The sequence below is a fragment of the Marinobacter sp. G11 genome, from assembly GCF_021282325.1.
In the GTDB taxonomy this organism is placed as follows: domain Bacteria; phylum Pseudomonadota; class Gammaproteobacteria; order Pseudomonadales; family Oleiphilaceae; genus Marinobacter; species Marinobacter vinifirmus.
The window spans coordinates 1-57,671 of sequence record NZ_JAJSPB010000014.1 but is presented as its reverse complement, the minus strand read 5'-3'; the positions used below and the strand labels follow the sequence as shown (position 1 = coordinate 57,671).

Annotated in this window: 46 protein-coding genes and 2 tRNA genes (1 of these 48 running past the window's edge); 35 read left to right on the top strand and 13 right to left on the bottom strand. The window is 58.6% G+C overall.

Annotated features, from left to right (window positions below; genetic code table 11):
- The 3 genes in view from LWH94_RS10700 to LWH94_RS10690 are tightly spaced (at most 51 nt apart) and all read left to right on the top strand, a layout consistent with a single transcriptional unit that may run on beyond the window.
- Window positions 1–1,982 carry the 3' portion of a Lon protease family protein gene (locus LWH94_RS10700; RefSeq protein ID WP_232902204.1) on the top strand. 427 nt of this gene lie to the left of the window's left edge, so the window shows 1,982 of its 2,409 coding nt (coding positions 428–2,409); the start codon falls outside the window, past its left edge; its stop codon occupies window positions 1,980–1,982.
- A 38-nt stretch (window positions 1,983–2,020) separates the two neighbouring features.
- Window positions 2,021–2,641 carry a response regulator FixJ gene (gene fixJ, locus LWH94_RS10695; protein ID WP_058341163.1) on the top strand — a complete coding sequence of 207 codons (621 nt, stop codon included), beginning with the start codon at window positions 2,021–2,023 and terminating at the stop codon, window positions 2,639–2,641.
- 51 nt (window positions 2,642–2,692) lie between these two features.
- Window positions 2,693–4,267, top strand: a complete 1,575-nt coding sequence (locus LWH94_RS10690) for a response regulator (protein ID WP_232902203.1) — start codon at window positions 2,693–2,695, stop codon at window positions 4,265–4,267.
- 4 nt (window positions 4,268–4,271) lie between these two features.
- On the opposite strand, the gene LWH94_RS10685 is transcribed toward LWH94_RS10690, so the two are convergent.
- Window positions 4,272–5,144, bottom strand: a complete 873-nt coding sequence (locus tag LWH94_RS10685) for a MaoC family dehydratase (RefSeq protein WP_232902202.1) — start codon at window positions 5,142–5,144, stop codon at window positions 4,272–4,274.
- A 177-nt stretch (window positions 5,145–5,321) separates the two neighbouring features.
- On the opposite strand from LWH94_RS10685, the gene LWH94_RS10680 reads away from it, so the two are divergent.
- Together LWH94_RS10680 and LWH94_RS10675 are read left to right on the top strand one after the other, a co-directional pair.
- Window positions 5,322–6,353, top strand: a complete 1,032-nt coding sequence (locus LWH94_RS10680) for an AraC family transcriptional regulator (protein WP_232902201.1) — start codon at window positions 5,322–5,324, stop codon at window positions 6,351–6,353.
- A gap of 118 nt (window positions 6,354–6,471) precedes the next feature.
- Window positions 6,472–6,548, top strand: a tRNA-Asp gene (locus LWH94_RS10675).
- Between the two features lie 52 nt (window positions 6,549–6,600).
- On the opposite strand, the gene LWH94_RS10670 is transcribed toward LWH94_RS10675, so the two are convergent.
- Window positions 6,601–7,644, bottom strand: coding sequence for an AraC family transcriptional regulator (locus LWH94_RS10670; protein ID WP_232902200.1), 1,044 nt, complete (start codon window positions 7,642–7,644; stop codon window positions 6,601–6,603).
- Between the two features lie 138 nt (window positions 7,645–7,782).
- Here LWH94_RS10670 and LWH94_RS10665 point away from each other — a divergent pair, with 138 nt between their 5' ends.
- The 21 genes from LWH94_RS10665 (at window position 7,783) to LWH94_RS10565 (ending at window position 34,508) form a co-directional block, all read left to right on the top strand.
- Window positions 7,783–9,846, top strand: a complete 2,064-nt coding sequence (locus tag LWH94_RS10665) for an NADPH-dependent 2,4-dienoyl-CoA reductase (RefSeq protein ID WP_022989388.1) — start codon at window positions 7,783–7,785, stop codon at window positions 9,844–9,846.
- 133 nt (window positions 9,847–9,979) lie between these two features.
- On the top strand, window positions 9,980–11,230 hold the full coding sequence (locus tag LWH94_RS10660) for a hypothetical protein (RefSeq protein WP_058341168.1): 1,251 nt from the start codon (window positions 9,980–9,982) through the stop codon (window positions 11,228–11,230).
- Between the two features lie 83 nt (window positions 11,231–11,313).
- Window positions 11,314–12,198: an NAD(+) kinase gene (locus tag LWH94_RS10655; RefSeq protein WP_022989386.1), complete on the top strand. Its 885-nt coding sequence runs from the start codon at window positions 11,314–11,316 to the stop codon at window positions 12,196–12,198.
- Window positions 12,199–12,200: 2 nt separating this feature from the next.
- Window positions 12,201–13,190 carry a metallophosphoesterase gene (locus LWH94_RS10650; RefSeq protein WP_232902199.1) on the top strand — a complete coding sequence of 330 codons (990 nt, stop codon included), beginning with the start codon at window positions 12,201–12,203 and terminating at the stop codon, window positions 13,188–13,190.
- Complete coding sequence (locus LWH94_RS10645) at window positions 13,187–13,882, top strand: rhomboid family intramembrane serine protease (protein ID WP_232902225.1); 696 nt, start codon at window positions 13,187–13,189, stop codon at window positions 13,880–13,882. The genes LWH94_RS10650 and LWH94_RS10645 overlap by 4 nt, the downstream gene beginning before the upstream one ends.
- 176 nt (window positions 13,883–14,058) lie before the next feature.
- Window positions 14,059–14,358 (top strand): YeaC family protein, encoded by a 300-nt coding sequence (locus LWH94_RS10640; protein ID WP_022989383.1) that lies wholly within the window; start codon window positions 14,059–14,061, stop codon window positions 14,356–14,358.
- Window positions 14,355–15,191, top strand: coding sequence for a DUF2797 domain-containing protein (locus tag LWH94_RS10635; protein WP_232902198.1), 837 nt, complete (start codon window positions 14,355–14,357; stop codon window positions 15,189–15,191). Before LWH94_RS10640 ends, LWH94_RS10635 begins: the two co-directional genes overlap by 4 nt.
- A 31-nt stretch (window positions 15,192–15,222) precedes the next feature.
- Window positions 15,223–17,865, top strand: coding sequence for an aminopeptidase N (pepN, locus tag LWH94_RS10630; RefSeq protein WP_232902197.1), 2,643 nt, complete (start codon window positions 15,223–15,225; stop codon window positions 17,863–17,865).
- A gap of 210 nt (window positions 17,866–18,075) precedes the next feature.
- Window positions 18,076–19,464 (top strand): DUF1329 domain-containing protein, encoded by a 1,389-nt coding sequence (locus LWH94_RS10625; protein WP_058341172.1) that lies wholly within the window; start codon window positions 18,076–18,078, stop codon window positions 19,462–19,464.
- A 65-nt stretch (window positions 19,465–19,529) separates the two neighbouring features.
- Entirely contained in the window at window positions 19,530–20,675 is a 1,146-nt protein-coding gene (locus tag LWH94_RS10620) for a WD40/YVTN/BNR-like repeat-containing protein (RefSeq protein ID WP_232902196.1), read from the top strand.
- 50 nt (window positions 20,676–20,725) lie between these two features.
- Window positions 20,726–23,116 carry an efflux RND transporter permease subunit gene (locus tag LWH94_RS10615; protein WP_232902195.1) on the top strand — a complete coding sequence of 797 codons (2,391 nt, stop codon included), beginning with the start codon at window positions 20,726–20,728 and terminating at the stop codon, window positions 23,114–23,116.
- Between the two features lie 183 nt (window positions 23,117–23,299).
- Window positions 23,300–24,283 carry a TAXI family TRAP transporter solute-binding subunit gene (locus LWH94_RS10610; RefSeq protein WP_232902194.1) on the top strand — a complete coding sequence of 328 codons (984 nt, stop codon included), beginning with the start codon at window positions 23,300–23,302 and terminating at the stop codon, window positions 24,281–24,283.
- An 81-nt stretch (window positions 24,284–24,364) separates the two neighbouring features.
- Complete coding sequence (locus LWH94_RS10605; RefSeq protein ID WP_232902193.1) at window positions 24,365–26,965, top strand: TRAP transporter permease; 2,601 nt, start codon at window positions 24,365–24,367, stop codon at window positions 26,963–26,965.
- A gap of 150 nt (window positions 26,966–27,115) precedes the next feature.
- Window positions 27,116–29,041, top strand: coding sequence for a threonine--tRNA ligase (gene thrS / locus LWH94_RS10600; protein ID WP_058341177.1), 1,926 nt, complete (start codon window positions 27,116–27,118; stop codon window positions 29,039–29,041).
- On the top strand, window positions 29,038–29,583 hold the full coding sequence (infC, locus tag LWH94_RS10595) for a translation initiation factor IF-3 (protein ID WP_081697581.1): 546 nt from the start codon (window positions 29,038–29,040) through the stop codon (window positions 29,581–29,583). The genes thrS and infC overlap by 4 nt, the downstream gene beginning before the upstream one ends.
- Window positions 29,584–29,678: 95 nt before the next feature.
- The gene (gene rpmI, locus LWH94_RS10590; protein WP_007151842.1) at window positions 29,679–29,870 is read left to right on the top strand and encodes a 50S ribosomal protein L35; all 192 of its coding nucleotides are present in this window, start codon (window positions 29,679–29,681) and stop codon (window positions 29,868–29,870) included.
- Window positions 29,871–29,920: 50 nt separating this feature from the next.
- Window positions 29,921–30,274, top strand: a complete 354-nt coding sequence (rplT, locus tag LWH94_RS10585) for a 50S ribosomal protein L20 (protein ID WP_022989373.1) — start codon at window positions 29,921–29,923, stop codon at window positions 30,272–30,274.
- 138 nt (window positions 30,275–30,412) lie between these two features.
- A complete protein-coding gene (gene pheS / locus LWH94_RS10580) occupies window positions 30,413–31,411 on the top strand; it encodes a phenylalanine--tRNA ligase subunit alpha (RefSeq protein ID WP_022989372.1) in 999 nt (332 codons plus the stop codon).
- 72 nt (window positions 31,412–31,483) lie between these two features.
- Window positions 31,484–33,856 carry a phenylalanine--tRNA ligase subunit beta gene (gene pheT / locus LWH94_RS10575; RefSeq protein ID WP_232902192.1) on the top strand — a complete coding sequence of 791 codons (2,373 nt, stop codon included), beginning with the start codon at window positions 31,484–31,486 and terminating at the stop codon, window positions 33,854–33,856.
- Window positions 33,857–33,859: 3 nt separating this feature from the next.
- The gene (ihfA, locus tag LWH94_RS10570; RefSeq protein WP_022989370.1) at window positions 33,860–34,162 is read left to right on the top strand and encodes an integration host factor subunit alpha; all 303 of its coding nucleotides are present in this window, start codon (window positions 33,860–33,862) and stop codon (window positions 34,160–34,162) included.
- The gene (locus LWH94_RS10565; RefSeq protein ID WP_022989369.1) at window positions 34,143–34,508 is read left to right on the top strand and encodes a MerR family transcriptional regulator; all 366 of its coding nucleotides are present in this window, start codon (window positions 34,143–34,145) and stop codon (window positions 34,506–34,508) included. The genes ihfA and LWH94_RS10565 overlap by 20 nt, the downstream gene beginning before the upstream one ends.
- Before the next feature lie 84 nt (window positions 34,509–34,592).
- Here the strand turns inward: LWH94_RS10565 and LWH94_RS10560 are convergent, their stop codons facing one another.
- Window positions 34,593–34,781 carry a YgaP family membrane protein gene (locus LWH94_RS10560; protein WP_022989368.1) on the bottom strand — a complete coding sequence of 63 codons (189 nt, stop codon included), beginning with the start codon at window positions 34,779–34,781 and terminating at the stop codon, window positions 34,593–34,595.
- 114 nt (window positions 34,782–34,895) lie between these two features.
- Here LWH94_RS10560 and LWH94_RS10555 point away from each other — a divergent pair, with 114 nt between their 5' ends.
- Window positions 34,896–35,537: a Crp/Fnr family transcriptional regulator gene (locus LWH94_RS10555; protein WP_232902191.1), complete on the top strand. Its 642-nt coding sequence runs from the start codon at window positions 34,896–34,898 to the stop codon at window positions 35,535–35,537.
- Here LWH94_RS10555 and LWH94_RS10550 read toward each other — a convergent pair.
- The 3 genes from LWH94_RS10550 to LWH94_RS10540 all read right to left on the bottom strand — a co-directional run bounded on the left by LWH94_RS10550 (window position 35,523) and on the right by LWH94_RS10540 (window position 38,592).
- A complete protein-coding gene (locus tag LWH94_RS10550) occupies window positions 35,523–36,662 on the bottom strand; it encodes a glycerate kinase (protein WP_232902190.1) in 1,140 nt (379 codons plus the stop codon). The genes LWH94_RS10555 and LWH94_RS10550 overlap by 15 nt on opposite strands.
- A gap of 1 nt (window position 36,663) precedes the next feature.
- Complete coding sequence (locus LWH94_RS10545; protein WP_232902189.1) at window positions 36,664–38,007, bottom strand: GntP family permease; 1,344 nt, start codon at window positions 38,005–38,007, stop codon at window positions 36,664–36,666.
- A 132-nt stretch (window positions 38,008–38,139) separates the two neighbouring features.
- A complete protein-coding gene (locus LWH94_RS10540) occupies window positions 38,140–38,592 on the bottom strand; it encodes a winged helix-turn-helix transcriptional regulator (RefSeq protein ID WP_022989365.1) in 453 nt (150 codons plus the stop codon).
- A gap of 201 nt (window positions 38,593–38,793) precedes the next feature.
- Here LWH94_RS10540 and putA point away from each other — a divergent pair, with 201 nt between their 5' ends.
- The 4 genes from putA (at window position 38,794) to LWH94_RS10520 (ending at window position 45,289) form a co-directional block, all read left to right on the top strand.
- Window positions 38,794–42,423 carry a bifunctional proline dehydrogenase/L-glutamate gamma-semialdehyde dehydrogenase PutA gene (gene putA, locus LWH94_RS10535; RefSeq protein WP_232902188.1) on the top strand — a complete coding sequence of 1,210 codons (3,630 nt, stop codon included), beginning with the start codon at window positions 38,794–38,796 and terminating at the stop codon, window positions 42,421–42,423.
- A 191-nt stretch (window positions 42,424–42,614) separates the two neighbouring features.
- The gene (locus tag LWH94_RS10530) at window positions 42,615–43,811 is read left to right on the top strand and encodes an MFS transporter (RefSeq protein WP_232902187.1); all 1,197 of its coding nucleotides are present in this window, start codon (window positions 42,615–42,617) and stop codon (window positions 43,809–43,811) included.
- 114 nt (window positions 43,812–43,925) lie between these two features.
- Window positions 43,926–44,489: an NADPH-dependent FMN reductase gene (locus LWH94_RS10525; protein WP_232902186.1), complete on the top strand. Its 564-nt coding sequence runs from the start codon at window positions 43,926–43,928 to the stop codon at window positions 44,487–44,489.
- Window positions 44,459–45,289 (top strand): DODA-type extradiol aromatic ring-opening family dioxygenase, encoded by an 831-nt coding sequence (locus tag LWH94_RS10520; protein WP_232902185.1) that lies wholly within the window; start codon window positions 44,459–44,461, stop codon window positions 45,287–45,289. Before LWH94_RS10525 ends, LWH94_RS10520 begins: the two co-directional genes overlap by 31 nt.
- A gap of 76 nt (window positions 45,290–45,365) precedes the next feature.
- On the opposite strand, the gene LWH94_RS10515 is transcribed toward LWH94_RS10520, so the two are convergent.
- Window positions 45,366–45,442, bottom strand: a tRNA-Pro gene (locus tag LWH94_RS10515).
- A gap of 111 nt (window positions 45,443–45,553) precedes the next feature.
- Window positions 45,554–47,197: an FMN-binding glutamate synthase family protein gene (locus tag LWH94_RS10510; RefSeq protein WP_232902184.1), complete on the bottom strand. Its 1,644-nt coding sequence runs from the start codon at window positions 47,195–47,197 to the stop codon at window positions 45,554–45,556.
- 271 nt (window positions 47,198–47,468) lie between these two features.
- On the opposite strand from LWH94_RS10510, the gene LWH94_RS10505 reads away from it, so the two are divergent.
- Window positions 47,469–49,061 carry a BCCT family transporter gene (locus LWH94_RS10505; RefSeq protein ID WP_232902183.1) on the top strand — a complete coding sequence of 531 codons (1,593 nt, stop codon included), beginning with the start codon at window positions 47,469–47,471 and terminating at the stop codon, window positions 49,059–49,061.
- A gap of 73 nt (window positions 49,062–49,134) precedes the next feature.
- Here the strand turns inward: LWH94_RS10505 and LWH94_RS10500 are convergent, their stop codons facing one another.
- From LWH94_RS10500 to LWH94_RS10485, 4 genes are all read right to left on the bottom strand, one after another.
- Window positions 49,135–50,085, bottom strand: a complete 951-nt coding sequence (locus LWH94_RS10500) for an alpha-L-glutamate ligase-like protein (RefSeq protein WP_036219643.1) — start codon at window positions 50,083–50,085, stop codon at window positions 49,135–49,137.
- Between the two features lies 1 nt (window position 50,086).
- The gene (locus tag LWH94_RS10495) at window positions 50,087–51,604 is read right to left on the bottom strand and encodes an inactive transglutaminase family protein (RefSeq protein WP_094625348.1); all 1,518 of its coding nucleotides are present in this window, start codon (window positions 51,602–51,604) and stop codon (window positions 50,087–50,089) included.
- Window positions 51,601–52,404 (bottom strand): ATP-dependent zinc protease family protein, encoded by an 804-nt coding sequence (locus LWH94_RS10490; protein ID WP_232902182.1) that lies wholly within the window; start codon window positions 52,402–52,404, stop codon window positions 51,601–51,603. Before LWH94_RS10490 ends, LWH94_RS10495 begins: the two co-directional genes overlap by 4 nt.
- 124 nt (window positions 52,405–52,528) lie before the next feature.
- On the bottom strand, window positions 52,529–52,915 hold the full coding sequence (locus LWH94_RS10485; RefSeq protein WP_232902181.1) for a hypothetical protein: 387 nt from the start codon (window positions 52,913–52,915) through the stop codon (window positions 52,529–52,531).
- A gap of 248 nt (window positions 52,916–53,163) precedes the next feature.
- On the opposite strand from LWH94_RS10485, the gene LWH94_RS10480 reads away from it, so the two are divergent.
- Entirely contained in the window at window positions 53,164–54,561 is a 1,398-nt protein-coding gene (locus tag LWH94_RS10480; protein WP_232902224.1) for a DNA recombination protein RmuC, read from the top strand.
- A 4-nt stretch (window positions 54,562–54,565) separates the two neighbouring features.
- On the top strand, window positions 54,566–55,447 hold the full coding sequence (locus LWH94_RS10475) for a hypothetical protein (protein ID WP_232902180.1): 882 nt from the start codon (window positions 54,566–54,568) through the stop codon (window positions 55,445–55,447).
- Window positions 55,448–55,454: 7 nt separating this feature from the next.
- On the opposite strand, the gene LWH94_RS10470 is transcribed toward LWH94_RS10475, so the two are convergent.
- Entirely contained in the window at window positions 55,455–56,474 is a 1,020-nt protein-coding gene (locus LWH94_RS10470; protein WP_232902179.1) for an AraC family transcriptional regulator, read from the bottom strand.
- A 188-nt stretch (window positions 56,475–56,662) separates the two neighbouring features.
- Between LWH94_RS10470 and LWH94_RS10465 the strand changes: the two genes are divergently transcribed.
- A partial coding sequence (locus LWH94_RS10465; RefSeq protein ID WP_232902178.1) for a CaiB/BaiF CoA transferase family protein occupies window positions 56,663–57,671 on the top strand: 1,009 nt, incomplete at its 3' end.

Below are 57,671 nucleotides of genomic sequence, written 5' to 3'. Positions count from 1 at the left end.
AGAACGACTACGTCAAGCTGCAGGAAGACGAACTCGAAAAGGTGGCCAACCAGGCCAAGCGCAAGAAAGTGCGCCTGACCATCAGCACCCCCGGCGGATACCGGCTGGTGGCTATGAATGGCGAAGAGCCCCACACGGCGGAAAGCTTCCAGGCCCTGACCCAGGAGCAGCGGGACAAGTTCGAGGAAGTCATCAACAAGCTGGAGAAGAAACTCCGGCAGGTACTGCGCAAGCTGGCAGATTGGGAGCAGGAATACGCCGAGAAACAGCAGGCCCTGAACCAGGAAACCCTGGAAGGCATCTCCGGCCACCAGATTGACGAATTGAAAGACAAGTATAAAGAGCTGCCAGACGTAACGGCCTACCTGGAAGCGGTGCGCAAAGACCTGGCTGAAAACCTGGATATCTTCCTGGAAGACGACGAAGAACAGGCGGCCATTGCCTATGCGTCGCTGGACAAGAAAACACCCCGCCGCTACATCGTGAATGTGCTGGTACACCAGACCAGCAACGAAGTACCCGTGGTGGTGGAAGATAACCCCACCTACCACAATCTGTTCGGTTACGTGGAAAACGTCACCTACAAGGGCACGGTGTTTACTGACTTCTCGCTGATTCGCCCCGGCAGCCTGCACAAGGCCAACGGTGGTTACCTGCTGATGGATGCCATCAAGGTACTGGAGCAGCCCTTCGTGTGGGATGGCCTGAAGCGGGCGCTGCGCTCCCGTACCCTTCAGATCAACTCCCTGGAGCGGGAACTGACCCTCTCCGGGACGATTTCCATCGAGGCGGAATCGGTGCCGCTGGACGTGAAGATTGTGCTGTTCGGGGACCGCGAAACCTGGATGCTGCTGCAGGAATACGATTCCGAGTTTGCCGAGCTGTTCCGGGTAACAGCGGACTTCGAGAATGAAATGTACCGCACGGCGGAAAGCCAGCTGCAGTACGCCAAGTTTATTGCCAGCCTGGTGGTGGAAAAGAAACTGCTGCATTGCAACACCAGGGCGGTGGCCCGGGTAATCGAACACAGCGCCCGTATGGCCGACCACCAGGACCGGTTATCGCTGCATGCCGCGGATATTGCCAACCTGCTGCGGGAATCGGATTTCTGGGCCCGCCAGGCCGGCGCCCGGCTGATTACCGAGGTGCACGTGGAACGGGCGCTGGAAAGTGCCCGTTACCGCAGCAGTCGCATTCGTGACCAGTTCTACGATTCCATCCGCGACGGCACCACGCTGGTTACCACCTCCGGCACCTGTGTGGGGCAGGTGAATGCGTTGTCTGTGCTGTCTACCGGCGGTTTCGAGTTCGGCTTGTCTAACCGGGTAACGGCAACCTGCTACTATGGTGATGGTGCCGTGATGGATATCGAGCGGGACGTAAAGCTGGGTGGCAACATTCACTCCAAGGGCGTGATGATTCTCAGCTCCTGGCTGGCGTCTTACTTTGCGGTGAACGACCCCATGCACCTGTCTGCCAGCCTGACCATGGAGCAGAACTATGGTGAGGTAGACGGCGACAGCGCATCGCTGGCAGAGCTGGTGGCGCTGATCTCGTCGTTGTCCGGTGTGCCGGTGCGCCAGGACCTGGCCATTACCGGTTCAGTGAACCAGTTTGGCGAGGTGCAGCCCATCGGCGGTGTGAACGAGAAAATTGAAGGCTTCTTTGCCACCTGCGAGCTCAAGGGCGGTTTGACCGGCACCCAGGGTGTGATCATTCCGGAAACCAACGTGCAGAACCTGATGCTCGACAGTGAAGTGGTGCAGGCTGCGCGCAATGGCCAGTTTGCGGTTTACCCGGTAAGCCGGGTGGAAGAGGCCGTTACCTTGCTGCTGGACAAGCCCGCCGGCAAGGCGAATGACAAAGGCCGGTATCCCAGGCAGAGTGTTTTTGGCATTATTCAGCAGCGGCTTGAGAAAATGCGGGAACACGAGCGGCAGGAACACGCGCGGGACGAGCACAAAGACCCGTCCATCCACTGACCGGGACCATAATAAAACGGACAGGAGAATAGAGATCCATGACTGATATCCAGCAAACTGTGTACGTGGTAGAAGACGACGAAGCCGTCCGCGACTCCCTGGAGTTGTTGCTGAAATCCGATGGCAAGCCGGTGAAGACCTACGAAAGCGCCAACGCCTTTCTGAAGGACTACTCCGATAAAATGGCCGGCTGCATTGTGCTGGATATCCGTATGCCGGGTATGGACGGCATGGAGTTGCAGAAGAAGCTGAACGAAAAGCATTCGATTCTGCCCATCATCTTTGTGACCGGTCACGGCGACGTGCCGATGGCGGTAGACGCCATGAAAGAAGGCGCGGTGGACTTCATCCAGAAGCCGTACCGGGAAGAAGCCCTGCTGGAAAAGATCGAGGCGGCCCTGGAGCAGGACCTCGAGCAGCGCAAGACCCTGGACGAAAAACAGGAAATCATCCGCCGGGTGAAAAGCCTGACCCCGCGGGAAGCCGAAATCATGGACCGCATGATTGCCGGCCAGGCCAACAAGGTGATTGCCATCGAGCTGGAGATCAGCCAGCGCACCGTGGAAATCCACCGTTCCCGGGTTATGCACAAGATGGGTACACATTCCCTTGCACATCTGGTGCGTATGGTTCTGTCCGTAAAGGACCTTATCGACTAAGCCGGTTGCTGTGGTCATCATGCCAGAACGTTTATAACCGGCCACGCTTGTATGACTGAAGTTGTCAGTGAGAACTCAGAGGTGACGGTCCTGCTGGTTGATGACAACCCGCAGAACCTGAAAGTCCTCTACGAGACCCTGAAAGACAAAGGCTACCGCCTGCTGATTGCCAACGAAGGCGAGAAAGCACTGGACCTGGCCCACCGTCACCACCCGGAAGTGATCCTGCTGGATATCATGATGCCGGAGATGGATGGCTATGAGGTGTGCGAGCGCCTGAAGGCCGATCCGGAAACTGCCGACATCGCCGTGGTATTCCTGTCCGCCCTGGACGACCTGCAGGCCAAGGTGAAGGGTTTTTCCCTGGGTGGGGCCGATTACATCTCCAAGCCGTTCCAGTCTCTGGAAGTGATCGCCCGGGTGAAAACCCATGCCCGGGTTATCCGGCTCGAACGTGAGCTGCAGGCCCGTAACCGGGAACTGCAGGGCGACCAGACCCGCATTCTGGATTCCATCAGCGAAGGCATCTACGGGCTGGACGAAAACGGCCTGATCGAGTTTGCCAACCCGGCTGCCGCCGCGATTGCCGGCCGCCCGGTAGAAGACCTGATCGGCAAATGTTTCTTTGACCTGCACTTTGCCACAGCTGACGAATGCCGTGACAGCCTGCCGGTGATGGCGACCTGTAACAAAGGTGTGCCCGAACACCAGCGGGATATCCAGATGCTGCGAGTCGATGGCAGCAGCTTCCCTGCAGAATACCGGGCCACCCCGAAGCTTGATGGCGATGAGCTGCATGGCGCTGTGGTGGTGTTTCACGACATTACCGCCGAGCTTGAAAGCGAGAAAGCCCTGGAAGAAGCCCGGGAGCTGGTGCAGGAGCAGCGCGATCAGCTGGCCCACACCTCCCGCCTGACCACCATGGGCGAGATGGCCGCCGGTTTCGCCCACGAGGTAAACCAGCCGCTGACCGCGATTTCCAACTACGCCCGGGTTTCCAAGCGCATGATGGCCAAGGACGAGCCTGACCTTGAGCTGCTGGGTGAAACCCTGGATAAAATCGATGCCCAGTCCCACCGGGCCAGCGAGATTATCCGCCGCATCCGCCGCTTTATGAAAAAGCCTGCCACTGGCAAGGAAGAATTGTCGGTGCCCGAGCTGCTGGAGGACACCCGGCAGTTTGCCGAGGTGGACATGCGCAACAACGAAGGCGGCATTGAGGTGCGGGTAGACGACGATCTGCCGGGTATACTGGCAGACCCCATTCAGGTGCAGCAGGTGGCCCTGAATCTGATCCGAAACGCCCTGGAGGCAACCCGCAGTGCCGGATCGTCCCAGCCTGTGGAGGTTTCAGCACGGCGTTGTGGCGAGCAGTGTGTTCGGGTAGAAGTGCGTGACCACGGTGTCGGTGTGCCGGAAGAAGCCGAGGATAAGCTGTTCCACCCGTTCTACACCACCAAGGAAGATGGTATGGGCATTGGCCTTGCTACCTGTCGCTCGCTGATGCAGGCCCAGGGTGGCGATATCGGGTACCAGCGCCCGGAGGAAGGCGATGGTGCCTGTTTCTGGTTTGTGTTGCCCATTGCAGGCGCCGAGGGCGCACCCTGCACCCCCGACGAAGCCTGACCCCTTATAGCCAGTCTATGCGCCCGGTAAGGTGGGGCGCGTCTCCCTTGGCATTCAGAATCTGATAGTCCCAGCCGTCTGCCCCGGTGCGCCAGTTCAGCTGCGCGGTGCCGGGCAGGAACAGCGGCTTCTTGAACTGGCAGCTGACCTTCACGGGCCCTGACTGCCAGCCTTCCTGTTGTTCCAGCAGTGCCAGCGCGTGGGCCTTGCTCCACATGCCATGGGCAATCGCACGCGGAAAACCGAAAGCCCGGGCGCTCAGGGCGTGCATGTGAATAGGGTTACGGTCACCGGAAACCTTCGCATACTGCCGGCCGATGCTTTCCGGCGCCTTGATGGCTTCAGAGAACGGGTAATGGTCCAGTTGCGGCGGATTCTTGCTGCCTCCGGAAGCTCCCTGGCCGGCCATCCGGAACAGGTTGGTGCTGGTTTCTTCCCAGATCAGCTTGCCGGCGGCCCGGGCTTCGGTAATCAGGTCGAACTCCATGCCCCTGTCTGTGCGCCGCTGGTTGCCCAGCGTTACCCGGATATCCAGGTTTTCGCCGGCACTGACCGGGCGATGCTGGATGATGGTGTTGCGCAGGTGCACCAGCCCCAGCAAGGGCAGGGGGAAGGATTTTTCCGTCAGCAGCTTCAGGTGCAGGGGAAACGCCAGGATGTGAGGCCAGGTAATAGGGGCCCGGGAGCCAGGCTTGAACCCGCATATGCGCTGATAGGTTTTCAGGGCCGGAGTGTTGGTGGCAATCCCCAGCAGGTCTGCCTGCAGGTCCGGAATGCGGGTTTGCTCGCCCGGCTTGTGTTGTTTGGGCAGCAGGGCCTTGCCATACAGTGGCAGCAAGGCCGGCGGTGCGCTGTGGTAGACCAGTGAATCCGGCATTAAGGCTTTCTCCCGATTATTAATGGTTTCAGGTACAACTGTGCGTGCGTGGCCTGATATGCTCTAATGTACGACGAAAGTCTGGCAAACCCGGCCAGAGGTGGCATTGACCCGGCGTGCTCCGGACCCTGTCCGGTGGGTCAAAGTGGTAACTGATAAATAAAAAAGCGGGACTCTATGCAGGAACTACGTGATGCGGGCGTGATGCTGCGCCTGATTTATGAGGCGATGAAGAAAAAGGGCATTGATACCAATGCTATTTTCAGCCGTCTGGGTGTAGATGAGCAGTATGTTTATACCGATCAGCTCCGAACTCCCCACAATGCCCAGCTGTATTTCTGGCAGGCGGTTGAAGATGTATCCGGCGATGAAGATATTGGCCTGCACCTGGGGCCACTGTTGCCGGCCTACAAAGGGCAGGTGCTGGAATACCTGTTCCTGAGTAGCCCCACCTTTGGCGAAGGTCTTCGCCGGGCCCAGAACTATCAGCGCCTGCTGAGTGATGCGGCCAATACCGATTTCTTTGTGGAAGGCGACGAAGCCTGCATGGTGCTGGATGCAGCCTCGGAAGAAGTCAGCCGGCTGCGGCACTTCAACGAGTGTTTTGTGCAGGGCTTGATTACCTTCTTCAAATCCATCACCGATGGCCGTTTTTATCCCTCCCGCATCGAGTTCGAGCATGAGCGGGAAAAAGGTATCGACCACGCAAAGGAAGTGCTCGGTTGTGATGTGGTGTTCGGCGCCCGTGAAAACCGTCTGTACTTCCCGGTGGAAATTCTGTCCTATGCCTCGCCCCATGCCGAGCCGGAACTGCTGGCCCTGCACGAGCGTTTTGCCAGTGAGCAGGTAGCGAGGCTCGAGAAGAAAGACATCGTAGGGCAGGTGGAGCGGATTATTGCCGAGCTGCTGGACAGCGGTGAGGTGACACTGGATGCGGTGGCCGAAAGGCTGGGTATCAAGCCCAGAACCCTGCGCACCCGGCTGACCGAAGCTGAAACCAGTTTCAACCAGGTGCTGGCGGATTTCCGCTACCGGCTGGCCCGACAGCTGCTGGCAACGACCGACGAGTCCATCGACGAGATCGTGTATCTGACCGGTTTCTCCGAGCCCAGCACGTTTTACCGTGCGTTCAAGCGCTGGTCTGGCATGACGCCGATCGAGTACCGTAAAACCGCCCAGACCAAGGATGTGATGGTCGACGCCATGTAAGGCGGTTTTCTGAAAATCTGAAAAAAGTTCTTCAAAAGCGTTGACATAAACGGGGGCGTCTTTATAATGCGCCCTCGTTGTCACAGAGCAGTCGCAAGACAGCTCAGGCACGCCGCGCGGAGCGGTAGTTCAGTTGGTTAGAATACCGGCCTGTCACGCCGGGGGTCGCGGGTTCGAGTCCCGTCCGCTCCGCCATTTATCTCCTCCCCCTTGTTTTCGATATCCCCTTTTTATTTCCAGCTTTTTCTCAGCTATCTGACCTGATTTGTTTTCGCCGTTCGCCCGGGCTTGTTCCGTGCCAGCGCTGGTATGCCTTGTGAAAGGCCGGTGGGTTGGCAAAGCCCAGCAGCCAGGCAATTTCCGCCAGTGATGTATCGGTTTCCTTCAGGTAATCCTCTGCCAGTTGTTTGCGGGTGTCGTCCAGCAGTTGCCGGAACCCGGTACCCTCGGCGCTCAGTTGCCGTTGCAGGGTCCAGGCCGTGGTGCCCAGCCGGGCAGCGAGTGTTTCCAGCGTAGGCGTTTCACCCCGCAGCAAGGGGGTTAACAGGTGGCGCACCCGGTCGGCCACGCTCCAGCCTTTGCGGATTTGTCGCAGTTCCCGTTCACAGACTCCTGACAGCTTCTCGTACATGCCCTCATGGGCCTGGGTCGGGCTTTGTTGCCACACGCTTTCCTTGAAGCGGATGGCGTTCTCCCGGGCGCCGAACTCCACCGGGCAGCGAAACCAGCTTTCGAACACGTCGTCCAGGCTAATGGATGGATACTCTATCCATACCTTTTCCAGCACGTCGTAGCGGCCGGTGATATGCCGGGCCAGTTGGGTCCATGCGGCCAGTATGGAATCCACCACAAAGTAGTTGTACGGGTTGTAGGGCTGGATCGAGTAGAAGCGCACGGTACGCTGCAACTCATCGACCGAGGGTTCGCCCCGGGAGTTCTGGCTGGTGAGCAGGGAATAGCGAATCAGGCTACGGAAGGCCTGGCTGACTGAATTTGCACATTCAGCGGCCAGTCCGGCCATGCCGGCGTCCACCGGCCGAGTCAGGGCGCCCATGCGCAGGCCCAGGGCGGGGTTGCCGGTTGCGGTGATGGCAGCATGGCCAAGACGCATAAAACGGGGGATGCTGATGCGGGCATCAGCCGAGGCCAGTGCAGCATCATCTAGCCGGAACCTGGCTTTCAGTTTGTCGATATTGCCGCCTTCGGCCTCGGTTGCGCGCAGCAGTACTGCCGCATACAGCAGGCTGATATCGCCGAGGGCGTTATGTTTTGGGGTGTTAGCTTCAGGCATATCGGTATTATTGCTGTTATCCAGAGATAATAAAATGTTTGGTTTGGATATTGTTGGCGCCTTCGGTGCTGGGTAGTGTAGGCCCATAACAACGGGAGCCTCGACATCCCGCCTGATAATCCGATGAGGAGCACCGCAATGACCGCAACACCTGGCACCAGCAAGTACCCGCACCTGCTTGAGCCCCTGGACCTGGGCTTTACCAAACTTCGCAACCGTACGCTGATGGGCTCGATGCACACGGGCCTTGAGGAAGTGAAGGGTGGCTTCGACCGGCTGGCGGCATTCTATGCCGAGCGTGCCCGTGGCGGCGCCGGGTTGATTGTGACCGGCGGCATCGGCCCCAACAGCGAAGGCGCGGTGTTCCAGCACGCGGCCAAGATGAGCACCGAGGAAGAGTCTGACAAGCACAAGGTGATCACCCAGGCCGTGCACGAGGCCGATGGCAAGATCTGTATGCAGATCCTGCACGCTGGCCGTTATGCCTATTCTCCGGAGCTGGTAGCGCCCTCTGCCATCCAGGCACCCATCAACCCGTTCAAGCCCAAAGAACTTGATGAAGCGGGTATCCAGAAGCAGATTGACGACTACGTGAACTGTGCCGCCCTGGCCCAGCGCGCCGGCTACGACGGCGTCGAGATTATGGGCTCCGAGGGTTATTTTATTAACCAGTTCATCGTCAAACACACCAACCACCGTACCGACCAGTGGGGTGGCAGCTATGAAAACCGCATTCGCCTGCCGATTGAAATCGTGCGCCGTGTGCGTGAGCGGGTGGGCGAGAACTTCATCATTGTGTACCGCCTGTCCATGCTGGACCTGATCGAAGACGGCAGCACCTGGGAAGAAGTGGTGCAGCTGGCCAAGGAAATCGAAAAAGCCGGCGCCACGATTATCAATACCGGTATCGGCTGGCATGAAGCCCGTGTGCCTACCATTGCCACCTCGGTACCCCGCGGTGCCTTTACCAAGGTAACTGCCCACCTGAAAGGCGAGGTAAGCATTCCGCTGGTAACCACCAACCGGATCAACATGCCGGATGTGGCCGAGAAGATCCTGGCCGAAGGCGATGCCGACATGGTCTCCATGGCCCGGCCGTTCCTGGCGGATGCCGAGCTGGTACTGAAAGCAGCCGAAGACCGTGCCGAGGAAATCAACACCTGCATCGGCTGTAACCAGGCCTGCCTGGACCATACCTTCAGCGGCAAGCTCACCACCTGCCTGGTGAACCCGCGCGCCTGTAACGAAACCCTGCTGACCTATGTGAAAACGGCTCAGCCCAAATCCATCGCGGTGGTGGGTGCCGGCCCGGCAGGCCTCGCCTTTGCCAGCGTAGCCGCAGAGCGTGGCCACAAGGTGACGGTGTTTGATGACGGCAGCGAGATCGGCGGCCAGTTCAACGTGGCCAAGCGGATTCCGGGTAAGGAAGAGTTCTACGAAACCCTGCGTTATTTCCGTGTGATGCTCGACAAGCACGGCGTGGATGTCCGCCTGAACACCCGGGTCAGTGCAGACGACCTGAAAGCCGGTGGCTTCGATGAAGTGGTTATGGCCACCGGTGTCGAGCCCCGCACCCCGGATATCGAAGGTATCGACCATCCGAAGGTGATCGGCTACCTGGATGCCCTGATGGGTCGCAAGCCGGTGGGCCAGCGTGTCGCGGTAATCGGTGCTGGCGGTATCGGCTTTGATGTGTCCGAATTCATCGTGCATCAGGGTGAATCGCCGTCCCTGAACACCGAACACTTTATGAAAGAGTGGGGTGTCGACCTGACCGTGGCGCATCGTGGTGGTATTCAGGGCGTACAGCCGGAAGTACCGGCCCCGGCCCGTGAGGTGTTCCTGCTGCAGCGCAAGGCTTCCAAGGTCGGCAAGAACCTGGGCAAGACCACCGGCTGGATTCACCGTACATCTCTGAAGAACCGCAATGTGCAGATGGTTCCGGGTGTGTCTTACCGCAAGATTGACGACGAAGGCCTGCACATCACGGTTACGCCCAAGGGCGCGGAGCAGGGCGAAGACAAGCTGCTGCCGGTGGATACCATCATCGTGTGTGCCGGCCAGGAGCCGTTGCGCGAACTGCAGGCAGGCCTTGAAGCCGCAGGCCTGCCGGTGCACCTGATTGGTGGTGCCGATGTCGCCGCCGAGCTGGATGCCAAGCGGGCGATTGATCAGGGCAGCCGCCTGGCAGCGGAGATCTGATCACAAATCGTTGCAGTTTTTCTCTGTGTTTTGGGGCCGGTCTGGCTAGACTATGGAAATCCGGCAAGGGGGTACGGAACCCTCAGGCCGGCCCTGTCGTTCGAATAACAAGTTACAAGCATGGAGAAGGTTGATGGTCAGTGCCGCCCAGGCAGCCGAGGGTAACTCAGCTGTCTTCTTGATGGATGGTAGCCAGGTATCCCGGCAGATGCGTTGGTCGGAGTTTGGTGCCTTTCTGGATGGCTATGTTGGGCTTTCGGACCTTGCCGAAACCGATGTGCGCGCCGTGCTGGTCAATCTCAACCCTGACCTGACAGTGGCCTCCCTGGTGTTCTTCCGGATCTGGTTTGACGAAGAAGGCCGCGCAGACAGCAGTTGGAACGTGCCCATCGAAGCGCTGGCGGAAAAGGGTGCCAAGGGCCCCGACCTGGGCGGTGGCGCTATCCGCCTGGTGTGTCGCAGCCAGTGTCCGGACCCTGCTTTTGCCGAGGAACTCTGGGACCCGGATATGACCCCGGGCAGCAACCATTTCCACTCGATTCGCAAGGCTGTTGAAGCCAATACCCTGCATTTCCGCCAGGCCGAGCCGGCAGAAGAGAATATCCCTGTTCTGGTGAATTCGTCGTCTGCAGCCACCGACGAGCGTGTCGATATCGAACGTGCCCGCCTGGCCCAGGTGCTTCGGGAGCAACGGCTGCGCATCAAAACCCTGCAGAGCGTGCACCGGGATGCGGTGTCTGACCTGCAGCGTGACCATCGCCTGGAGATGCAGGCTTTGCGTTCAGAGATGACCGAGCTGGACCAGAAGTACGAACGGCTTCGGGTCAGTAAGGAGCAGCTCAAGAATCGCCTTCAGGAACGTAATGAGCAATACCTCGCGCTACAGGAGCAGCTGGGTAAAGAGGCCCCGGCCGATCCGGAAGCAGGGCCCGATGTTGAGGGCGGCAAATCGGATGCCGAAACGGTCCTGCTGAGGGAGCAGCTGGAGCGCAAGGAGCGGGAGCTGGAGCTGCGGGAGGAAAGGCTGGTTGCCCTCGAACAGGAAAACCAGGAACTCAGAAATCGCGAAGTTCCGGAAGATTCGCTGCTGGAACAGTTGCGAAACCAGGTGGTGTTCCTGGTGGCTTATCACCCGGGTGTCGGCCACATCACACTGCCGTATGATGATATCGAAACCTACTTTGCCAATCCCCAGGCCTACGCCGCTGACCAGTGCGGCATGAACGAGGCCGCCTACCGGGAGTGGCTGGCCCACTATGAAAACCCGGTGTGCAACCATGCCGATACCGACGGCAATGCGTGCGGTGAACCGATCATGAGAGTGTCCCAGCCGGCGGATTTCGAGGCCGGCAAAGACGACCGCTGCGAACAGCATAAAGCCTGATCCCGCGAAGTTTTTTCAGTATCCGCCCGAGTTTCGTTAAACTGTGGGTCTGTTCGTCTCATTCAGACACCACGGGATACTTCATGGACCAGTTCAGGAATATCGGGATTATCGGGCGCATGGGCAGCGTCAAGGTAGTTGAGTCGCTGCGCCAGCTGAAACAGTACCTGACCGCAAACAACTACCACGTCATTATCGAAGAAGACACCGCGACCATGATTCCGGGCCACGGCCTGCAGGTGGCCAGCAAGAAGCTCCTGGGTGAAATCTGCGACCTGGTAATCGTGGTCGGTGGTGACGGCAGTTTGCTGGGTGCCGCCCGGGAAATGGCCAAGGCCAAGATTCCGTTGCTGGGCGTTAACCGGGGTCGCCTCGGATTTCTGACCGATATCTCCCCCAACGACCTTGAAGAGCGGCTGGCCCAGGTGCTGGCTGGAGACTACATCGAAGAGTCCCGGTTTCTTCTGGACGGCCACGTAGAGCGCAACGGCCAGCCTCTTGGCTATGGCTCTGCCCTGAACGACGTGGTGCTGCACCCGGGCAAGTCTACCCGGATGATCGGCTTCGACCTGTTTATCGACGGCCACTTTGTTTACAGCCAGCGCTCTGACGGCCTGATTGTAGCCACGCCCACCGGTTCGACGGCTTATTCACTGTCTGCCGGCGGTCCGATTATGCATCCCAAGCTGGATGCCGTGGTGCTGGTGCCCATGTTCCCCCATACCCTCAGCAGTCGCCCGATCGTGGTGGATGGCAAGAGCGAGATCAAACTGGTGATCGGCGAGACCAACGAAACCTATCCGCAGATCAGTTTCGATGGCCAGATGAACATTTCCTGTGCGCCGGGTGACATCATTCGCATCACCAAGAAGCCCTTCAAGGTTCGGCTGATTCACCCCACCGACCACAACTTCTACGCCACCTGCCGTGACAAGCTGGGCTGGGCAAGCACGATTACAGCGAGTTGAGTATGGCGGGTTACGACATTATCGGCGACATCCACGGTTGCGCTAATACGCTGCAGCGGCTGCTGGATCAGATGGGCTACCGCAAGGTGAACGGGGTTTACCGGCACCCGAAGCGGCAGGCAATTTTTATTGGTGACATTATCGACCGCGGCCCGCGCATCCGCGAGGCCCTGCACCTGGTGCGGGATATGGTGGAGCATGGCGCTGCCCGTATTGTCATGGGCAACCATGAGTACAATGCGCTGGGTTACTGCACCCGGGCCCGCCCGGGCAGTGGCAAGCAGTTCCTTCGGGAGCACAACCCGCGGCACGACCGGCTGATCAAGGAAACCCTTGAGCAGTTTGATGCGTATCCTCATGAGTGGAATGAATTCCTGGAATGGTTCTATACCATTCCGCTGTTCATCGACGATGAGGATTTCCGGGTGGTGCATGCGTGCTGGGACCAGGACCTGATCGACAAGTTCAGGCAAAGCCAGGGCGGAGCCTGCATTGATGAAGACTTCCTGCATGCCTCTGCAGCCATCGAGTCCTTCGCCGGGCAGGTGATGGATACCTTGCTGCGGGGAACCGACCTGCGCTTGCCGGAAGGCATGTCGATTACCGGCAAGGACGGCTATGTGCGGGAATTCTTCCGCACCAAGTTCTGGGCCGATGATCCGAAAACCTACGCCGACGTGGTGTTCCAGCCAGACCCGCTGCCCCCGGAAGTGGCCCGTATGGAGCTGACGGATGCCGAGTACCGGCAGCTGATCACCTATCCGCTGGATGCGCCCCCGGTGTTTGTGGGCCATTACTGGATGGATGGCAAGCCGGCGCCGCTGAAGACCAATGTGGCCTGTATCGATTACAGTGCGGTGAAGTACGGCAAGCTGGTGGCGTACCGGATGGACGGCGAAGACGTGCTGTCGAAAGACAAGTTTGTCTGGGTGGATGTAGACCGGCCGGAACAGCCGGATTATCCCACCAGTGAAGACAGTGTGGCACGCTGAGACGGGGAGAGCAGGTGGATAACGAAAGGTCTTACCCGATTACCCCGGACGGCCGCTGGCAGCCCGCGCCCCGCCACGCCCCGTTTGTGATCGCAACCATAGTGATCGCGGTGGTGATGGTGTGGTTTACCGGCATGGGCCAGAACGCCCTGGCGGCAAACCTGATGTTTGTGGATCCCCGGCCATTCAGCTGGGAGGTGTTCAGCTCGCTGGCTGGCCGCCTGGAGGCGCTGTCTGCGTCCCTGGCCAGTGGCCAGTTGTGGCGGCTGATTACGCCGGATTTCCTGCATTTCAGCTGGACCCACATCATCTTCAACTCGGTGATGTTGTGGTTTCTGGGCAGCCAGATTGAGTGGATAGACGGCCGTGCCCGGCTGGCGGTGCTGTTTGTGGTGGCAAGCCTGCTGTCCAACGGCCTGCAGTACCTGGTGTCTGGCCCGCTGTTTGGCGGCTTGTCCGGTGTGGTGTACGGCATTCTGGGTTACTGCTGGATGAGCCAGCGCAGGCGCCCGCGTTTCCAGTTCCCGCCGGCACTGGTGACCTTTGCGCTGGTGTGGATGGTGATCGGCTTTACGCCGTTGCCGGAAATGCTTGGTCTTGGCCGCATGGCCAACGAAGCCCATCTGGGCGGTTTTGTGGCAGGGTTGCTGGTGGCCGCGTTGTCGCCCTTGCGGGGCAAGCGCTGGCGATAAACCAAAAAAAAGCCCCACCGGAAGGTGGGGCATAAAAAGAGCGTTTTAGCTCCTGATGAGAGAGACCAAATGATACGACCGTCTGTCATTTGGTGAATTAATGATAATTGTTATCATTTGCGTCTGTCAAACGGATTTGCCGATTTTTCAATGAACAAATTTTCAGGAGGTGGGCAATGACCTACGAAGAGTTGATCGAGCGGCTGGATCCGAACGTGTACCGCAATCTGAAACAGGCGATTGAGCTGGGCAAGTGGCCGGACGGCCGTGCCATGACCCGTGAGCAGCGGGAAATCAGCCTGGAAGCGGTGATCTATTACGAAGAAAAGCACAAGGTGCCGGAAGAACAGCGTGTCGGCTACCTCGACCGGGGTGAGAAGGCGGGTACCGCCTGTGACCCGTCTGTGCAGTTCCGCAAGGATCGCCAGGGCAACGATGATGTCGATCCGGATCAGTTTGTAGAGGTCAAGGTTTGAGCGACTCCATTGATGTAACCGGCCGTCTTCGCAAGATGCCGGCGGAAGCCGGCGACCCGGTAGCCTATGCCCTGGCGGTGGGTGATGCCCGCATTGCCCTGAACGACCTGATGGGGCGAAAGGTAAGGATCGATTTCGAGGGTGTGATTCGCTGCATCCATTGTGATCGCACCACCAAGAAGAGTTTCAACCAGGGCTTTTGTTACCCCTGCTTCCGCAAGCTGGCGGCTTGCGACAGCTGCATCATGAGCCCGGAAAAATGCCATTTTCACCTGGGCACCTGCCGGGAGCCGGAATGGGGCGAAGCCAATTGCATGGTGGAGCATGTGGTGTACCTGGCCAATTCCAGTGGCCTGAAAGTGGGTATTACCCGGGGCTCGCAAGTGCCTACGCGCTGGATTGACCAGGGCGCGGTGACGGCGATCCCCATGCTGCGGGTTTCCAGCCGGTACCTTTCCGGGCTGGTAGAAGTGGCGTGCAAGAGCCATGTGGCCGATCGCACCAACTGGCGGGCCATGCTCAAGGGCGATGTGCCGGAGCTGGACCTGGCTCAGGAGCGCCAGAGAATCCTGGAGCTGATCGAAGACGACCTGGCGCAATTGCGTGCAGAGCACGGCGAAGACAGCATCCGGATTGTGGACGAGGCCTCACTTGGGCTGGGTTATCCGGTTCAGGTATGGCCGGCGAAAGTGAAAACCCATAATCTGGATAAAACGCCGGAAGTGGAAGGGCTGCTTGAAGGTATCAAAGGGCAGTACCTGATGCTGGACACCGGGGTGATCAATATCCGCAAATTTACCGGCTATGAAGTCCGGTTCCGGGTTCTCGACTGAGCCCGCCATGTCTTTTGTCTGGAGAGTATGAATGCGAACCAACCAGCCACAAACCATTTACCTGAGTGAATACAAGGTTCCTGCGTATCTGGTTGACCACGTGGATCTGCGTTTCGAATTGTTTGAAGACGGCGCCCGGGTGCACAGTACCCTGTCTGTGCGCCGGAATCCTGAGTCGGCAGACTCCGGTGCCCCCCTGTTCCTGCACGGCGACAGCCTGAAGCTGGAGTCGGTGGCGCTGAATGGCTCAGCGCTGGCTGCCGGTGATTTCGAAGACCGTGGCGATGCGCTGATCGTGCCTTCGGTACCGGCGCAATTCGAATTGCAGGTGGTCACCTGGATCGAGCCGCAGAACAATACCCGGCTGGAAGGTTTGTACAAGTCCTCCGGAATGTTCTGTACCCAGTGCGAGGCCGAGGGCTTCCGGTGCATTACCTTCTACCCGGATCGCCCGGATGTGATGGCCCGGTTCCGCACCCGGATTGAAGCCGATAAAGGCGCCTACCCGGTACTGTTGTCTAACGGCAACCCGGTAGAGCAGGGCGAGCTCGAAAACGGCCGCCACTTTGTCACCTGGGAAGACCCGTTCCCCAAGCCGGCTTATCTGTTCGCGCTGGTCGCCGGAGACCTGGTAGAGAAAAAAGACACCTTCACCACTTGTTCCGGCCGTAACATTGACCTGCGCATGTACGTGGAGCCCCGCAACGCGCAGAAGTGCGATTTCGCCATGGACGCCCTCAAGCGCTCCATGCGCTGGGATGAAGACGTCTACGGCCGCGAATACGACCTGGATATCTTCATGATCGTGGCGGTGGATGACTTCAATATGGGGGCCATGGAAAACAAGGGGCTGAATATTTTCAATTCGTCCTGCGTGCTGGCCAGCCAGGACACGGCGACCGACGCCACCTTTCAGCGCATCGAAGCCATTGTCGCCCACGAGTATTTCCACAACTGGTCCGGCAACCGGGTTACCTGCAGGGACTGGTTCCAGCTGAGCCTGAAAGAGGGCTTTACGGTATTCCGGGATTCTCAGTTCTCGGCCGATATGGGTTCGCCCACGGTCAAGCGCATTGAAGACGTTACCCTGTTGCGCACCGCACAGTTCGCGGAAGATGCCGGCCCCATGGCCCATCCGGTGCGGCCCGCGTCTTACATGGAGATCTCCAACTTCTACACCCTGACCATCTACGAGAAAGGGGCGGAAGTGGTACGGATGATTCACAACCTGCTTGGCGACGAACTGTTCCGCAAGGGCAGTGATCTGTACTTCGAGCGCCACGATGGCCAGGCGGTGACCACGGATGATTTCGTCAAGGCCATGGAAGATGCCTCCGGCCGCGACCTGAGCCAGTTCCGGTTGTGGTACGAGCAGGCGGGCACGCCGGTGGTTAGCGTGGAAGACGACTACGATGCAGACAAGGGCGTGTATGGCCTGACCATCCGCCAGAACATTCCCGACACGCCGGGGCAGACCGGCAAGAAGCCTCAGCACATTCCGTTCGCCATGGGCCTGCTCGACAGCAAAGGCCAGCCGTTGCCGCTGAATATCAGCGCTGGCGAACAGGACGGCCCGCTGGAGCGGGTGCTGGAGCTGACTGAGGCCGAGCACCGTTTCGAATTCCATGGCCTGGCTGAACGGCCGGTGCCGTCCCTGCTGCGGGATTTCTCGGCGCCGGTGCGGGTGCAGTATCCGTGGAGCCGGGAACAGCTGTTGTTCCTGATGAGCCACGATCCGGACGGCTTCAATCGTTGGGATGCGGGCCAGCGCCTGGCCGTGGATGTTATCCAGTCTCTGGTGGGTACGCCGGAGCAGGCCGAGGTTGAGCCGCGGCTGGCGGATGCCTACCGTAAATTGCTGAACGATGCCTCTCTGGACCAGGCGCTGGTGGCCAAGATGCTGTTGCTGCCGTCGGAAGCCTACCTGGTAGAACTGGCGGAGCAGGCCGATGTGCCGGCTATCCACGCGGCCCGGGAGCGGGTGTTGAAGCACCTGGCACAAGAGCTGAAAGATGACCTGCTGGCCTGTTACCAGCGCAACCGGGACCAGGGCGATTACCAGCTGGGCCCGGATGCCATTGCCCGTCGCAGCCTGTGTAATACGGCACTGGGCTGGTTGATGAGTATTGACGATGAGCGGGCCCGGGAGCTGGCGTTAGAGCAGTCCCGCAGTGCAGACAACATGACGGATCGCCTGGGTGCCCTGCGGGCGCTGGTCAATTCCGGCTTTGCAGCAGATCGTGAGCAGGCCCTCGAGAGCTTCTACCAGCGCTTCAGCGATGATCCGCAGGTGGTGGAGCTCTGGTTCTCGGTACAGGCGTCCAGCGGCCAGGCCGGCCAGCTGCCACACATCCTGCAGCTGCTGGAGCATCCGGCCTTTGACTGGAAAAACCCGAACAAGGTGCGCTCCGTAGTGGGTGTATTTGCCGGCCAGAACCTGGCGGCGTTCCATAATCCTGATGGCAGTGGCTATCAATTCCTGGCCGGGCAGGTTTGCCGCCTGGATGACAGCAACCCGCAGATTGCCTCCCGCCTGGTAACGCCGTTAACGCGCTGGCGGAAGTTCGCACCTGCCTACTCCAGCCAGATGAAAGCGGCACTGGAAGGCATCCGGGACAAAGATAACCTGTCCCGTGACCTGTACGAAGTTGTGCATAAGAGCCTGGCAGGCTGACCTGCTGGCGGGGCCCGAGCCAGGCGCACGGGCCCGCGCTGGCTGTGTATCGTTTTGTGTTTTTTCAACCGTCGTCACAGCCTGATACAAAATCGCACTTTCGGTCGATAGACAATGTTGCTCAATCGGCTAATCTGTTGGAAAGTCTGCGATTGCATCAGACCATAACAATAAAGCCCGACAGAGGCTTCCAGACGGAAAGGTTGCACAATGAGATACAACAAAAACGTTCTTTTGGGTGGGCTGCTGGCAGCTTCCTTCGCCGCATCCCCCGTTTACGCGGCTGTGTCTGCTTCAGAAGCAGCGCGGCTGGGTAATGACCTGACCCCTTTCGGTTCGGTCAAGGCCGGAAACGCCGATGGCACCATCCCCGCGTGGGACGGCGGCCTGACAGAACCCCCGGCCGGCTATCAGGGCAGTGGCCAACACCATATCAACCCGTTTCCGAATGACCAGGTGCTGTTCACCATCAATGCGTCCAACATGGACCAGTACAGCGAGCACCTGACCGATGGCCAGAAGGCCATGTTTGAAACCTACCCGACGACCTTCCAGATTCCGGTTTACCAGTCCCGCCGTACCCATGCGGTTCCTGACTGGGTTGCCGAGAACACCCGCAAGAACGCAGTGAATGCGGAAGTGGTTGGTGAGGCTGAAGGCCTTGATGGCGCCTTCGGGGGCTATCCTTTTCCGATCCTTCATGGCAATAACGAAGAAAAAGCCTGGCAGGTGATCTGGAACCACCTGACCCGCTGGCGCGGTATATCCCTTACCCGTCGTTCCAGTGAAGTGGCCGTGCAGCCCAACGGGGATTACGGCCTGGTGACGTCCCAGCAGGAAGCCTTTTTCAACTTCTACAGCCCTGAAGGCAGTGAAAAAGATCTCGATAACATCATTTTCTACTACCTGTCTTTCACCCAGTCTCCGCCCCGCCTTGCCGGTGGTGCGATCCTGGTTCATGAAACCCTGAACCAGATCGTCAGCCCCCGTAATGGCTGGGGTTATAACGCCGGGCAGCGCCGTGTGCGCCGGGCACCCAACCTGGGTTACGACTCCCCGATCGCGGCGGCCGATAACCTTCGGACGGCCGACGACACCGATATTTTCAACGGTGCCATGGATCGCTATAACTGGAATTACGAAGGGATGCGGGAAATCTACGTGCCCTACAACAACTACAAGATTGGCGAAAAGGGCACTCCGTATTCCGAGATTCTGGGTATTTCCCACCTGAATCCTGACCTTACCCGCTGGGAATTGCACCGGGTGCACGTGGTTGAAGCCACCCTCAAGGATGGTGAGCGCCACATCTACGCCAAGCGTCGTTTCTATGTCGATGCCGACAGCTGGAACACTCTGCTGCTCGACCAGTACGACGGCCGTGGTGAGCTCTGGCGCGTAACCATGGGTATCGCCAAGAACTATTACGACATGCCGGGTGTGTGGACAGCACTGGACGTGTACCACGACCTGCAGGCCCGTCGTTACCATGTTCTGGGCCTGGATACCGAAGAACCCAACACCCGTGTGTTCACTGACGACGTACCCAGCAAGCGTTACTTCTCGCCGGCTTCCCTGCGCAGACGAAGTGTACGCTGAGTTTTGGCGCGGGCTCAGGCCCGCGCCGGCAGCTTTCTGATCTAACCAACGTAAAGGCAATCTGAATGGCTAATAGGTTCATGTGCGAGACACTGGGTTCTGCCTGTCTTGGCCTGTCCATGGCATTGGCAGCACCTGCGGCGTTTGCGCTGACAGATATCATCGAGACCCCGGCTTTAATGTCGGACCTGGCTCCGGAATCCCTGCTCAACGACGCCACCCGTGCGGGTGACCGCATTGTTGCCGTTGGCGAGCGCGGGCATGTGATTTACTCCGATGATGAAGGGCAAACCTGGACCCAGGCCGAGGTGCCTGTATCGGTGACGCTGAACGCCGTGGATTTTGGCAGCGACAGCAGCGGCTGGGTTGTTGGCCACAGCGGTGTGGTGCTGCATTCCGGGGATGCCGGGGCTACCTGGCAGCTGCAGTTCGATGGCCTGCAGGCGGCCGAGCTGGTGATCGAAAGCCGGGAAGAGCAGATTGCTGCGATGGAGGAGCGTATCGAACAGGCTCCGGAAGCCGAAAAGGGCGACCTGGAATGGGCGCTGGATGACCTGTTCTTTGCCCTGGAGAACGTGCAGGCAGACATGGAAATCGGCCCGGTTAACCCGTTACTGGATGTGTGGTTTGAAAACGACCAGCACGGCTTCGTGGTGGGTGCCTACGGCATGGTCCTGCGCACGCAGGATGGCGGTGAAACCTGGGAAGACTGGGGCCCGCAGCTCAGCAACCCGCAGAACTTCCATTTGAACAGCGTGGCCCGGGTAACCGGTGGTGCGCTGGTGATCGTGGGCGAAGCCGGCCAGGTGCATGTATCCGTCGATAACGGTGATACCTGGGAGCGGCGCGAGAGCCCCTACGATGGCTCACTGTTTGGCGTGATGGGTACCGGCAAGGTGAATGAAGTGCTGGCCTTCGGTCTTCGCGGCAACACCATGCTATCGACGGATCTCGGCCGCAGCTGGACCATGGTTGCTAACGAAGGCGGCACCACCCTGAACAACGGTTCGGTTGCAGACGATGGCCGGGTCACCCTGGTGGGTAACAGCGGCGCGGTGCTGATGAGCAGCAACGGTGGTGAAAGTTTCCGCGCGCACTTCCGGAACGACCGGGAGGGTGTCATGGGTGTGGTTCCACTGAGCGGAACCAATCTTCTTCTGGTAGGCGAGGGCGGTGTGATGATCACCGATTCCCGCGGCCGGGACCTGTAATAGCGCCCTGGTGTGGCATCAACGGATTTAATGGATAGAGGGGTTTTTTAATGTCTGACCCGATGCATGACAGGGGTGAACATTACCTGACAACGCCCAAGGCGGAGCCGTTCCTTGAGCGTTTGATTTTTAATAACCGGGCGCTGATTCTTATCGCGTTCTTTGTGCTGACGCTGTTCCTCGGCTACAACGCCGTGAAGATCCAGCCAGACGCCAGCTTCGAGCGGATGATTCCGCTCGAGCATCCGTACATTGTGAATATGCTCGAACACCGGGACGACCTGGAAAACCTGGGTAACTTCGTGCGTATTGCGGTTGCGGTGGAAGACGGCGACATTTTTACCGCCGAATACATGGAAACCCTGAAGCAGATTACCGACGAGATGTTCTACCTGAACGGTGTTGACCGTTCCGGCCTGAAGTCTCTCTGGACCTCCAACGTGCGTTGGGTGGAAGTGACCGAGCAGGGCTTCCAGGGTGGTACCGTGATTCCGGACACTTACGACGGCACTCGCGAGAGTCTTGAGCAGTTGCGCCAGAACGTACTGCGTTCGAACGAAGTAGGCCGCCTGATTTCAGACAACTTCCGTTCCACGATTGTGTACGCGCCGCTGTACGAGACCAACCCGGAAACCGGCGAGCCGCTGGATTACGCCGCGTTCTCCAAAGAGCTCGAAGAAAAGATTCGCAGCAAATACCAGGAGCAGAACCCGGAAATCAGCATCCACATCGTTGGCTTTGCCAAGAAAGTGGGCGACCTGATTGAAGGTATCGGTTCCATTGCCTGGTTTGCCGGCATCACCATCCTGCTGACCACGTTGCTGCTGTTCTGGTATTCCCGCTGCATCGCCGGCACGCTGATCCCGGTGCTGACCTCCATCATCGCTGTGTTCTGGCAGCTGGGTACTCTCCGGCTTCTGGGCTATGGACTGGACCCGTACTCGGTGCTGGTGCCGTTCCTGGTGTTTGCGATCGGTATCAGCCACGGCGTACAGATTGTTAACGCCATGGCTGTGGAAGCGGCCAAGGGCTTTGATGCTGTAACTGCAGCCCGCCTGGCATTCCGTGCCCTGTATATCCCGGGCATGCTGGCGCTGATTTCCGACGCCATGGGCTTCCTGACCCTGGTGTTCATCGAAATCGACGTTATCCGTGACCTCGCCGTTGCCGCCGGCCTGGGTGTGGCGTTTGTAATCATCACCAACCTGGTGCTGCATGTACTGATCATGTCTTACATCGGCATTTCCAAGGGCGGTGTGCGCCATGTGCAGAACCACGGCGACAAGCAGGACCGCAAATGGCGGGTTATGTCTTACTTCTCCCACCCGGGTGTGGCACCGATTTCCCTGCTGATTGCCGTGATCGGCTTGGGCCTTGGCTTGTACTACAAGCAAGACCTGAAAGTAGGTGACCTTGACCAGGGTGCGCCGGAGTTGCGTGCAGATTCCCGCTACAACAAGGACAACGCCTACATCATCAACAACTACTCCACCAGTGCCGATGTATTGGTGGTTATGGTGAAAACCCCGGAAGAGCAGTGCACCCAGTACAACGTGCTACGCGCCATGGACAGCCTTCAGTGGCAGCTGCAGAACACCCCGGGCGTGCAGAGTTCCGCATCCCTGGCAGATGTTTCCAAGCTGGTGACCAAGGCCCTGAACGAGGGTAACTGGAAGTGGTTCGAGATTTCCCGCAACCAGACCATCATCAATGCGTCTATCCGGGATGCGCCGGCCGGCCTGATCAACACCAGTTGCGACCTGACTCCGGTGCTGGTGTTCCTGGAAGATCACAAGGCGGAAACCCTGGAAACCGTGGTTGAGCGCGTTGAAGCCTTCGCCCAGACCAACAGCAACGAAGAGCACACCTTCCTGCTGGCGGCCGGTAACGCAGGTATTGAAGCGGCGACCAACGAAGTGATTTCCAGCGCCAAGGACATGATGCTGTTGCTGGTCTACGGTGTGGTGAGCTTGCTGTGCTTCCTGACCTTCCGTTCACTTCGTGCGGTGGCCTGTATCGTAATTCCGCTGGGCCTGACCTCCATTTTGTGTGAGGCGATCATGGCGGTGTCCGGTATCGGTATCAAGGTGGCGACCTTGCCGGTAATCGCGCTGGGCGTGGGTATCGGTGTCGACTACGGTATCTACATCTACGCCAAGCTCGAGAAGTTCCTGCTGGAAGGCAAGACGCTGCAGGAGGCTTACTACGAAACCCTTCGTTCGACCGGTAAGGCCGTTATCTTCACCGGCGTGACCCTGGGCCTTGGTGTAGTGACCTGGATCTTCTCGCCGATCAAGTTCCAGGCGGATATGGGCTTCCTGCTGTTCTTCATGTTCCTGTGGAACATGGTGGGAGCGATCTGGCTGTTGCCAGCACTGGCCCGCTTCCTGCTGAGACCGGACAAAATGCTGGCGAAAGCCCGCGCAGCCAAGTCTCAATGATTGGCTAAAGCCCCCGAAAGCCCGCGTAAGCGGGCTTTTTTCTTGAATACTCAGCTGGTTAGCGAACTAATCCTTTCTTTATTTATCGCCCGAAGTGTTCTATGTTTTAAAACGAACCGGATGTTTGTCCGTATTTCTGGGCGGGCAATTGATTACAACGACCAAGAAAAAGGAAGAGCACACATGACACTGAAACTCAAAGCGTCCGCTTTTGCCATGGCTGCAGCTGTTTCTCTGGGAGCTGCATCGACTGCAGTTTCTGCCCAGGAGCAGCGCTTCGTAACCATCGGCACTGGCGGTGTAACCGGCGTTTATTACCCGGCGGGTGGCGCGATCTGTCGTCTCGTGAACATGGATCGTAAGGAACACGGTATCCGTTGCTCGGTAGAGAGCACCGGTGGTTCTGTCTATAACCTGAATGCCATTCGTGCCGGCGAACTGGACCTGGCGGTTGCCCAGTCTGACTGGCAGTACCATGCCTACAACGGCACCAGCGAGTTCACTGACGCGGGCAAGAATGAAAAGCTGCGCGCGGTATTCTCCATGCACCCGGAGCCGTTCACCGTTGTTGCCAGCAAAGGCTCCGGCATCAAGAGCTTCGAAGACCTGGAAGGCAAGCGGGTTTCTGTGGGTAACCCGGGTTCCGGCCAGCGCGCGACCGCAGAAGTTCTGATGAAGGAAATGGGCTGGGAGATGGACAAGTTCTCCCTGGCGGCCGAAATCAAGGCGGCAGAGCAGTCCCAGGCCCTGTGTGATGGCAACATCGATGCTTTCTTCTATACCGTTGGCCACCCCTCCGGTGCCATCAAGGAAGCCACCACTTCCTGTGACAGCGTACTGGTGAACGTGGATAACGCAGCCACCAAGAAGCTGATCGACGATAACCCGTACTACCGTAAAGCGGTTATCCCCGGCGGCATGTACCGTGGTTCCGACGATGACGTAACCACTTTCGGTGTGGCAGCTACCTTTGTGTCTTCCACCGATGTGCCGGACGACGTGGTATACGAAGTGGTCAAGGCGGTATTCGAGAACTTCGACAGCTTCAAGCGCCTGCACCCGGCGTTTGGCAACCTGAAGAAGGAAGAAATGGTCTCTGATGCCCTGAGTGCACCGCTGCACCCGGGTGCGGCCAAGTACTACCGTGAAGCTGGTCTGATCGACTGATCAGCCGGGTAGAGAGCAGAGCGGGCGCCAAGCCCGCTCTGTTGATTCAGTCAGACTGTTTTTTATTTGCAGGAACGTTCTATGGCAACGAATGACCCGGGCACCGGGGCAGGTGCGGATGCCGCAAAGGTAAGCGAGGTGCTGCAGACCGAAACCGGTGGCCGTGCCCTGCAAGGCCCAGCAGCGGTACTCCTCTTCATCATTCCGGTATGCTGGTCTTTGTTCCAGCTCTGGATCGCATCACCCCTGCCGTTCATTCTGAACTTCGGTATTTTCAACTCGACAGAAGCCCGCTCCATTCACCTGGCGTTTGCGGTATTTCTGGCGTTTTCGGCATTCCCCATGATCAAGGGGGTTCATGCCAACAAGGTGCCCATCTATGACTGGGTGCTGGCCCTGGCCGCGGCCTTTGCGGCGTCTTATCTCTACGTTTTTTACGATCAGCTGGCGACGCGACCGGGTGCCCCTATCACCGCGGATCTTTGGGTGGCGCTGTTTGGTCTTGTGCTGTTGCTTGAGGCAACCCGGCGGGCGCTTGGCCTGCCGTTGACGATTGTTGCAGCGGTGTTTATAGGCTATTCCCTTGCCGGCCCCTATATGCCGGATGTCATCTCCCACAAAGGGGTCAGCCTGAATAAACTGGCTTCACACCAGTGGCTGGGCACAGAGGGCGTGTTCGGTGTTGCTCTCGGGGTTTCCACCAGCTTCGTGTTCCTGTTCGTGCTCTTCGGTGCTCTGCTCGAGCGGGCGGGCGCCGGCAACTATTTCATCAAGGTGGCCTACGCCATGCTCGGCCATATGAAGGGCGGCCCGGCCAAGGCGGCGGTGGTGTCCAGTGGCCTGAGCGGTGTGATTTCCGGGTCTTCCATTGCCAACGTGGTGACCACCGGTACCTTTACCATTCCGCTGATGAAGCGGGTGGGTTTCCCGGCTACCAAGGCCGGTGCGGTTGAGGTGGCTGCGTCCACCAATGGTCAGCTGACCCCGCCGATCATGGGTGCTGCGGCGTTCCTGATGGTGGAATATGTCGGCATTTCCTACCTGGAAGTGATCAAGCATGCGATTCTGCCGGCGCTGATTTCCTACGTGGCATTGATCTACATCGTGCATCTGGAAGCCTGCAAGCTGAAGATGCACGGCATTGAGCGGCCGAACCGGCCATCCCTGGCTCAGCGCATGCTGAACTGGGTGGTGGTACTGATCGGGCTGATTGTGCTGACCTTTGCCGTCTATTACGGCGTTGGCTGGACCAAGGGTGTGCTTGGAGAAGCGGCACCCTGGGTGCTTGGCCCCATCCTGGTTGCCATCTACGTGGCGTTGATTGGCTATGCCACCCGCTTCCCGGAACTGGAGGAAGATGATCCCGACAAGGCCATGGATGAACTTCCGGAAGTCGGCCCTACGGTGAAAACCGGGTTGTATTACCTGCTTCCGGTGGTGGTGCTGGTCTGGTGCCTGACGGTTGAGCGTTTCTCGCCCCAGCTGTCGGCGTTCTGGGCCACCCTGTTTATGGTGTTTATCGTCATCACCCAGCGCCCGTTGAAGGCGTTTTTCCGCAAGCATGGCGGTTTCATGGATGAGTTCACCGGTGGTATCGGTGATCTGTTCCACTCCCTTGCCACCGGAGCCCGGAATATGGTGGGTATCGGTGTGGCAACGGCCACTGCGGGCATCGTAGTGGGTACGGTTACCCTGACGGGTATCGGGCTGGTGATGACCCAGTTCGTGGAATTCCTGTCTGGCGGTAACTTGTTGCTGATGCTGATGTTTACCGCGGTGATCAGCCTGATCCTGGGTATGGGCCTGCCCACTACGGCCAACTACATTGTGGTGTCCACCCTGATGGCGCCGGTGATTGTGACTCTGGGGGCCCAGAACGGCCTGCTGGTGCCGTTGATTGCGGTGCACCTGTTTGTGTTCTACTTCGGCATACTGGCGGACGACACGCCGCCCGTGGGGCTGGCCGCCTACGCGGCGGCCGCCATATCCGGGGCAGATCCCATACGAACGGGTATTCAGGGCTTCACCTACGATATCCGGACCGCGATCCTGCCGTTCATGTTCATCTTCAACACCCAGTTGTTGCTGATCGGGCTGACCGGCTGGGTGGATCTGTTGATTACAGTCTTCAGTGCGGTGACCGCCATGCTGGTATTTTCTGCGGCTACCCAAGGCTACTGGTTTACCCGCAGCTACAAGTGGGAAACCGTTTTGCTGCTGCTGATTACCTTCACCATGTTCCGGCCCGGCTTCTGGTGGGATATGGTTTATCCGCCATACGAGGAACGCCAGGGCGAAGCCATCATGGAGTACGTCGAGCAGGCTGAGCCAGACGAGAAAGTGGTGTTCCGTGTTTCCGGTATGGCACTGGATGGCAGTGATACCACAACCTACACCCAACTGGAGATTCCTGCCGGCGATTCGGCAACTGAGCGGTTGTCTGCTGCAGGCCTGGAGGTGTCTGTCAGTGGCGACATGCTGGCAGTCGACTTCGTGAACTTTGGCAGTGCCGCGGAAGAAGCCGGTATCGATTTCGGCTGGAACATCGAAGCGGTGCAGGCCAAGCTCGAAAGGCCGCCGAAGGAAGTGATATTCATCCCGGCCCTGTTGCTGCTTGCGTTGGTGGCCTTTGGCCAGCTCAAGCGGAAGGCCAGGGAGGATGCTCAGCCCCAGGCTGCGTAACCTGAATCGGCGTTCGTACAAACCCGGCATTGTTGCCGGGTTTTTTTCTGTTAAACTCGCCTCCAAACCGACCCGCGGTTTGTATCGCGGCAGCCGGCCACCATGTGATCTTTGGTATAGATCACCGCTGAGAAACCACAGGAGAGCATCATGCCCGTTATTACTCTGCCCGATGGCAGCCACCGTAGTTTTGCCGAACCCGTAACCGTTCACGACGTTGCCGCCGATATTGGTGCAGGCCTGGCGAAAGCCGCCCTGGCCGGAAAGGTGAATGGCAAGCTGGTCGACACCAGTTTCCTGATCGAGAACGATACCGAGCTGGCCATCGTAACGGAACGTGATGAAGACGGCGTGGATGTTATCCGCCATTCCACCGCTCACCTGATGGCGATGGCCGTACAGGAGCTGTTCCCGGGCGCCCAGGTGACCATCGGCCCGGTAATCGAAAACGGCTTCTATTACGACTTCAAATACGAGCGCCCGTTCACCAACGAAGACCTGGCGCGTATCGAAAAGCGCATGGAAGAGCTGGCCAAGCAGGATCTGCCGGTATCCCGTTCTGTGATGTCCCGGGAAGACGCGGTCAAGCTGTTTGAGAAAATGGGCGAAGAATACAAGGTGCGCATCATCGAGGATATTCCCGGTGAAGAGGACCTGTCGTTCTACAGTCAGGGCGACTTTATTGACCTGTGCCGGGGCCCCCATGTGCCCAGCACCGGCAAACTGAAGGCCTTCAAGCTGACCAAGGTTGCCGGCGCATTCTGGCGTGGTGACCAGAATAACGAGCAGCTGCAGCGGATTTACGGTACCGCCTGGGGCAACAAGAAAGAGCTCAAGGCCTACCTGAACCGGCTGGAAGAAGCCGAGAAGCGGGACCACCGCAAGATCGGCAAGAAACTGGGCCTGTTCCACATGCAGGAAGAAGCTCCGGGTATGGTGTTCTGGCACCCGGATGGCTGGTCTCTGTACCAGGAGATCGAGCAGTACATGCGGGCCAAGCAGCACCAGCATGGCTACCAGGAAATCAAGACTCCGCAGGTGGTGTCCCGTACCCTGTGGGAGAAATCCGGGCATTGGGACAAGTTCAAGGACGGCATGTTTACCACCGAGTCCGAGAAACACGACTATGCCATCAAGCCCATGAACTGCCCCTGCCACGTGCAGGTGTTCAACCAGGGCCTGAAGAGCTACAAGGATTTGCCGCTGCGCCTGGCGGAATTCGGTTCCTGCCACCGGAATGAAGCTTCCGGTGCGCTGCACGGCCTGATGCGGGTGCGTGGATTTACCCAGGATGATGCGCATATCTTCTGCGAAGAAGACGCGATCCAGCAGGAAGTATCGGCATTTATCGAGATGCTGCACGAAGTCTATGCAGACTTCGGCTTTAACGAGATTCTGTACAAACTGTCTACCCGCCCGGAAAAGCGCGTAGGTTCCGATGAAGTCTGGGACAAGGCCGAGGCCGCCCTGGAAGAAGCCCTGAATCGCGAAGGCGTTGACTGGGAATTGTTGCCGGGTGAGGGTGCTTTCTACGGGCCCAAGATCGAGTTCTCCCTGAAAGATTGTCTCGGTCGGGTGTGGCAGTGTGGTACCATTCAGGTCGATTTCTCCATGCCGGGTCGCCTTGGCGCCCAGTATGTGGCCGATAATTCCGAGCGGAAAACGCCGGTTATGCTGCACCGGGCGGTGCTCGGGTCTTTTGAGCGGTTTATCGGTATACTGATCGAAGAATACGAAGGGGCTTTCCCCACCTGGCTGGCACCAACGCAGGTTGCGATCCTGAATATCACCGATAATCAGCGTGACTACTGTCAGAAACTGGCCGAAAAGTGGGATTCTTTGGGGTATCGGGTTAATGCTGACTTGAGAAACGAGAAGATCGGCTTTAAAATCCGCGAGCATACTCTTAACAAGGTTCCCTATCTTGTCGTTGCAGGCGACAAGGAAATCGAAAACAACGCCGTTGCCGTACGTACTCGCAAAGGTGAAGATCTGGGAACCTTATCGCTCGAAGCGTTTGAACAGCTGCTGGCTGACGACATTCAACGCAAGGGCAGAACCAAGACGGAGAACTGATTATTAAACAGCGAACGAATCGGGGTGGGCGCACTCCTAAAGCGCCTATCAATGAGAATATTGACGCAACTGAAGTCCGCCTGATCGATGCCGAAGGCAACCAGGTAGGTGTTGTAGCAATCGAGGAAGCCCTCCGGATGGCGGAGGAGGCAACCCTGGATTTGGTACAGGTTACGGATTCCGATCCGATCGTCTGTAAGATAATGGATTACGGCAAGAAGATCTTCGACGAGAAAAAGGCGAAGGCTGCTGCCAAGAAGAAACAGAAGCAGACGCAAGTCAAAGAGCTTAAGTTCCGTCCAGGAACTGAAGAAGGGGATTATCAGGTAAAACTACGCAACCTGGTACGTTTCCTTGAGAACGGGGACCGCGGCAAGATCACGATTCGGTTTCGCGGCCGTGAGATGGCACACCAGGAACTTGGTATGAAGCTCATGGGCCGGATTGAAGCCGATATCGAAGAGATTGCAACGGTTGAAATGCGGCCGAAAATGGAAGGCCGTCAGATGACCATGATCGTGGCTCCCCGCAAAAAGAAGTGAACCTGATCCTCTGACGGGTCCCCCGCATTGGCGGGGGATTTGTCGTTCAGGGACACAATTTGTTTTATTTAAAAATAGAATGCGGAGTTTTAAAAATGCCGAAGATGAAAACCAAGAGCGGAGCTACCAAGCGGTTCAAAAAGACCGCCACTGGCTTCAAGCACAAGCAGTCCTTCACCAGCCACATCCTGACCAAGAAGAGCCCGAAGCGTAAGCGTCAGCTGCGCGGCACCAAGCTCATCGCCAAGTCAGATGTTGCATCTATCAAGCGCATGACCGCGTGCTGATCCAGCCGCGCGAAACGTTCCTTAGAAAGTAAAGGTAGAAGGATTATAGTATGGCTCGTGTAAAGCGTGGCGTGGTAGCACGTCGTCGTCACAAGAAGATTCTCAAGCAGGCCAAGGGTTACTACGGCGCTCGTAGTCGTGTATTCCGCGTTGCCAAGCAGGCGGTTATCAAGGCTGGTCAGTATGCCTACCGTGACCGTCGCAACCGTAAGCGCGCATTCCGTGCACTGTGGATTGCCCGTATCAACGCTGGCGCCCGTGCAAACGGTCTGTCTTACAGCCGTCTGATCGCTGGCTTGAAGAAAGCGAATGTTGAAATCGATCGCAAGGTTCTGGCTGACCTGGCCATGAACGAGCAGCAGGCGTTTGCCGCTGTTGTTGAGAAGGCCAAAGCGTCCCTGTGATCGCTTAAGCTCTTTCATCGATGACTGATCGATCCGGGTGCTTCATGTCATCGTGAATGCACCCTCTGATAGGGGAAGGGCACGCTCTTCCCCTATTTTTGTTTTAACCTACCCCATTTCTGGTTTGGAGCAGGGTCAATGGAAAACCTGGAGCAATTGGTTCAGGACGGGTTGAGCGCCGTTGAAAAGGCAGACAACCTTCAGGCACTTGATCAAATTCGCGTGGAATACCTCGGCAAGAAGGGCGTGATCACCCAGCAGGCAAAGACCCTGGGCAAGCTCTCGGCAGAGGAGCGCCCTGCGGCCGGTCAGAAGATCAACGAAGCCAAGGGGCAGGTTGAACAGGCTATCAATGCCCGCCGTGCGGATCTCGAGAAGGCGGCCATCGAAGCCAGGCTGGCCAGCGAATCCATTGATGTTACCCTGCCAGGCCGTGGCCAGGACCTGGGTGGCCTGCACCCGGTAACCCGCACCCTGCAGCGTATTGAAGAGATTTTTGCCCGCGCCGGTTACAGCGTGGAGCAAGGGCCCGAGATCGAAGACGATTACCACAACTTCGAGGCCCTGAATATTCCCGGGCACCACCCGGCCCGCGCCATGCACGATACCTTCTACTTCAATCCCGGTACCCTGCTGCGCACCCATACCTCTCCGGTCCAGATCCGTACCATGGAAGCCGGCAAGCCGCCGTTCCGTATGATCTGTCCGGGCCGCGTTTACCGCTGCGATTCCGACATGACCCACACCCCCATGTTCCACCAGGTGGAGGGGTTGCTGGTTGAGAAGAACGTCAGCTTTGCGGATCTGAAAAGCACGGTGGAAGAATTCCTGCGGGTGTTCTTCGAGCGTGACCTGAAAGTACGTTTCCGTCCGTCTTATTTCCCGTTCACCGAGCCATCCGCCGAGGTGGATATCGAGTGGGGCCGGGAAGCAGACGGCAGCATCAAGTGGCTGGAAGTCATGGGCTGCGGCATGGTGCACCCGAAAGTGTTCGAGCATTGCGGCATTGATGCCGAAGAATATCGTGGCTTTGCCTTTGGCCTGGGCGTAGAGCGCCTGGCCATGCTGCGCTACGGCGTGAAAGACCTGCGCATGTTCTTCGAAAACGACCTGCGTTTCCTGCGCCAGTTCCGGTAAGCCCCAGGGCAGAACGGCGTACGCAGAGCTCAGAATCAACCGCACAAATCGCATCAGGACAAGGCAAGAACGATGAAATTCAGTGAACAGTGGCTGCGCGAATGGGTTAACCCGAATCTGGGATCCCAGGAATTGATGGACCAGATCACTATGGCCGGGCTGGAAGTGGACGGCTTCGAACCGGTGGCTGGCGAATTCACCGGCGTGGTGGTTGGCGAGGTGATCTCCGCCGAACCCCATCCGGATGCTGACAAGCTGCGCGTGTGCCAGGTGAGCGATGGTACCAACACCGTGCAGGTCGTGTGTGGTGCGCCCAATGTGCGTGCCGGCCTGAAAGTGCCGTTCGCGGTTGTCGGCGCGGTGTTGCCTGGCAACTTCAAGATCAAGAAGGCCAAGCTGCGCGGCCAGCCTTCCGAAGGCATGCTCTGTTCTGAGTCCGAGCTTGCGTTGTCCGAGAACCATGATGGCCTGATGGAGTTGCCTGCCGACGCCCCTGTGGGGCAGGCCGTGGCGGATTACCTCAAGCTGAACGACATCACCATCGATGTAGATCTCACCCCGAACCGCAGTGACTGCCTGTCCATCAAAGGCCTGGCTCGTGAAGTGGGTGTTCTGAACAGCCTGCTGGTGAACGCACCGGCTATCGAGCCGGTTGAAGCCGTGCATTCAGAGGTTCCTGACATTTGTGTGGAAGCTCCCGCCGGCTGTCCCCGCTATCTGGGCCGGGTACTGCGTAACGTGAACCTGCAGGCGGAAACCCCGCTGTGGATGCAGGAAAAGCTGCGTCGTTCCGGTATCCGTTCCATTGACGCGGCGGTGGATGTCACCAACTACGTCATGCTGGAACTTGGCCAGCCCATGCACGCGTTCGATCGCGAAGAGATCAAGGGCGGCATTGTGGTGCGCATGGCAAAGCCCGCTGAAAAGCTGGTGTTGCTGGATGGCCAGGAAGTGGAACTGACCGAAGACACCCTGGTGATTGCCGATCACGAGAAGCCGGTGGCCATTGCCGGTGTGATGGGTGGCGAGCACTCTGGTGTGAGCGCCAAGACCCGGGACCTGGTGCTGGAGTCTGCCTATTTTGACCCGATCACCCTGGCCGGTAAGGCGCGCGAGTATGGCCTGCATACCGATGCTTCCCACCGCTTCGAACGTGGCGTCGACTACGAGCTGGCCCGGGATGCCATGGAGCGGGCTACCAGCCTGCTGATGGAGATTGTCGGTGGTGAGCCCGGCGAAATTGTTGAAGTGTACAGCGACGAACACTTGCCCAAGGCGCGCACCATCGACCTGCGAGAGCAGCGCCTGGCGGATGTGCTGGGTCTGGCGATCGACCGGACCACGGTTGAAGAAATCCTGACACGCCTTGGCCTGCGTACCGACAAGCTGTTGAAAGACGGCTGGCGCATCAGCGTGCCCAGCTTCCGCCCGGATATTTCCATCGAGGAAGACCTGATCGAGGAAGTGGGCCGGATTTACGGTTACAACAACCTGCCGGTCACCGAGCCGACCGGTTCCCTGGGTCTTCGTGCACGGGAAGAAGCGGTTCGCCCGCTGTCTGCTATCCGTAATTTCTTTGTGGCGCAGGGCTACCAGGAAGCCGTGACCTACAGCTTCGTAGACCCGAAGGTCCAGCAGCTGCTGGACCCTGAACGTGAGGGCATCGCCCTGGCGAACCCGATTTCCGCTGATCTTTCAGTCATGCGCACCACCCTGTGGAGCGGCCTGCTGAAGACGGTTGCCCATAACCAGAACCGTCAGCAGCCACGGATTCGCCTGTTCGAGACTGGTCTGCGTTTCGAACAGAATGGTGATGGCATCGATCAGCAGCCGATGCTGGCCGGTGTCGTGGTTGGTAACCAGGTGCCGGAAAACTGGGTAAACGGTCGCAGAACCGCCGACTTCTTTGATGTAAAAGGGGAGTTGGAGAGCCTGTTCAAAGTGCTGGGTATCGAGATTCAGTTCCTCGCCAGCCAGCACCCGGCTCTGCACCCGGGCCAGACCGCCGAATTGCTGCGCGACGGCGAGCATGTGGGCTGGTTGGGTACATTGCACCCGCAAGTGCAGAAAAATCTTGAACTTAATGGCACGATCCTGATGTTTGAGCTATTCTTGAATTCGATCGTTACCGGATATGTGCCTAATTTCAAAGATATTTCGAAATTCCCGGAAGTTCGTCGGGATTTGGCTATTATTATCGGGAGCGATGTGGCGTTTGCTCAGGTTGAAGAAGTCGCCCGCAAGCATGCCGGCGAGCACCTGACAGCGATGCGTGTGTTTGATGTCTACGAAGGCGAAAGCCTGGGCGAAGGCAACCGCAGCCTGGCCGTCAGCCTGTTCTGGCAGCATCCGGAGCGCACGCTCAACGAAGACGAAGTGCATTCGCTCTTCAACGGGGTAATCGACGCCCTGAAGGAAGAGTTGGGGGCAACACTGAGGAGTTGACAGATGGCGGCTTTGACGAAAGCGGACATGGCGGAACGTTTGTACGAGGAATTGGGTCTTAACAAACGGGAAGCCAAGGAAATGGTGGAAGCTTTCTTCGATGAGATCAGGGGCGCACTCAGCCACAATGAACAGGTGAAGTTGTCGGGATTCGGCAACTTCGACCTCAGGGACAAGAAGCAGCGGCCGGGACGGAACCCGAAAACGGGTGAGGAAATCCCTATCAGTGCCAGGCGTGTCGTGACTTTCCGGCCAGGCCAGAAACTCAAGCAAAAAGTAGAAACGTATGCTGGAACCGAGTCATAACAACGAACTCCCCGCCATTCCGGGGAAGCGCTATTTCACCATCGGTGAAGTAGCCGATCTGTGTGCGGTGAAGGCCCATGTACTGCGGTACTGGGAACAGGAATTCCCGCAGCTGTCGCCTGTGAAACGCCGGGGTAACCGCCGTTACTATCAGCGGGCAGACGTTATCACCATTCGCCAGATTCGCAGCCTGCTTTACGATCAGGGCTACACCATCGGCGGTGCCAAGCAAAAGCTCAGCAGCAGTGAGGTGAAAGACGATACCTCCCAGTACAAGCAGCTGATCCGCCAAATGATTACCGAACTGGAGGAAGTACTGGATGTGCTGAATTCGCCAGCGTCCTGAGGCGGATATCCCGCAGCATGGTACTGTAACGAAAAGGCCGTGGCATTTTGCCCCGGCCTTTTTGCGTTAAGGCTGAGCCAGGACTTACTTGTTCTTGCAGGTTTTGATGCCGAAGATAGAGTAGGCCGGGCAGTTGCCCATCAACGCAGTGGCCAGTGGCACAATGCCAATCCACCCCCAGGGGGTTTGCGGGCCCACAAATACCAGGGCAATCAGTACAATGCCCACAACTGCGCGGATAATCCGGTCTGCTGATCCCATATTAACCGTCATCGTTCTTTCTCCTGTGTGATGTCGGATGTTGAAGCAACTATAGTCCGCAATCCGTGACGGTTCAGTGATAAAGTCACACAGAACCTAATAAACCGATCAAACAGGGCGCCATTCATGGCAAGGCACAGCATTCTGGACACCCTCAACGATTCGCTGCGAAAAGATACGCTGGCCGGCATCAGCACCATGCGTTTTCCTCCCGGGCAGGTGCTGTTCAGTGCCGGTGAACATTGCCGTGGCCTGCCGTTGGTGCTGGGCGGAAGCATCAAAGTCCAGATGACCGGGTTGTCTGGCCACAGCATCGTGCTGTACCGCATGGGCTCTGACGATATTTGCACCTTGTCCATCGGTTGCCTGATGACAGGCCGCAGCTACCGTGCCGAGGCCATTGTGGAGGAAGAAACCGAGGCCGCCATCATTCCCCGTGGATTGTTTGACCGCCTGATGGACCAGTCTGCGGAATTCCGCCTGGGCATTATGGAATCCTATGGCCGGCGGCTGGACGACCTCATGCTGCTGGTAGAGGAAGTCGCCTTTCACCGCATGGATGAGCGCCTGGAAGAGTGGTTGCAGGCTAGGGCGGCGCAGGGGCAGCGGACATTGACCATCACGCACCAGGAGCTGGCAACGGAACTGGGTACCGCCCGGGAAGTGATCAGCCGTTTGCTGAAAGAGCTGGAGCGCCGGGGCCAAGTGGGCCTGGCCCGCGGCAAGATTGAGCTGACCGGCTTGAAGAAGCGTTCAGCGACGGCCTGACAGGCCGTGAAGCAGCCGGGCCAGTTGCTCGGCGGATTGCTCCAGGTTGGCCTCAGCCAGCTGGTAGGCTTGCTGGAGGTCCATTGGGGCGGGCGTGATCGAAAACGCAGCGGTCAGGCCCAGCTGGTGTAGCTCCCCCAGTTCCGCGCCCAGCTTGCCGGCCAGGCCAACCACTGGTACACCGTATATGCTGGCAAGGCCGGCCACGCCGGCCGGTGTTTTGCCGTAGGCGCTCTGGGCGTCGATGGCCCCTTCGGCTGTGATCACCAGGTCTGCACCTTTCACATGGCTTTCCAGTTCGACGGTTTCCATCACCAGTTCGATGCCCGGGCGCAACTGTGCGCCAAGTATTCCGGCCACCATACCGCCAATACCGCCGGCCGCGCCGCTGCCCGGAAAACTCGCGATATCAAAGCCCTGCTGTTGCACCAGCGCGGAAAAGTGCCCCAGATTGGCATCCAGCTGCACAACCTGTTGGACGTTGGCGCCTTTCTGGGGCCCGAAAACGGCGGCAGCGCCGTTAGGGCCCAGCAGGGGATTACTCACATCACAAGCGACGACCAGGCGCACTCCGGACAGGCGGTCAATAGCCGGCATGAGATCTACACTGGCCAGTTGCTCCAGGCCGGTTCCGCCGGCAGGAATGTCCTGGCCCTGGGCGTCCAGCAGCCGGGCGCCCATTGCCTGAAGAATTCCCGCACCGCCGTCGGTGGTGGCGCTGCCACCCAGCCCCATGATCAGGGTTTTGGGCCGGTGAGCCAGTGCGGCAAGCAGCAGCTCTCCGGTGCCCCGGCTGGAGGCGGCCATGGCATTCCGTTCATTGGCGGGCACACAATGCAGGCCGCTACCTTCAGCTACTTCCACAATCGCCGTCTCGCCATCATTCACCAGCCCGTAGCGGGCAGTCGCCGGCTGTCCGAGCGGGCCGGTGACCGTCACCTCATGCAGTTCGCCCTTACGCGCCTCGGTGAGTGCAACGGTAGTACCCTCACCACCATCGGCCAGCGGTACTTCAGTAATCTGGTCCTCCGGCGCCGCCCGGCGCCAGCCGCGGGCGATGGCACTGGCTACCTGCTCGGCAGCCAGGCATTCCTTGAAAGAGTCCGGGGCGATGACGATGCGCATGTTACAAAGCCACCAGGGATGTCAGCCAGACTGCGGTAATGGTCATAAGGCCCATAATCAGGGTGGCTGTCGTGTGGGATTTATAGGCCGTGGCCACGTTCATTTTGCTGAACTGGGAGACTACCCAGAAGTAGCTGTCGTTAGCGTGGGACACAGTCATTGCGCCGGCACCAACGGCCATAACTGTCAGTACCCGACCCATATCCGAATCCAGCCCCAGCTGAGGCAGCAACGGTGCGACTAGGGCAGACGCTGTAACCAGTGCGACCGTGGACGAGCCCTGGGCTGACTTCAGGGCGGCAGCAACAATAAACGGCATCACAACACCAAGGCCAAGCGTTGAAAGGGTATCACCCAGATACTCGCCAAGCGGGGTGGCGGCGAGAACTGCACCAAAGGCGCCGCCGGCACCTGTGATCAGGATGATCGGCGCGGCCACTTCCAGGCCTTTGCTGGTGTGGCGTCCAAACTCTTCCAGCTTGCCTTTGCCTTGCAGCAGGGTCAGCGCGAAGCCAAGGCCAATCAGCAAGGCGTTCAGGGGTTTGCCCATGAAGTTCAGTGTCTCGTACAACAAACCGTCCCCCAGCGGAGCCGTGGGATAGCTTGCGACCGAGCCCAGGCAGATCAGGAGGATCGGGATAAAGATCGGAGCAAAGGCTTTGCCGGCGGAGGGCAGTTCGCCGTAGTGCTGCTTTGCTTCCTCGAAGGCTTCCTCTGCCTGTTCCAGTTCGGTGCTGCTCAGGTTTTTACAGCGCGAAGCCCAGAACAGGCCTGCCATTGCGGCGATGATGGCGAAAACCAGGCCAACACCGATGACCATGCCGAGGTTGTCCTCCAGCCCGAGGTTGCCCGCTGCAGCGATAGGGCCGGGGGTGGGGGGTACCAGCGTATGGGTTGCGAACAGGCCGGTAGACAGGGCAACGGTCATCGAGACCGGCGATACGCTCAGGGAGCGGGCCATGGAACGCTTCAGGCTGTTAAGAATGACATAGCCGGAGTCGCAGAAGACCGGTATGGAAACAATAAACCCGACCAGTGACATGGTGAGGGTAGGAAACTTCTGGCCCAGGATCTTGATAATGGTTTCGGCCATCACGATGGCTGCGCCAGTGCGTTCGAGGATAACGCCGATAATTGTGCCCAGCACGATCACCAGGCCAATGTAGCCCAGAATGTTGCCGAAGCCGGCACGGATGGTTTTCTCGATATCTTCAAGTGGTAAACCAAACGCGAAGGCAGCCAGGAAGGATGCCAGTAACAGGGTAATGAACGGATTCAGTTTCAGTCGGCTGGTGGCGAACACAATGAAAATTATGATCGCGACCAGGATCAGTACCAGATGCATCGGCAATCTCCAGAATAGGGCTGGGTTAATATCCTACTAATCAGGTTGGTTATTCGGCGCCAAGTTTAAAGTCAAACATGGCTCTGCGCACCCCCGCTTTGTGGGATTTCCGTAAACGGGACTATTTAATCCCTACAATCCCCGATCTTTTACATTCTCCATCACCGCAAACGAACTGGTCTGCAGTACATGGGGCAGGCTGGAAATCTGTTCGCCCAGTACCTGGCGGTATTCGGCCATGTTCTTGGTTCTTACCTTCAGCAGGTAGTCGAAGTTGGCGGCCATCATGTGACATTGCTCCACCGCCGAGATCTGTTTGACTGCAGTGTTGAACGCCGCGAGGGCTTTGCTGGACGTGTCGTTGAGGGTTACCTGGGCGAAGGCGACGTGGGACTGGCCCAGCTTGGTCTGGTTCACCATGGCGCTGTAGCCGGTGATATAGCCCTGGTCTTCCAGCCGGCGCATGCGCACCTGGCAAGGGGTTTTCGACAAGCCCACCCGTGAGGCCAGCTCGGTGACGGTGATCCGCCCGTTTTTCTGGAGTTCCCGGATGATGGAAAGGTCGATCCTGTCGAGATCTGACATGGCTGCTATCCTTGAAGGAGGTGGCTGGCTTTCATTGGTTTGGTGAATATGGCTGATTTTAGTGAATTTGTGGGCGAAACGGTAATTTTTAACGTATCAGAAAAGGAAAATATTTCGGTGTTTCGAGCTGTATTAGGTAAATAGCATATTCCCCGTTGGCTACAATGCGGTCAGTAATCAAAATAATCAGGAGGTACATCCATGAGTCTGCAGCAATCCGTGTCCCCCGGGCTTCAGGACATTCGCCAGGCCATCCGCAATAACTACCTGGCGGATGAATATGAAGTGATTCACCAGCTGATTGAGCAGGCTCAGCTGTCTGATGAAACCCGCAAGGCCATTTCAGCCCGGGCAGCGGACCTGGTGCGGGATGTGCGTGATAACGCCAAGCCCACCATCATGGAAAAGTTCCTGGCTGAATACGGCCTGACCACCAAAGAGGGCGTGGCCCTGATGTGCCTGGCCGAGGCGCTGTTGCGGGTGCCGGATAACCTCACTATCCAGGATCTGATCGAAGACAAGATCACCTCCGGGAACTGGGGCGCCCACGTGGGTAAAGCCAAGTCCGGCCTGATCAACTCGGCCACGCTGGCCCTTCTGATGACCAGTAACCTGCTGAAAGACTCCGAGCGCCAGAGCGTGGGTGACACCCTGCGCAAGATGGTGAAGCGCCTGGGTGAACCGGTGGTGCGCACCGCCGCTGGCCAGGCCATGAAAGAAATGGGCCGGCAGTTTGTGTTGGGCCGTACCATTGAAGAAGCCCAGGATCGCGGCAAATCCCAGGAAGAGCAGGGCTACACCTATTCCTATGACATGCTGGGCGAAGCGGCCCGCACCGATGCCGATGCCGAGCGTTACTTCAACGCCTATTCCGATGCCATCGACAGCATCAGCAAGCGCTGTGAAGGCGATGTGCGCACCAATCCCGGTATTTCCGTAAAACTGTCTGCCTTGCTGGCCCGTTACGAATACGGCCAGAAGGAACGGGTGATGACCGAACTGGTCCCCCGCGCCCTGACACTCGCCAAAAAAGCCGCCGCTGCCAATATGGGCTTCAACATCGATGCCGAAGAGCAGGACCGCCTCGACCTTTCTCTGGACGTGATTGAAGCTATCCTCTCAGACGAAGAACTCAAAGGTTGGGACGGCTTTGGCGTGGTGGTCCAGGCCTTCGCGAAGCGGGCTTCCCAGACCCTGGACTGGCTGTATGCCCTGTCTGAAAAACTCGACCGCCGCATCATGGTGCGACTGGTAAAAGGCGCCTACTGGGATGCCGAGATCAAGCGCGCCCAGGTGATGGGCCTGGACGGCTTCCCGGTGTTCACCCGCAAGGCCTGCAGTGACGTGTCTTACCTGGCCTGCGCTCGCCAGTTGCTGGGCATGACGGATCGGATTTACCCGCAGTTTGCTACCCACAACGCCCACTCGGTGTCTGCGGTATTGGAACTGGCGAAAGACCTGGGCCGGGACAAGTTTGAGTTCCAGCGCCTGCACGGTATGGGTGAATCGCTGCACGACCAGGTACTGGAAGACAGCAAGGTGCCGTGCCGTATCTACGCTCCGGTTGGTGCCCACAAAGACCTGCTGGCGTACCTGGTGCGCCGCCTGCTGGAAAACGGGGCCAACAGCTCCTTTGTAAACCAGATTGTCGACACCAGCATTACGCCGGAAGAGATCGCCAAAGACCCGATCGACGTGGTGATGCAGCTGGGCCATGACATTTCCAGCAAGGCCATTGTGCCGCCGGCGAAGATCTTCGGTGACCAGCGCCGTAACTCCAAGGGCTGGGACATTACTGATCCGGTGACGGTGGCGGAGATTGACGCCGGCCGTAACCAGTACAAAACCCACCAGTGGCAGGGCGGCCCGGTGCTGGCGGTGGAGTCCACCAGTGATGAAGTGGTGGAAGTGCGTAACCCGGCCGATCCGGATGACCTGGTGGGCCATATTACCTACACCTCCGAAGCCGACATCCATGCGGCCATGGACGCCGCCCGGGACGGCTTCAGCCAGTGGTCGGCAGTGCCGGCGGAGCAACGGGCCGAGATGATCCGCAAAGTCGGTGACCTGTACGAAGAGAATGTACACGAGCTGTTTGCACTGACCACCCGTGAAGCCGGTAAATCCCTGCTCGATGCGGTGGCGGAAATTCGCGAAGCCGTCGACTTTGCCATGTACTACGCCAACGAAGGCATCCGCTACAAGGACGATGGCCAGGCCCGGGGTGTGATGTGCTGTATCTCGCCATGGAACTTCCCGCTGGCGATCTTCACCGGCCAGATCCTGGCGAACCTTGCCGCCGGTAACGCGGTGCTGGCCAAGCCGGCGGAACAGACCTCCCTGCTGGCCGTTCGTGCGGTGGAACTGATGCACCAGGCGGGTATTCCGAAAGCCGCAGTGCAGTTGCTGCCGGGCACCGGTGCAACCGTGGGCTCAGCTCTGACCTCAGACGCCCGGGTAACCGGCGTGTGCTTCACCGGCTCTACCGCCACGGCACAGCGCATCAACAAGGCCATGGCAGAAAACATGGCGCCGGATGCCCCGCTGGTGGCAGAAACCGGTGGCCTGAATGCCATGATTGTGGATTCCACGGCGCTGCCCGAGCAGGTGGTGCGGGATGTACTGGCTTCGTCATTCCAGAGTGCCGGCCAGCGCTGTTCCGCCCTGCGCATGCTCTACGTGCAGGAAGACATCGCCGAGAACCTGCTGGAAATGCTCTACGGTGCTATGGAAGAGTTGGGCGTTGGCGACCCGTGGCTGCTGTCTACAGACGTGGGCCCGGTGATCGACGAGAACGCCCGCAAGAAAATTGCCGATCATTGCGATAAATTTGAGCAGCAGGGCAAGTTGCTGAAGAAAATGTCGGTGCCTGAGAAGGGCCGGTTTGTGTCGCCTGCAGTGCTCAAGGTTAGCGGCATCGAGGAAATGGAAGAGGAAATCTTCGGCCCGGTGCTGCATGTGGCCACCTTCGCAGCGAAGGACATCGACAAGGTGATCGATGCCGTGAACGCCAAGGGTTATGGCCTGACGTTTGGTATCCACAGCCGTGTTGATCGCCGCATCGAGCATATTTCCAGTCGTATCAAGGTGGGCAACACCTACGTTAACCGTAACCAGATCGGTGCCATTGTGGGCTCCCAGCCGTTCGGCGGCGAAGGCCTGTCCGGTACCGGCCCGAAAGCCGGTGGTCCGCAGTATGTGCGCCGGTTCATCAAAGGCGAGGTGGTTGAAAAGGCGGCCCCTGCCGATGCCAAATCGGTTACGGCCAGCAAGGTGCAGAAGCTGATCGACCAGCTGGCGAAGGTGGATGCTCCGGTCGCAGAAGGCCGGCAACAGGCGCTCAAGCCGTACTTTGGCGACCTGCCCGCACCGCTGGATGAAGGCTACGAGGAAATGCCGGGGCCGACTGGCGAGCAGAACCATCTGTCCTGCCATGCCCGTGGTGTTGTGCTTTGCCTTGGGCCGGATGCGGAATCTGCGATAGAGCAGGCGGGCACTGCGTTGTCCCAGGGCAACAAGGTGGTCGTGATCGCACCGGGTGTTGAAAATCTTCTGGCCGACGCCATCAAAGCCGGCCTGCCAGTAGCCGCCGTAGACGGCCTGCTGGAGCCCGACGCGCTGCTTCAGCTCAACGGTTATGAAGCGGTTACCAGCGTGGCTGAAAAGCCGCTGCTGAAGCAGTACCGCCAGGCCCTGGCCAAGCGCGATGGTGCCTTGCTGCCGATCATCACCGAGCACAAGCTGGACCAGCGCTACGTCATCGAACGCCACCTGTGTATCGACACCACCGCCGCCGGCGGCAACGCCAGCCTGATCGCCTCAGCCGAATAAGCGAGCGTCAACCCCGGGGTCAGACCCGGGGTCTGACCCCGGGGTTGAAAGGCCTGAGATGACAGGCTTGATCATTAAGGCCAGCTTCCGAAAGGGGCTGGCCTTTCTTTTACGGGCGTGGATTTCACCCCGCTTGCCGGCCGCGTTAAGATAGTCGCCTAACCATCCGCCAGGCCCTGCAGGACGATTCCTTGCCTTCATCTATAAGCCCCGACGCTGCCCGAAACTTTTTTGCAGTCTGCCTCTCGCTCACCTTCTGCTTTGTGGTGTATTCCATGCTGATTGTGGCGGTGCCGGTTTATGGCTTGCAGTTGGGCGCCTCGCCGCTGGTATTGGGTGCGGTGCTCAGTACCCAGTACCTGCTGCCGTTGTTGCTGGCGATTCCCCTCGGGGGCGTGGTTACCCGTCACGGTGGCCGTGCCACATTGATCGCCGGCGGGGTGTTGATGGTAGCGGGGCTGTTGTCCATGCACTTCTGGTATGGCTATGGCGGCCTTGTGCTGGGCCAGTTGCTGGTGGGGCTGGCGCACCTGCAAATGGTGCTTTCAGCGCAGACCATTATTTCCAACCTGGGCACCGGGCCCACGCTGGAGAAGTATTTCGGCTGGTATTCCACCTGGCTGTCCGGCGGGCAGGTGGTGGGGCCCTTGCTGGCCGGTGCACTGCTGGCAAGCGAGACGGGCCGGGGGAATGTCTTTCTGGTGATGGCGCTGTTTGCGGTGTTGGCAGCCCTGGCTGGATTACGCCTCACCGGCCAGGCCCGGGAGCGGATGGCGATCACCCGAAAACAGGCGGGCTTCCGGGCTCAGTGGGCGTTAATGAAGGCTAGCCGGGGCGTCCAGCTGTCGGTGCTGGTTACTGTGCTCGGGATGTTTGCCCTGGGCGTGTACGGAAGCTACCTGCCGGTTTACCTGGAAAGCCTGGCCATGACACCGGTGGTGATTGGCGTACTGGTCAGCCTGCGGGCCGGTGTGTCCATGCTGATCCGGCCCTTTATGGCGCGCATGATTGCCATGGCTGGCGGGCGCGGGAATACGGTGTTGCTGTCTCTGGGAACCCTCGCCGCAGGCATTGGCCTGCTGGGCCTGTTCGAACACATGGTTTTACTGGGGCTGCTGGCGGTGCTGGTGGGCATTGGGTCCGGCCTCACTCAGCCACTTTCGATGGTTATCCTGGCCGAAAGCGTGGAGCGGGAAAAGCGCTCCGGTGCGCTCGGTATGCGCCTGATGGCCAATCGCGCCATTCACTTCCTGGCGCCGCTGATGTTCGGCGCCTTGCTGGAGTTGGGCGGTTTTGTGCTGGCTTTCGGGCTGTCCGGCGCACTGATCGTGGTTGCCCTGCTGCAAATGCGCAGATTGTTCGACACGGGGTCAGACCCCGCCCTTTGATGCCTTGATCAGACAAACTGAATAAGCTTTGCTGATTTCTCCGTTTTCATTCCGCGCTTGTTGTTTCTATAGTCATTAGTCAAACGGGATACCCTTAAAAAAGGATTGAATGATATGTCTCTGAAGCTCCAAACCATTATTTGTAGTACCCGTCCGGGCCGTAAGGGGCCCTCTGTTGCTGAATGGTTTAGTAACCATGCCAATGAACAGGGAAGCTTTGAAAGCGAGCTGGTGGACCTGGCGGACTTCAATCTCCCCGTCTTCGACGAGCCCAACCACCCACGCATGCAGAAATATGAGCATGCCCACACCAAGGCGTGGTCTGAAAGCGTGGCCAGGGCCGACGCCTATGTATTTGTCATTCCCGAGTACAACTACTGCCCGCCACCTTCATTCGTGAATGCACTGAACTACCTCTACAACGAGTGGAACTACAAGCCGTGCGGCTTTGTAAGCTACGGTGGCGTGTCTGGTGGTTTGCGCTCGGCCCAGAACGCCAAGCAGCTGGTAACCACCCTGAAGATGATGCCGATGGTGGAAGGTGTGATGGTGCAGATGCCATGGGAGCACATGGACGATGCCGGTAAGTTTCAGCCCGCGCAGCCCCATTCCGAGTCCGCAACGGTGATGCTCGAAGAAATGGCCAAGTGGGCGCAGGCCCTGAAGGCGATGCGGTGAGCAGGGTGCACCTGTTTTACCTGTCCCACGGCGGCGGCCCCATGCCGCTGCTGGGGGATCCCGGGCATCGTCAGATGGTAGAAAGCCTGCAAGCTGCTGCGAAGCGGTTGCCCAGACCGTCTGCCATTCTTGTGGTGAGTGCCCATTGGGAGGAAGGGGTGCCCACGCTCACCTCCGGTGCTAATCCGCCACTGATTTACGACTACTACGGGTTCCCGGAGGAGTCTTACAGTATTGAATACCCCTGCCCGGGGGAGCCGGTGTTGGCGGATAAGGTGCGGGCAGCTCTGGAACAGGCGGGCATAGACTCGAAGCTGGATGGCGAGCGTGGCTTTGACCACGGCCTGTTCGTGCCCCTGAAATTGATGTACCCCGAGGCTGATATACCCTGCGTGCAGCTGTCGCTGGTGAACTCTCTGGATGCCAGGGCGCACCTGGCGATTGGTCAGGCGCTTGCTGATCTGGAATACGACAATCTGCTGGTGATCGGCTCAGGGTTCTCATTCCATAACATGCGGGCGTTCTTTGATCGCTCCGATACCGAAGCGGATGCGAAAAACGCGCAGTTTCAGGACTGGCTGGCGGAGACGTGTGCCGGTGCGGACCTGACTGAAGCCGAGCGTACCGAACGTCTGGCTCGCTGGGATCAAGCGCCCTCTGCGCGCTTCTGTCATCCCAGGGAAGAGCACTTGTTGCCTCTGCACGTGTGCTACGGCATGGCCGGGCGAGCTTCAGATGACGTGGAACCGGTAACGGTGTTGGGGAAGGATTCCCGGATGTTTTACTGGTTTGCGAGCTGAATACTCTGTCCTGAAATCCGAGAACCAGAAACAACAAAGCCCGGGCCTTTCGGCCCGGGCTTTGTGTAGGGAATTCTGGTCGGGACGGTAGGATTTGAACCTACGACCCCTTGCACCCCATGCAAGTGCGCTACCAAGCTGCGCTACGCCCCGTAATCTGCTGTCCACCAAGAAAAGAGGTTTATCTCAGTGGCTTAGCGGGAGCGAAGTCTACACCAGCCCACGGTAAAAATAAACAGGGGGCTGGCGATTTTCTTCGCGGAATTACCGGAGCTTGGTTTCCCGCAGTTTCAGGATGAATTCCGGCGGCTCGAAGGTGTCGGGCCGGGCATCGTCCCAGTATTTGTCGAAAACGGTCAGCCCGGTTTTGCCTTCCAGCAGGGCGCCGGGTTCCAGGAAGGGGAAGAGATCCAGGTAGCTGTGTACCTCGGTTTTGGAAACCCTGCGAACAATATGTTCCGGCCCCAGTTCAGACGGGTGCTTCAGGCCGGAGGCTTCCAGCAGGTTCTGCAGGGCATCCAGGGTGTTCTTGTGGAAGTTGTACACCCGCTCGCTCTTCAGGGGGACATCCAGTTTGTTACCCCGGCGGGGGTCCTGTGTCGCAACGCCGGAAGGGCATCGGCCGGTGTGGCAATTCAGGGCCTGGATGCAACCCAGGGCGAACATATAGCCCCGTGCCGCGTTACACCAGTCGGCGCCCAGGGCCAAGGTGCGGGCAATGTTGAACGCAGACGTGATCTTGCCGGCGGCACCAATGGCGATATCTTCCCGCAGGTTGGCGCCAACCAGTGTGTTATGAACCAGCAGCAGGGCTTCGGTCAGCGGCATGCCCAGCCGGTTGATGAATTCCAGCGGCGCGGCACCGGTACCACCTTCTCCTCCATCCACCACAATGAAGTCCGGTTTCTTGCCGGTTGCCAGCATGGCTTTGACGATGGCAAACCATTCCCATGGATGGCCGATCGCCAGCTTGAAGCCCACCGGTTTGCCACCGGAGAGTTCCCTCAACTGGTCCAGGAATTCCAACAGCTCAACCGGGTTGGAAAAGGCGGAATGGCTGGCCGGTGATATGCAGTCTGCCCCCATTTGAACGCCACGGGCTTCGGCGATTTCACGGGTGACTTTTTCGCCGGGCAAGATACCTCCGTGGCCGGGTTTTGCCCCCTGAGATAGTTTGACCTCTATCATTTTCACCTGGTCCAGCGTGGCATTCTGCCGGAACATGTCCGGGTTGAAACTGCCGTCCGGATTGCGGCAGCCAAAGTAGCCTGAACCGATCTCCCAGACCAGGTCACCACCGGGTTCCCGGTGGTAGCGGGATATCGAGCCTTCGCCGGTGTCGTGGTAGAAGCCGCCTTTGCGGGCTCCGGCGTTCAGGCTGAGGATGGCATTGGCGGACAGGGAGCCAAAACTCATGGCGGAAATGTTGAACACACTGGCGCTGTAGGGTTTCGCGCAGTTTCTGCCAATCACAATGCGGAAGTCGCTGTTATCCAGCCGCGTCGGGGTGAGGGAGTGGTTCATCCACTCGAAGCCTTCCTCGTACATGCTTAGCTGGGAGCCGAAAGGGCGCTTGTCCAGAACCTGCTTGGCGCGCTGGTAAACGATGGTGCGCTGTTCCCGGGAGAAGGGGCGCTCCTCGGTGTCGGACTGGATAAAGTATTGGCGGATTTCCGGCCCCACAGATTCGAACAGGTAGCGGAAGTTCGCCATGATCGGATAATTGCGGCTCACCGTATGACTGCGCTGCAGTAGGTCCCAGGTGCCCAGGGCGGTCAGCGCCGCGAAGATCACCGGTATGAGGTACCAGCCGCCAAGCCACAGGGTAACAGGCAGGGAGATGATCAGCCCGGCAATGCTGATGGCGTAGGCGGAATAACGTACTGGGAAGGTGGTGGTTTTCGCCATAGTGACCTCTGGAGGACGAACGGATGTGTGAAGCCTGCAGCTACAAAACCTATCTTACGGAAACCTTGCCGGGTTGGAACCGCTGATTGTGAAAGTTTTCAGGCACTTCCTGAACGTTTGTCTATGCTTATGGTTGGTGGCGTGATCGTTTTGCTGCTTTGATATTTTGAGTTCAAAGTAATAAGATGACGCGCCTGTAACGTTTGAATATCCATTCATGCGTCTGAATATAGAACTGTCAAAAATCACACCAGAATCAGGAGGCTCCAACGTGGGCGAGGTAGTGAAAGACGAGTATCAGACGGACTACGTCGCAGGCCAGGATAATATCAGTCCGTTTGGCCTGGATCTGCATAACTGGGTGTTCCCGGTAACAGCAGTCATTGTAGTTCTGTTTGTTATAGCCACTCTGCTGTTTCCGGCTATGGCCAAGGAAACGCTCGATGGTGCAAAGTGGGGAATTATTGCCAGTTTTGACTGGTTTTTCCTGCTCAGTGCCAACATCTTCGTGATTGTCAGCCTGGCGCTGATCTTCATGCCGGTGGGCAAAATCCGCCTGGGTGGCCAGGAGGCCAAGCCGGAATTTACCACTATGTCCTGGTTTGCCATGCTGTTCGCGGCGGGTATGGGTATCGGCCTGATGTTCTGGGCCGTCGCCGAGCCGGTTGCCTACTACACGGGCTGGTATGAAACGCCCTTCAATGTCGAGGCGAACACGCCCGCAGCCCGCGACCTGGCGATGGGTTCAACCATCTACCACTGGGGCCTTCACCCCTGGGCAATCTACGCCATTGTGGCTTTGTCCCTGGCGTTCTTCGCCTTTAACAAGAACATGCCACTGACCATCCGCTCGGCGTTCTTCCCGCTGCTGAAAGACCGCGTATGGGGTTGGCCCGGGCACATCATTGATGTGCTGGCGGTTGTTGCGACTATCTTCGGCCTGGCAACCTCCCTTGGCTTCGGTGCCCAGCAGGCAGCCTCCGGCCTGGATTACCTGTTCGGCCTGGGTTCCGGAACCAACGTGCAGATGGCGATCATTGTGGGCGTTACCGCAGTGGCCCTGGTCTCGGTTCTCCGCGGCCTGGACGGCGGTGTGAAGGTGCTGAGTAACATCAACATGATGACGGCTGGCGTACTGCTGTTCTTCATCCTGTTCGCCGGCCCCACCATGACCATCCTGGAAACGATCTGGGTAACGTCCTCCAGCTATGTGACCAATGTGGTGCCCCTGAGCAACCCGTTCGGCCGTGAAGATTCCGCCTGGATGCAGGGCTGGACTGTGTTCTATTGGGCCTGGTGGATTTCCTGGTCACCGTTCGTAGGTATGTTTATTGCCCGTGTATCCAAGGGCCGTACCGTGCGTGAGTTTGTGACTGCTGTGCTGATTATCCCCACCGTGATCACTACCGTGTGGATGAGCGGCTTTGGCGGCACCGCGCTGGAGCAGATCCAGCAAGGCGTTGGCGTGCTGGCAGAGAATGGGCTGACTGAAGTGTCCCTGGCCACCTTCCAGATGTTTGAAGGCCTGCCGCTGACTGGCATTATCTCCTTCGTCGGGATTATCCTGGTGCTGGTGTTCTTCGTAACCTCATCGGATTCCGGTTCGCTGGTTATCGACAGCATCACTGCTGGCGGTAAAACCGATGCACCCACTGCGCAGCGTGTGTTCTGGGTGGTTATGGAAGGTGCTATTGCCGCAGCGCTGATCTTTGGCGGCGGTGATGATGCCCTTGGCGCTATTCAGGCCGTGGCCATCAGTGCGGGCTTGCCGTTCACGGTGATCCTGCTGATCATGACCTGGGGCTTGCTCAAGGGCCTCACCCATGAGCGGAAACTGTTGCTTCAGCGGGGCGAATTGCTCTGATCAGCTGAAGTAACGGAATAAAAAAAACCGGGGCTGTGAAAGGCCCCGGTTTTTTTGTGGCTGAAGAAAGCGTTCAAAGTTTGCCGAACGTCTCCATGGCATAGTGCACCCGTTCCCTCGGGCTGAAGTGGGGCCGCTTCAGGGCTTCGATATTCTTCAGGCGGGGCAGCAGGCCGCAGCCATTTGCCATCTGGATGGCAAGCCCGGGCCGGGCATTCAGCTCCAGCAGGAGCGGGCCCTGATGGGCATCGACTACCAGGTCTACGCCCATGTAGCCGAGGTCCGTCGCTTCATAGCAGCGGGCGGCCATTTCCAGCATGTTTTCCCAGTCATCAATCCGGATGTTTTCCAGGGCCAGGCCGGTATCCGGGTGCAGGGTAATCGGGCGGTTGAATTGCACGGCATTCAGGCTCTGGCCTTTGCCGATGTCCAGGCCGACGCCCACCGCACCCTGATGCAGGTTGGCCTTACCGTCAGAGGCCTTGGTGGCCAGCCGGAGCATGGCCATTACCGGGTAGCCCTGGAAGATGATGATGCGGATATCCGGCACGCCCTGATAGGAATATTTCGCCAGGGCAGGGGAGGATTGCACCAGGTCTTCGACAATGGCCACATCCGGCGTACCGGCCAGCGAGTAAAGGCCGGCCAGGATGTTGGTCAGGTGTCGCTCCAGCATGGCCACGCTGATGCGGGCGCCGGAGGCTTTTACGAAGTCGTCACCATCGCGCCCGGTGATTACGGTAATGCCTTTGCCCCCGGACCCCTTGGCGGGCTTGATGGCAAAGCCGTCCAGGTCTTCGGCCATTTCCCGGAAGTGGGAAATTTCGTGCTGCTGGCGCACAACCTGAAGAAGCTTCGGGGTTTTTACCCCGTATTCGCTGACTGCCAGCTTGGTTTTCAGCTTGTTGTCGACCAGCGGGTACGACGAGCGCTCGTTGTACCGGGCAATGTAATCCACATTGCGCCGGTTCATGTTCAGCATGCCAAGCCGGGTGAGCCTGCGCGGAGATATCCAGCCGCCCATATCAGTCGTAGGCCTTCATGGGGGTGAATCGACGCAGTTCGCTGAGCTTGTAGCCGGTGTACTGGCCCATCAGCAGGATCAGCCCCAGAATCACCAGGTGCAATTCCGGGAAGTTGAACGTGAGATGGCCGGCCAGCGGCAGGCTCATGACCAGGTAGGCGCAAATCGCCACAAACAGGCTGCCGGAGCCCTGTACCAGAACTTCCCGGGCACCTTCCTCTTCCCAGAGAATGGACATGCGTTCGATGGTCCAGGCAATGATCACCATGGGGAAGAAGGTTACCGTCATGCCGGTGTTGAAGCCCATCTGGTAGCCGATAATGCTCAGGCCGGCGGTAATAAAGATCACCAGGATGATCAGTGCGGATATCCGAGAGACCAGCAAAAGGTTCAGGCTCGACAGATAGCCCCGCAGCACCAGGCCGATGGCCACCACAGACAGGAAGGCTATCAGGCCGGGCACCAGGGTGGTCTGCACAAAGGCCACCGCAATCAGCACTGGCATGAAGGTGCCGGAGGTGCGGATACCGATGACAATCCGCATGAACGCGACAATCAGTGCACCCAGCGGCAACAACAGAAGCATGCGGAACATGCTTTGTTCTTCGATGGGCAGCTGGTAAAAACCGAGCACACCCAGCCCGTTCTGGTTGGCCTCCAGCGTGGCCAGTTGTAGTGCCGGCACGGTTTGCCGCAACATGGAGAAGCTCACCTGGGAGTTGTCGCCACCAAGAACATCCAGCAGGGATTCCGAGCCCTGGCGCCACAGCAGCAAACTTTCCGGTACGCCTTGCTCGCCGGTGCGGGGGTCAAAAGTCAGCCAGCGTTCACCGTTGTAGATTTGCAGGAAGGGCACCAGCTGCTGGCGCCGGCGGGCATCTTCCAGCTTAAGGGCGTCGGCGGTGCGGGCGGCAATGCCCGCATGGTTGAGCATGCGCACCATCAGCTGCAGGTAATTGTCTTCAGAGACCAGCAGGGTGGTGTTCTGGGTGCGGGTGTCTGGCTGCATCAGGCGGATCAGTTCCCGGGTCATGCTTTCCGGGCTGCTGGAGCGCTCCATGGCCTGGTCCAGCAGTTCCCGAACCGCGGTGGCCTGGGGTTCTTCCCAGAATACCGCCTGGGGCCGGGGCGTGCGCACCGGCGTTTGCTCGGTAACATCTTCATCCGGAACGAACTGGGCCTTGAAATACAGGGTCTGGGGGCCAGACACTTCACGCTTGGTCCATTCCGCCCGCCGGCTTCTGGGGGACTCGAGGATGGAGAAGCCGTAGCCGGGAGAGGCCGCCTGTTCGGTCAGAATACGAAAGCCGGGCGGCTGCTCCGGAATGTGCAGGCTGACCTCGGCGGCGTCACCCAGGGCGTCGAAATCCACCCGGGCTTCAATCATCCATACCGGGCGCTGTTCGCCGGTCATCCAGGGAATGCCGAGTTCCAGGTGGCGCCAGGTGGCAATAGAAATCCCCGCCGCAATCAGCAGGAAGACAAACACATAGAACGGAGCTCGTGAGCGGGCGGTCATTCATTGCCTCCGCTTTCAGCATTTTCGCGGTAGGAGGCCGGCAGTTCCGTGGCGTATTCCTTGCCAACGTCAATCAGCATGACATCCCTCAGTATGTTGCGGCCGATCAGCACTTCGTGGGTCAGGTTGGTGCGATCTGCCAGGGTGAACTCCGCCACTTGCTGGTGGTCGCCAATGGCAAACTGCAGTTCGACCACAACGCGGCGTTCGGCCTCATCGGCGGCCGACTGGATGATGCGTACCCGGCGGGAGATTTCCCGTTCCAGGGTAATCCACTGTTCGTAGTCGGTGCCCGGCACGGGCACGTCAAAGCGCACCCAGTTGCTGCCATCCCGCTCGAAACGTTTGATGTTCTGGGCGTGGATAGAGGAGGTTTCGGCGCCGCTGTCGATGCGGGCGGTGTAAATCAGCCCCGGGTCCGCCAGATAGAATTTTTCCACCTCGCCCACAATCACCTTGCCCTTCAGGCGGTCTGCGCGGCCGGTGTCTTTGGGGATGGGAGGGCATACTTTTTCTTTAACCGGCGGGCACACAGGTTTTTCAACCTGGGTGGCGATGGCATCGAGGATGGTCTGGGTAGACTGGCGGTTATCGGTAAGCAGCTGGTTGTGCCGAACGTTGGCGTTTTCTTCTATGGTAACGAGCGTAGCGCGCTGGGTTTTTACCGTGGCGCGAACGTCTTCAAGCCCATCCTTGGGAACCATAAGATAGCGGTCTGTGGAGCAGCCCGCCAAGGCTACAGCGAGCCCGGTAATGGCCAGAAAGGTAAGTGTACGGGCTTTCGGAAACCTGTAACCCATGAATATCCCCTGAAACGGCTGCCCGCCGGTGGTCATAAAGCGGTAGCGCTGGATGTGTTGTCGGTCAGGCGGGGAAGTATACTACAAGCATCTGTGTGTTGACTTTACAGATGGTTAAGGCGCTTTAGCCGGCAAAAAACGGACCCTGCCCGAGCGGGGTTTCCGCCCTCAGGTACTCCTGGATCACCGGCGAACAGTTGAGGTAGAACAGCAGCAATTCCCGCTGGATATCCTGGTCCTGGCTGCGTGCTGCGAAGCTGATCACCTGCTTGAGCGAGTGGTCACTGGCGGCGGTGTCGTCCGGCACAACAAAGCTCTTGCCGTAGCGCGCACGCAGCAATGTGGTCAAGCGCTCCAGGTGGAACTCCCCGGTGTGGGTAATGTGGGGCAGTAGCCGTACACCGTGAGACACGCCTGCACCGCCGGGATACAGCCCGTCTCCGCGCTGGCCATCGGCGCCATCGCTGTGCAGAAATTCTGCTCCCAGTTTTCTCCAGAGTTCCTTCAACATGCTCCTGTCCTTGCCAGTGAGCGCAACACGAGAAAGGTTTTGATTAACCTTTAATCCGTTTTAGATGAATTTACGGCGGGCGTCCAGCAACAGATCTATACAATTCCTTTAATTGCCAAACAGTCGATACCCGATTTGCGTGGTGGTTCCGCCACCGTAACAAGCTTGTGGCAATCAGGTACACTCTCGGGTTTGATGGTTCCCGTATCAAGGAGTTCAATCTTGTGACAGACGTACTCATCCGGGCAATGGCTGAACGCCCCGAGTGGATGGCGGGCTGGTTTCTGGGGCTGATTGCGGCCTGTGTTGTTCTGCTGGTGCTGACGCTGTGGGCGCTGTTCAGGCTTAAGGCCGGGCAGCAGCATACTGGCGCCCTTCACAGCCAGCAGGTTCAGCACCTGGAGCAGTCGCTGACAGAGCAGAGAACGCGGTCGGCAAAGCTGGAAGCAGCGATAGAAGGCTGGCGTAACCAGGTCACCGAACTGAAAGCCGATCTGCGGGAGCAGCAGGTAACCCTGGATAAAGAACGCCGCAATGCCAATGAAAAGCTGGAACTGCTGGAACGCAACCGGGATGCCCTTAAGCAGGAATTCGAGAACCTGGCCAACCGCATTTTCGACCAGAAGAGCGAGCGCTTCAGCCAGCAGTCCAGAACCAGCCTGGATTCCTTGCTCAACCCGTTCCGCGACCAGTTACAGGACTTCCGCAAACGGGTAGAGGACGTTTACACCACAGAAACCCGCGACCGCCAGGCCCTGCGCAGCGAGATTAAATCCCTGCAGGAGCTGAACCGGCAGATTACTGAAGAAGCCGCCAACCTGACCCGGGCCCTGAAAGGGGACAAGAAAGTGCAGGGCAACTGGGGTGAGCTGATTCTGGAGCGGGTACTGGAGCGCTCGGGCCTGCGCAAGGGCGTGGAGTATGAAACCCAGGGCAGCTACCGGGACGACGACAACCAGCTGCTGCGTCCGGACGTGATTGTGCACCTGCCAGACCAGCGCAACCTGGTGATCGACTCCAAGGTTTCGCTGGTGGCTTATCAGCAATGGGTGGTGGCAGAGGCGGACAGCGCCCGTGAAGAGGCCCTTAAACAGCACGTAGAAGCCGTGCGCAACCACATCCGAACCCTGAGCGAGAAAGACTACAGCCAGCTGAATGGCCTGCATTCACCGGACTTTGTATTTTTGTTCATGCCCATTGAGCCGGCTTTTGTGGCAGCATTCCAGCAGGACGAGAACCTGTTCGCGGAAGCCTTCGAGCGAAAGATTATTGTGGTGACACCCACCACCTTGCTGGCCACCCTGCGGACGATCGAGAACATCTGGCGGTACGAACGGCAAAGCCAGAATGCCCGGCGCATTGCCGACAGGGCCAGCGCGGTGTACGACAAACTGCGGGTGTTTGTGGAAGCTATGGAGCGTTTGGGCAGCCAGCTGCACACCGCGCAGGGCACCTACGACAACGCCATGAATACCCTGACCCGTGGCCGCGGCAACCTGATTTCCCAGGCCAACCGGTTTGTGGAACTGGGCGTGCGGGTTAAAAAAGAGTTGCCCAAAAGTATTACGGAACAGGCTGAGGTAGATGCGGACGACCCTTACGAGCCCGATGAGCCTGAAGACAGCACAGAGAAGACTCAGGAGTAGCAGAATGTTGGTATCGAACAAGCGGCAAACGCTGGCAAAGCGTTCATGGCTGGCCGGCCTGGTGCTGTCTTCCGCGCTGGCGGCCTTTTCCGGACAGGCGTTTGCCCTGGAGCCCGAGCATGAAATTCGACGGCTGATGCTGGCCACCGAAGCCGCCGTGCAGGCTGACAACTGGGCCGAGGCCGGCGAGTTCCTGAACCGCTTGCAGGCGATGGAAGGTGAGAAGCCGGCGGAATACTACTATTACCGTGGCCGTGCGATGCTCAAGGCTAATCACCTGAACGAAGCCCGGGCGGCACTGGAAACCTACGTGAGCCAGGTAGGGGCCGAGGGCCAGCATTATCAGGAATCCCTGAAGCTGATTACCGATATTGAGAAGGTAAACCGGGATAACGTACGCGCTCTGGCCGAAGGCGCTGCGCAGGTGGAAGAGCCGGTTGCCGTGATAGAACCGGCCGGGCAGGAAAGCCTGAAAACCCTGCGTCAGCTGTACCTGGCCAGAACTGACCGGGAAGCGCTGGTTATTCACCTGAATGCCGTGCTGGATACCGCAGGCTGGCGCAGGGACAAAACCGTGGTGCGGCTGGACCGGCCGGCCGACATTCAGTACCGGGTGACGATTGATAACAGCAACGTGAATGTCCAGGAGATTCGCCGGGAGCTGGATAACAGCTTTGTGCGTAAAACCAGCGTGTTGCCTGTGTTCGGTGTAAACCCTCAGCTGCGCTGGGATTGCGAGCCCGCCGTTGCCGCCTGCTGGGTATACGACCCGAGGGATGGCTCCCGCCTGTTCCAGATGGCCCAGAACCAGGACAAAGCCCGGGAAGCAGCTCAGACCCTGGGTAGGCTAATTCGTAACCTGCAGCAGGGCCGTTCCGGCTCCTGAGCGGGCATTATTGCACCAGGTCGCCCCGTTCGCCTTCCCGCCAGGCGCCCGGGGTAACCCCGGTCCACTTCTTGAAGGCACGGTGGAAGGTGGATGGTTCGGTAAAGCCGACCCGCTCGGCGATATCGTTAATGGGCAGTTCCTGATGGCTCAGGTAGTAGATGGCCATATCCCGCCGCAGTAAATCCTTGATCTCCTGAAACGACGTGTTTTCCTGCTTCAGCCTTCGGCGCAGGGTTTGCGGGCTGGTATGCAGCTCCTGGGCAATCCAGTCGAAATCCGGCATGGGCCTGGAGAAATCCCGGCCAATCAGGCCCCGGATGCGGCCGGTCCAGGTGTTGCTTTCATCTGGACGGGATAGCAGGTCCGCAGGGGAAGTTTTCAGAAACTGCCGCATCTCCGGCTTATCCCGAATCACTGGGGCAGACAAAAAACGCTTGCTGAAGGTGAGGGCGGTGCAATCAGAGTCAAAGCTCAGCGGGCAGTGGAAGATATGGCGGTACTCATCGCCATGCTCCGGCCGCGGGTAATCGAACTCGGCTTTCTCCAGTTCCACCGGCTGGCCAATCAGCCAGCTGCCTAAGCGGTGCCAGATCACCAGAATGCTTTCCCGCAGGTAGTAGTCCGGATCGTGGATTTTACCTTCGATTCGCGTCACCAGCCGGGCGCTGTCTTCGCCCACTTCCAGCTCCATGGCCACCATGGGTTCGAACAGGCGGGAGAACTGGAATGCCCGCTGATACACCTCTTCCAGGGTTTGGCAATCGATCACCAGCGCACACATGGTGGCAAAGGTGCCTGAGTGGGCCCGGCGTGGCCCGAGGGCCATGAACTCATCACCGGTGCGGCTCCAGATTACCTGCATCAGGGTGCTGAACTGATCACTGCTGACCCGCGCTTTCTCGATACGCAACAAATCCGGCGAGATACCGGCTTCCTGCAACAACTCGTGCACATCCAGCCCTAGCCTTTGTGCGCCGGACAGGGATGCTTCAACAAAGTGTTTGGAAACCGTGAGGGTAGACATAACCAGCGCCAATAAAGAGAACGTGCTTCATCATAAGTGGCCAGAAGCACAATGCAACCACCTGATTTACCGGCCAATGGAAGAAATGGCCAACGGGAATGAAGTAACCGGCAGTTGGCCGGGACTGCAAAACCCGGCAGCATAATGCACAGTAACCCTATACCCATAACAACGAAAAGGAGCACCAGATGCCCGGCCCCCTGAGTACCCTGAAAGTCCTGGATTTCAGCACCCTGCTGCCCGGCCCCTACGCCACCATGATGCTGGCGGATATGGGTGCCGAAGTGCTGAGAGTAGAAGCCCCCGACCGGGTAGACCTGGCCAAGGTAATGCCGCCCTTTGATGGCAAGTTCAGTACTACGTTTTCTTACCTGAGCCGTGGCAAGCAAACCCTGCAGCTCAATCTGAAGCAGCCGGAAAGCGTGGAGAAGATCAAGGAACTGGTGAAGGACTACGACATTGTGGTGGAACAGTTTCGCCCCGGCGTAATGGACCGCCTGGGCGTGGGTTATGAAACCCTGAAAGCCATCAACCCGAAGCTCATCTACTGCGCCATCACCGGCTACGGCCAGACAGGCCCCTACAAAGACCGCGCCGGCCACGACATCAACTACCTGGCCATCTCCGGTGTTGCCAGCCACTGCGGCCGCGCCGACAGCGGCCCGCCCCCCATGGGTATCCAGATTGCCGACGTAGCCGGCGGCTCCCACCATGCCGTGATGGGTATCCTCGCCGCCGTGATCCAGCGCCAGCAAACCGGGCAGGGGGCGTTCATTGATATCAGCATGACCGACGCTGCCTTTGCCCTGAATGCCATGGCCGGTGCCGCCGCACTGGCTGGCGGTGTGGAGCAGAAACCCGAAGGTGGCATGCTTAATGGTGGAACTTTCTACGACTACTACCAGACCAGCGATGGCCGTTGGTTGTCTGTGGGTAGCCTGGAGCCGCAGTTTTCAGCGCGGCTGTGTGAAACACTGGGTATTGGCGAGATGAAGAGCTTGGCGATGAGCCAGAATCCCGAACACCAGCAGAAGCTGAAGGCGACGATCAAGGAAAACCTAGCGGCCAAGACGTTTGCCGAGTGGCGGGTGATTTTTGCCGAGGTGGATGCGTGCGTGGAGCCGGTGCTGACGATTGAGGAGGCGGCGGAGCATCCACAGCTGAAAGCCCGTGGGATGGTGGTTGAGGGGGATCGGG

What these genes read in the sequence shown, in the direction of transcription:
- fixJ (WP_058341163.1), top strand. Translation starts at nt 2,021, where the DNA reads ATGACTGATATCCAGCAAACTGTGTACGTGGTAGAAGACGACGAAGCC.
- LWH94_RS10690 (WP_232902203.1), top strand. Translation starts at nt 2,693, where the DNA reads ATGACTGAAGTTGTCAGTGAGAACTCAGAGGTGACGGTCCTGCTGGTT.
- LWH94_RS10685 (WP_232902202.1), bottom strand. Translation starts at nt 5,144, where the DNA reads ATGCCGGATTCACTGGTCTACCACAGCGCACCGCCGGCCTTGCTGCCA.
- LWH94_RS10680 (WP_232902201.1), top strand. Translation starts at nt 5,322, where the DNA reads ATGCAGGAACTACGTGATGCGGGCGTGATGCTGCGCCTGATTTATGAG.
- LWH94_RS10670 (WP_232902200.1), bottom strand. Translation starts at nt 7,644, where the DNA reads ATGCCTGAAGCTAACACCCCAAAACATAACGCCCTCGGCGATATCAGC.
- LWH94_RS10665 (WP_022989388.1), top strand. Translation starts at nt 7,783, where the DNA reads ATGACCGCAACACCTGGCACCAGCAAGTACCCGCACCTGCTTGAGCCC.
- LWH94_RS10660 (WP_058341168.1), top strand. Translation starts at nt 9,980, where the DNA reads ATGGTCAGTGCCGCCCAGGCAGCCGAGGGTAACTCAGCTGTCTTCTTG.
- LWH94_RS10655 (WP_022989386.1), top strand. Translation starts at nt 11,314, where the DNA reads ATGGACCAGTTCAGGAATATCGGGATTATCGGGCGCATGGGCAGCGTC.
- LWH94_RS10650 (WP_232902199.1), top strand. Translation starts at nt 12,201, where the DNA reads ATGGCGGGTTACGACATTATCGGCGACATCCACGGTTGCGCTAATACG.
- LWH94_RS10640 (WP_022989383.1), top strand. Translation starts at nt 14,059, where the DNA reads ATGACCTACGAAGAGTTGATCGAGCGGCTGGATCCGAACGTGTACCGC.
- pepN (WP_232902197.1), top strand. Translation starts at nt 15,223, where the DNA reads ATGCGAACCAACCAGCCACAAACCATTTACCTGAGTGAATACAAGGTT.
- LWH94_RS10625 (WP_058341172.1), top strand. Translation starts at nt 18,076, where the DNA reads ATGAGATACAACAAAAACGTTCTTTTGGGTGGGCTGCTGGCAGCTTCC.
- LWH94_RS10620 (WP_232902196.1), top strand. Translation starts at nt 19,530, where the DNA reads ATGGCTAATAGGTTCATGTGCGAGACACTGGGTTCTGCCTGTCTTGGC.
- LWH94_RS10615 (WP_232902195.1), top strand. Translation starts at nt 20,726, where the DNA reads ATGTCTGACCCGATGCATGACAGGGGTGAACATTACCTGACAACGCCC.
- LWH94_RS10610 (WP_232902194.1), top strand. Translation starts at nt 23,300, where the DNA reads ATGACACTGAAACTCAAAGCGTCCGCTTTTGCCATGGCTGCAGCTGTT.
- LWH94_RS10605 (WP_232902193.1), top strand. Translation starts at nt 24,365, where the DNA reads ATGGCAACGAATGACCCGGGCACCGGGGCAGGTGCGGATGCCGCAAAG.
- thrS (WP_058341177.1), top strand. Translation starts at nt 27,116, where the DNA reads ATGCCCGTTATTACTCTGCCCGATGGCAGCCACCGTAGTTTTGCCGAA.
- rpmI (WP_007151842.1), top strand. Translation starts at nt 29,679, where the DNA reads ATGCCGAAGATGAAAACCAAGAGCGGAGCTACCAAGCGGTTCAAAAAG.
- rplT (WP_022989373.1), top strand. Translation starts at nt 29,921, where the DNA reads ATGGCTCGTGTAAAGCGTGGCGTGGTAGCACGTCGTCGTCACAAGAAG.
- pheS (WP_022989372.1), top strand. Translation starts at nt 30,413, where the DNA reads ATGGAAAACCTGGAGCAATTGGTTCAGGACGGGTTGAGCGCCGTTGAA.
- pheT (WP_232902192.1), top strand. Translation starts at nt 31,484, where the DNA reads ATGAAATTCAGTGAACAGTGGCTGCGCGAATGGGTTAACCCGAATCTG.
- ihfA (WP_022989370.1), top strand. Translation starts at nt 33,860, where the DNA reads ATGGCGGCTTTGACGAAAGCGGACATGGCGGAACGTTTGTACGAGGAA.
- LWH94_RS10565 (WP_022989369.1), top strand. Translation starts at nt 34,143, where the DNA reads ATGCTGGAACCGAGTCATAACAACGAACTCCCCGCCATTCCGGGGAAG.
- LWH94_RS10560 (WP_022989368.1), bottom strand. Translation starts at nt 34,781, where the DNA reads ATGACGGTTAATATGGGATCAGCAGACCGGATTATCCGCGCAGTTGTG.
- LWH94_RS10555 (WP_232902191.1), top strand. Translation starts at nt 34,896, where the DNA reads ATGGCAAGGCACAGCATTCTGGACACCCTCAACGATTCGCTGCGAAAA.
- LWH94_RS10550 (WP_232902190.1), bottom strand. Translation starts at nt 36,662, where the DNA reads ATGCGCATCGTCATCGCCCCGGACTCTTTCAAGGAATGCCTGGCTGCC.
- LWH94_RS10545 (WP_232902189.1), bottom strand. Translation starts at nt 38,007, where the DNA reads ATGCATCTGGTACTGATCCTGGTCGCGATCATAATTTTCATTGTGTTC.
- LWH94_RS10540 (WP_022989365.1), bottom strand. Translation starts at nt 38,592, where the DNA reads ATGTCAGATCTCGACAGGATCGACCTTTCCATCATCCGGGAACTCCAG.
- putA (WP_232902188.1), top strand. Translation starts at nt 38,794, where the DNA reads ATGAGTCTGCAGCAATCCGTGTCCCCCGGGCTTCAGGACATTCGCCAG.
- LWH94_RS10525 (WP_232902186.1), top strand. Translation starts at nt 43,926, where the DNA reads ATGTCTCTGAAGCTCCAAACCATTATTTGTAGTACCCGTCCGGGCCGT.
- LWH94_RS10510 (WP_232902184.1), bottom strand. Translation starts at nt 47,197, where the DNA reads ATGGCGAAAACCACCACCTTCCCAGTACGTTATTCCGCCTACGCCATC.
- LWH94_RS10500 (WP_036219643.1), bottom strand. Translation starts at nt 50,085, where the DNA reads ATGGGCGGCTGGATATCTCCGCGCAGGCTCACCCGGCTTGGCATGCTG.
- LWH94_RS10495 (WP_094625348.1), bottom strand. Translation starts at nt 51,604, where the DNA reads ATGACCGCCCGCTCACGAGCTCCGTTCTATGTGTTTGTCTTCCTGCTG.
- LWH94_RS10490 (WP_232902182.1), bottom strand. Translation starts at nt 52,404, where the DNA reads ATGGGTTACAGGTTTCCGAAAGCCCGTACACTTACCTTTCTGGCCATT.
- LWH94_RS10485 (WP_232902181.1), bottom strand. Translation starts at nt 52,915, where the DNA reads ATGTTGAAGGAACTCTGGAGAAAACTGGGAGCAGAATTTCTGCACAGC.
- LWH94_RS10480 (WP_232902224.1), top strand. Translation starts at nt 53,164, where the DNA reads ATGGCTGAACGCCCCGAGTGGATGGCGGGCTGGTTTCTGGGGCTGATT.
- LWH94_RS10475 (WP_232902180.1), top strand. Translation starts at nt 54,566, where the DNA reads ATGTTGGTATCGAACAAGCGGCAAACGCTGGCAAAGCGTTCATGGCTG.
- LWH94_RS10470 (WP_232902179.1), bottom strand. Translation starts at nt 56,474, where the DNA reads ATGTCTACCCTCACGGTTTCCAAACACTTTGTTGAAGCATCCCTGTCC.